Raw genomic sequence first — 57,296 nt, forward strand, 5'->3', positions numbered from 1 at the left:
CTCTCCGATACCACTAACGCCTCACGCCAGCCATCGACCGTACCGGCCATCGTCAAGGCGGCAAGGGGACCACGTTCGGGGATGCCATCGTATCCGGTGTAGTAGCCCGGATCGGCCAGACCGGCAGCCGCGCCACAGGCGTCGATGGCTACCGGTGGTTTGCCGGGCTCGTGGATCAGCCAGAAGCCATCGCCACCAATGGCGTTCATGTGCGGATAAGCGACGGCGATCGTGGCAGCGGCTGCCACCATGGCCTCCACGGCATTACCGCCTTCCTTGAGCACATCACGGCCTGCCTCGGCAGCCAAGTGATGGGGGGCGACACACATGCCGCCATAACTACGTCGTGTGTGGATCATCACGCTCCCTTAGCGTTTCGTTCATGAGCAGCTCACCAGCCTATCGCCGAAGGTAACCAAGTGGCGATAGACGGAAAGGCGAATACCAAAGCGATCGATATCATGAGCAGCCCCACGAACGGCAAGGAGCCCAGATAGATGTGGGCAGTGGTCACTCCAGGCGGAGACACTCCCTTGAGAAAGAACAGTGCCCAACCGAACGGTGGGGTCAGGAACGACATCTGCAGGTTCATCGCCACCAGGATTGCCAGCCAGGCCATATCTGTGCCATAGCCAGTAAAGACCGGCAGGAACATCGGTAAGGCGATGTAGGAAATCTCGATCCACTCGAGAAAGAAGCCCAACACAAACAGCAGCAACATCAGGAACAGTAGAGCCCCCAGTTCGCCACCGGGCAATAATGCAAACATATCGTGCACCAAGGCCTCGCCACCCAGTCCACGAAACGCCAGGGCGAATGGCTGGGCACACAGAAGAATGAAATAAACCATAGCGGTGATGGTCAGGGTGCCATGTAATGTCGCCTTGAGCATCGACCAATCAAGACGTCGGCTGAGCAACGCGATCAGCAGACTACCAACAGCTCCCATAGAGGCCGCCTCGGTTGGTGCGGCCACTCCTCCGATGATTGAGCCCAAAACAGCGAACACCAACAGCAGCGGCGGCAGCACGGAGCGCTGAATGTCCCTGAGCAGTTCACGACGCGTGAACCGATCCCGTTCCTCTCGTGGGATTGCCGGCACCCAGTCGGGACGCCTCCACCCCAACAGCAAGATGAACAGCATATACACGCAGGCGATGGCCAGCCCTGGCATCACGGCACCTGCGAACAAGGTTCCTACCGATTCGCCAGTGATGTCCGAAAGCAGGATCAGTACCAGGCTCGGCGGAATGATCTGCCCCAGCGTGCCCGATGAGCAGATCGTGCCGCTGGCAACTGTAGGGTGATAGCCACGACGCAGCAAGGTGGGCAAGGTCAGCATTCCGAGGGTGACCACGGTGGCCCCAACGATACCCGTCGATGCCCCCATGAGCACACCGACCAACAGAATAGCGATCCCCATGCCACCATTCAGGTTGCCCATGGCACGGCCGATGGTCTCGAGCATGTCTTCAGCCACTCGCGACTTCTCGAGCATCACACCCATGAACACGAACAGCGGGATCGCCATCATGGTGTAGTTAGTCACCACGCCATAGAGGCGTCCGGGTAACACGTTGAACAGCATCGGGCCGAAACCAAGAAGTCCTGCCGTGAAGCCCGACACCGCGAGAGAAATCGCCACTGGAATACCACCCAGCATCATTGCGAAGAACAACACGATCATGCCGATCGCCAACCACTCGTTCACGCTCATGCCAGTTCCTCTTTACCACCTTTCAGTAGCCAGGCCTTCAGTCCTCGTAAGGTATCGGCCACTCCTTGCAGGGCCAGTAGCGCAAAGCCCAGTGGCAGGAATGCCTTGAGTAGATATCGATGTGAAAGACCGCCCGGATCGGGCGACCCTTCGCCGAAGGCATACGACTGAATCACATAGGCCCAGGCCAGCCAGGCAATGTACAAGCCGATGGCCACTGTCAGCATGCCGCTGAGCACATCAATAAATGCCTTGGTCTGCAGCGAGAAACGTTCGTACAGCACGTCGACTCGTACGTCGGCGCGATGCTTCAAGGCGTAGGAGATACCGATGAGAGCAATCGGCGAGATCAGGTGCCACTCCAGTTCCTGGAGTGACACGGGACTCACGGAAAAGAAGTAACGAAGCAAGACATTGGCAGCGACAAGCAACACCACAGCGAACAGACTTGCCTTGGCCAGCCAACCGAGCCATTCGATACACCGCTCCATCCGTTCGATCAGGATCAGCATGGCTAGGCTCGCAGGTTGAGGAAGGTCTTTTCGCTGACACCCGCCCAAGACGCGTGCTTGTCGCGGAAGGCCATGAAAGCATCATGCACCTTGCGCGTCTCGGCATCTTCACTGGCCATAGCCTCGAGCACTTCCGCGGTTACCATCTCGAGCCGTTCAACCACCTCAGTTGGCAACGGCTGAGCGATGACGCCTTCATTCTCGACCAGATCCGCAAGTGCCTCGGCATTGACCGATTCGCACCACGCCTGGCTTTCCAGATTGCAGGCCATAGCGGCCGTACGAACGATGGACTGCAAATCGGCCGGCAGACTCTCCCACACCGCCTTGTTGATCAGCAATTCGGTGACATTCGTCGGCTCGTGCCAGCCAGTGGTGTAATAGTGCTTGGCCGCCTTGTGCAGCCCCATACGGCGATCCTGGTAGGGGCCAACGAATTCTGCTGCGTCGATTACGCCACGTTCCAGTGCCGGGAAGATCTCGCCGCCGGGCAACAGGCGAACGGCTACTCCTAATTCGTTGTAGACTTTGCCGGCCAGCCCAGGGATACGCATCTTCAGCCCGTTCAAATCACCTATGCCCTCGATGGGCTGACGGAACCAGCCGGTCATCTGCACGCCAGTGTTGCCCATGGGCATCGCCACCAGCCCACGCGAGGCATAGAGTTCGTCCCACAGTTGCTGGCCGCCGCCGTGATAGATCCAGGCATTCATACCTTGAGTATTCATGCCAAACGGAACAGTGGTGAAATACTGAGCGGCGGGAATTTGGCCAGCCCAGAAATAGGCATTTCCTGCATTCATCTCGATCATGCCGCTGGACACAGCGTTGAACCCCTCGAGAGCAGGGATCAATTCGCCTGCAGCGAAATGGTGGATCTTCAGGCGACCATCCGAGAGGGCCTCGACCTTGCGGCAAAAATCGGTCGGACTACCAGGACCTTCCACATAGAAAGGCGCCCCGGGTCCATAGGCGTTGGTCATGCGCCATTCGAAGGTCTGGGTGGATTGGGCACGCGCGACATGAGGTGCTCCCATGATCAGGCCGGCGGTGGAGGAAACGGCGGCAGTGCTAAGGAACTTGCGACGGGACAGCGACATGATTCAGTACCCCTTGCATGGTCATGGAGAAACGAACTGTTACCTGACAATGCAATGGACATGCCACAAAAATCGATTTTTTATATATTAGTATGATTTAGCAGTTTATATCGTCAGTTTCCACTCACATCGATCCTTCATTACGCACCACAGTGACGCCACCAAGTCTTGCCATGCCATACGAGAGTGCAGAGCTTTCAGGAACGGCAACTGCCAAGTGCCACTTGGTGGGAAAGCATGATGTGATTCTCCAGCAGCAAGCTGGCTGCCTTGATGTCGCGCTTCAATGCAAGCTCGACAAGTTCGTCATGCTGGGCGTCGAGAACTTCACGGATAGAGGAATTCTCTGGCGCCAGGCGCCGGTAGCGGTCGAACTGATCATGTAACTGTTCGATGAATCGGAGCAACCATGCAGATCCACAGGACGCCACCAAGGTTTGATGAAAGCGGCCATGGGTATGCTCCCAATGTTCGACATCTTCACCGTTGGCTCGCCTGAGGCGATGCGCAGCTGCCAAGAGTTCGGATTCCCATTCGGCATCGCCATAGCGAATCGCCTGCTCGAGTGCCATGCATTCCAACTTGCGACGCATCTGGGCAATATCATCCAGTTCGCTTCGATCAAGGCGGGGAATACGAAAGCCGCGCTGGTTCTCTTGGGTCAGAAGTCCATAGGCCGCCAGCTTGTTGAGTGCTTCACGCAGCGGGCTGAGTCCTACGCAATAACGTTCTTTCAGCGCATTGATGGCGATCTTCTCACCCGCCTGGAAGCACCCATTGACGATATCGCGACGCAAGATCTCATAGATTCGGCTGGCATGAGTTGCATTACCGACCCGCAGTGCTGTCTTGTTCATGAACAACTCCTTATGAGCTCAGCTTTCATCCCTGCGATGAGCCGAGCTTGACCTGATACTTCAAGCAACCTTATTTTATGATAATCGATTTTCTTTCCAGATTGCGATATTGGTAGCAATGATCGCAGATTGCTTCAGACAGGGAGTCCACCATGCCAAGCCCCCTCACCCGCCCCATGCGCCTGCCACTGTTCTGGGCCTTCCTGCGCATCGGGCTATTGGGTTTCGGAGGTGGCCCATCGATGATTCCGCTCATTCAGCAAGAAGTCGTCAAGCGCCATGCCTGGATGGATGAGGAAACGTTCGGTGATGTCCTGGCCATCGCCAATACCCTACCCGGTCCCATTGCCACCAAGATGCCGGGATACATTGGTTACCGGGTTGCCGGGATAAGTGGATGCCTCATCGCCGTGGCCGCTGTGATCATACCGATGATCCTGGCCATGATTGCGCTTCTCGGCGTGTTCAGCCGTTACCGTGAAATGGCCTGGATCCAAGGCATGAGCCATGGCGTGATACCGGTTGTGATCGTCATGATGGTGCAGTTGACGCTGGATTTCTGGAACAAGTCGCGGGTAGCACTGGGCTGGTGGATCAGCCTCACCATGGCGGCAGTCTCGGGAGGCTTGATCTATTGGCTCGGTGTACACCCAGGTTGGGTCGTCGGCAGCCTGTTGCTTGGCGCAATGCTTCTACCACTGGGAGCTCGCCGCAAGGAGGCACCCCGGTGATCTACTGGCAGCTGTTCCTGGCCTTCCTCATCCCCAACATCATCGGCTATGGCGGGGGGCCGGCCATCATCCCCTTAATCGAAGCGGAAGTGGTCGGGCGCCATGGCTGGATGACGGCACAGAGCTTTGCGGAAACCCTGGCACTCGGCAATGCCTTGCCAAGCCCCATCGCCACCAAGATGGCAGGTTATATCGGTTTCGAGGTGGCGGGTTGGGGTGGTGCCGTCGTCGCGGTACTCGCCACAGTCGTTCCTTCCCTGCTACTTATGCTTGGCGCCCTGGGTGTCTTGTATCGTCATCGTGAATCGCCCCGTGTCAAACGCATGAGTCAGTGGGTACGCCCGGTGATCGCGATGATGATGGCTTGGCTTGCCTTGAGCTTTCTGGAGACTGGTGTCGAGAGTGCCGGACTATGGCACACCTTGGGAATCGCGTCCGTAGCCGCCGTGGCCTTGTTGCGATTTCGCGTGCATCCCGCACTGGTGGTTGCTGGAGGACTGCTATATGGCGCCCTCTTCCTCGGCGGAAGTTGAAACCATTAGTCGCGCAAGGTTTGACTTTTTGTTACCAATGCAAGAAAAAGCCGCTTGGCGGGTTACGCCAAGCGGCTAATTCATCTAAACTTTTTGGTGGAGCCTAGCGGGATCGAACCGCTGACCTCAACACTGCCAGTGTTGCGCTCTCCCAGCTGAGCTAAGGCCCCACGAGCGTGCTGCACCATTTTATATACAGTACGCAACACGCTACTAAATGACTCCTAGGTTTGGGCTGCCCAGAAGCCGATGCGCACTGTACGCAACGACTTCCTGCTAGTCAAGTATTTGCATTACAACGCCAACATAGGAAAATGCAGCTGACAACCAACGCTGGATTAGAGAGACTAATCAAAGCTAAGCTTATCGCATTAGATTAACCATACCTAATGTGAGTATAACTCTAATCGGGAGCACCCTTGATCAAGGTCCTTGTCGCAGATGACCATCACTTGGTACGCACCAGTATCGCCCGTATGCTGGATGCCGAAGAAGGCTTCGCAGTAGTCGGCGAGGCTGCCGATGGAGAAGAAGCCATTGCCTTGGCTCGCAGGCATCGCCCGGATATCGTGCTGATGGACATTCGCATGCCTGGTGTCAGCGGACTCGAGGCGACCCGTAAGATCACCAAGGGTATGTCCGATATCAAGGTCGTGGTGTTAACGGCATTCCTCGAGGAAAACTTTGCCGAACGCTTACTCAATGCCGGTGCCAGCGGCTTCATCAGCAAGGGCACCGAACTTGGTGATATGGTGGCCGCTCTGCGAGCCGTTTTCTCCGGACAGCGTTATATCAGTCCGGAAATCGCCCAACGGGTGGTTCTGGCCAAGGTGGATGCCCAGGACAACCCCTTCGACACTCTTTCGCATCGGGAGCTGCAAGTGGCGATGATGATCGTCAACTGCCAAACGGTTAGCGACATCTCTGACCGCCTGTTTCTGAGCCCAAAGACCGTCAATACTTATCGCTACCGTATTTTTGAAAAGCTCGGCGTACATTCTGACGTCGAATTGACCCATTTGGGACTGCGCCATGGATTGGTAGACGGCTATCGACGCGAGGAAGAAGCCTGATCAACCATGAGTTTTGACGCCAAGCAATTTCTCAAGACCGTAAGTGCAGCACCCGGCGTCTATCGCATGCTCGACGACCGAGGCGACACGCTTTATATCGGCAAGGCCAAGCGCCTCAAATCCCGCTTGGCTAGCTATTTCCGTGGCGCTCTCAATACCAAGACCCAGGCCTTGGTGGCACGTATCGCCGATATCGAAGTCACGCTAACCCGCAGCGAGACAGAAGCCCTGTTGATGGAACAGGCGCTGATCAAGGAGCTCCGGCCGCCTTACAACATTCTGCTGCGTGATGACAAATCCTACCCGTTCGTATTCGTCAGCGATCGTCATCCTTATCCAGCACTAGAGCATAAGCGAGCGCGCAATCGGCGCAGCGACGGTCGCTACCTGGGCCCCTACCCCAGCAGCGGTGCCGTGCGCGAAACCCTGTCACTGATGCAAAAGATCTTTCGCATCCGCAACTGCGAGGACAGTGTCTTCGCCAATCGCACCCGGCCATGCCTGCAGTACCAAATCGAGCGTTGCAGCGCACCCTGCGTCGACTATATCAGCCAGGAAGACTACCGCCGCGACGTAGAACACGCCGTGATGTGCCTGGAAGGTAAGAGTGAACAAGTGACCGAGCAACTCACCGAACACATGGAAGCCGCCAGTCAAGCACTCGAGTTCGAAGAAGCTGCCAGGTTGCGTGATCAGATCCAGCAGTTGCGCCGCCTGCAGGAACGCCAGATCGTCGATACCGACGCAGGGGATGCCGATCTTTTTGCTTTGGCCGAGCGTCCGGGAGGGCTATGCATTTCTGTGGTTACCGTGCGCCAGGGGCGCATGCTCGGCGCGCGCCATCACAGTCCCGACAACGGCCTAGACTTGAGTGCTGAAGAACTGCTGGGCGAGTTCGTCAGCCAGTTCTATCTCGGCCAAGGACGCGAACCACCCCAGGAAGTGCTGACGTCTCACCCATTACCCGATGCCCCGCTGCTGCAGACGGCGCTATCCGAGCAGGCCGGCAAGCGTATCCGCGTAGCACACCAGGTACGCGGTCATCGTGCTCAATGGTTGCAACTGGCACGCACCAATGCCGAACAGTATCTGGCTTCCCAACTCGCCAATCAAAGTCAGCTGACACGGCGTTTCGAGGCGCTACGGGAAGCCCTGGCACTTGATACCACACCCGAGCGACTGGAGTGCTTCGATATCAGCCATAGTCATGGTGAAGCCACCGTGGCCTCCTGCGTAGTCTTCGACCAGCAGGGGCCAGTCAAGTCGGACTATCGTCGCTACAATATCGAAGGCGTTGCCGCTGGCGACGACTACGGTGCCATGCGCCAGGCATTGACGCGTCGATTCAAGCGACTGGCGAGCGGTGAAGGCAAGCGCCCCGACATCCTGTTGGTGGATGGTGGCAAGGGCCAGCTCAACATGGCCCGAGAGGTGTTCTCCGAACTCGGGGTCAGTGACGTGCAGTTGGTTGGGGTCGCCAAGGGCACCACTCGCAAGCCTGGACTGGAGACCCTGTTCGTCGAAACAGCCGATCATAGCCTGAACCTGGATAGCGGCTCACCGGCACTGCACCTGGTTCAACATATCCGAGATGAAGCCCACCGCTTCGCCATTACCGGTCATCGGACACGACGCGACAAGCAACGCCGCACTTCGACTCTGCAGGGAATCCCCGGCGTTGGCCCCAAACGTCGTCGCGAGTTGCTGCGTTTCTTTGGCGGCCTGCAAGGTGTACGCCAGGCCTCCCGCGAGGAGCTTGCCCGAGTCCCCGGCATCAGCGACAACCTGGCCACAACGATCCATCAAGCCCTGCATGGATGATCGCGACGAAGGCAGATAGAATGTGCTCTCTCGACCACCGGCAAGGACACGCGGCACACCCATGAACATCCCCAACCTCCTGACCCTGGCGCGCATCGCCTTCATACCGCTGCTGGTGATTGTCTTTTATTTACCATTTTCCTGGAGCATGCTGCTGGCAGCACTGCTGTTCGCCCTGGCAGCAATCACCGATTGGCTCGACGGTTATCTGGCTCGGCGCTGGGATCAGAGTACACCGTTCGGCGCCTTCCTCGACCCAGTGGCCGACAAGTTGATGGTCGCCGTGGCCCTTGCCCTGTTGATCGAACTTTATGAGGCGGTCTGGCTAACCCTACCAGCGTTGGTGATCATTGGTCGCGAGATCGTGATCTCCGCCCTACGCGAATGGATGGCCGAGATGGGCAAGCGCAGTAGTATCGCCGTGTCGTGGATCGGCAAGATCAAGACGACGTTACAGATGGTGTCGATCTTTCTGTTGCTTGGATTCCCACCAAACACACCCATCGCCAATCTCGGCGTAGTCACGCTTTTCGTAGCTGCCGTGCTGACCCTATGGTCGATGTTGCAATACCTTCGCACCGCCTGGCCACATCTTAGTCGCTCGATGTGAGCCACTCTGGAAAGGCCAATAAGCAATTGACAGATACGCACTTATCCGTATAATGCGCTCTCGAGTCGAGCGGGAATAGCTCAGTGGTAGAGCATCGCCTTGCCAAGGCGAGGGTCGCGAGTTCGAATCTCGTTTCCCGCTCCATTTATTGGAAAACGACTCAATGAGGCTGGATGGCAGAGTGGTTATGCAGCGGACTGCAACTCCGTGTACGCCGGTTCGATTCCGACTCCAGCCTCCATTTGCAATCCCTCTTTTTGCCTGCTCGAACTCCGCCCGGATGGCGAAATTGGTAGACGCAAGAGACTTAAAATCTCTCGGTGGCAACACCGTGCCGGTTCGAGCCCGGCTCCGGGCACCAATCTCTTCGGCGGTTCTCCTGGCTTTCACCCAGGGTTTCTTTTCATGAAAATGCCGCGCCTGCGCGACCCCTACTTCAACTATCGATACCAACATGCGCTGCATGTATTTCGTGTCTCGCTGGCGCTAACAACCACTTTCAGCATCATCCATCTGTTTTCGATTCCCCATAGCGGCTGGGCACTGGTCAGCACTATCATGGTGATGGGCAACCTTCCGCATATTGGAGGCGTCCTCGATAAGGCTGGCCAACGTTTGTTGGGTACCTTACTTGGCGCGAGCTGGGGGATTCTGCTGATTCTGTTACCCGTGCCACTGCCCAGCTTCATACCACTAGGCGCCCTTGCCGGTATCGCTGTCGCCACCTATGCGACATTTGCCAACCGATATGGCTACAGTGGCTTGATGTTCGGTATCAGCCTATTGTTGGTACTGGGCGAAGGACACCAGGACCTAACCATCGCGCTGTGGCGCTCCTTCGATGTGATTCTCGGCACCGTGGTGGGCATCCTGGTGACGATCGCCGTACTGCCACAGAAAGCCACTGACATGCTTCGCTTCCAGCTTGCCGAGAACCTCGACAAAATGGCTCGGCTCTATCACGCACATACCACTGCCAGTGCGGGAATCGACGTTGACTCACGAGAACTGTTGAAGGCCACCAGCTCACTGTTGACCAAGCAACGTGGACTGGTCGATGCCATTCATAGTGAACGACGCCTGCGACGTAATGAGCTCGACGACATCATTGCCCTCGAACGACGCATGCTCTCCACCATCGAGCTGCTGCTGGAAACCCACTGGACGACCCGCGCCGGACATGATCGTATCGAGGCTTTAGAGGGGCTTCGCGAGCAGCAGCATCGACTAGCGCGTGCACTTGGCACCTTAGCCTTTCAGATACGTACCGGTCAGAACATCGATGTCGAGGTCACGCCATTCGACTTGCAACGTTATGCCGGCAAGGTCGAGGGCGCACGCGGCGAGGATGGGCGCACTCTGTTCAGCCCTGGCGGTTACCTGTGGCTCAATCGCGAACTGGCGAGACTGACCGAGGAGCTGCTCGAGCGCCTTGGCGGGCTACGCCGCTTGCCCAGCAAACGCCTGCGGCGTCGCGCCTCACATCACACCTTGATCAGCAAGGCTCAAGATCGTTTCGATGAAGACCGGGATGCGCAGAGGAGAGGATAGCCGTGACATCCAGCGAACATGATGTGCTGGTCATTGGGGGCGGTGTTGCTGGCCTAAGCCTGGCTTTGGAGCTGGCCGATGAGCGGCGTGTCACTCTGTTGCGTCCGGTCAGCGACGACCACGGCGCGAGTCGCTGGGCCCAAGGCGGCATCGCGGCAGTGCTCTCGCCCCAAGACGATATCCAAGCCCATGTGCAAGATACCCTCAATGCTGGTGATGGCTTGTGCGACGAAGCGACCGTACGCTTTACGGTCACCCAAGGGCCTGCCGCCATCGAGTGGCTGGTAACGTTAGGCGTCCCCTTCACCCCGGATACCAGCCCCCAGGCCCCCTACCCCTTCCATCTGACTCGCGAAGGTGGCCATGGGGCTCGGCGTGTGATTCATGCCGCTGATGCAACGGGGCGCGCGCTGATCGATACACTACTCGAGCATGTCGCACGACACCCGGGAATCACCGTGCGCCAAGACGTCAATGTCATCGAGTTGATCGGTGACGCCACTGGTCACTGTCGTGGCGCCTACGGCCTTACCACTCATGGCAAACTCGAAACGCTACAGGCTAACGACACCGTTCTCGCTACCGGCGGTGCCAGTGGGCTGTTTCAACATACGACCAGCCCGGTTCCCGCGTGCGGTGAAGGCATGATCATGGCAGCTGAACTCGGCGCCACCCTGATGAACCTGGAATTCCAGCAATTTCATCCGACATGCCTCTACGACCCTACAGGCAGCCCCTTCCTGATCAGTGAAGCATTGCGTGGCGAAGGGGGAATTCTCAGGAACCTCGACGGCCATCGTTTCATGCCGGCAATCGACCCTCGAGCGGAGCTGGCACCACGCGATATCGTCGCCCGAGCCATCGATGCCGAGATGCAACGCCGCCACAGCCAACATGTGTTGCTCGACATGACACATCTCCCCGCCGAGACGCTGCGCAAGCTGTTCCCCACCATTCATGCGCACTGCCTGGCACGAGGGCTGGACATCACCCGCGAACCCATCCCCGTGGTACCCGCCGCCCACTACAGCTGTGGCGGGGTGGCAACCGACCACCATGGCGCCACACGGGTTCCTCACCTGTACGCCATCGGCGAAGTCGCCTGCACTGGCCTGCATGGCGCCAACCGCATGGCTAGCAACTCGCTGTTGGAGTGCCTGGTCTTCGCTCGCGCCGCCGCGCAAGCTCTACGCAAACCCAAGCCAGGCTCCCTAGCTCCCGTGAAAACGCCGTCCTTCAGCCGATGCCATGCACAAGTTGAACCGGCAGCCCTTGGCGAACTGCTAGCGGATACGCGCCGCACGATGAGCCGAAACGCTGGCATCGTACGCCATGATACTGGTCTCAGCGAAGCTGCTGCCACACTGCACGACCTGGTCGCACGATGCCGATATCTATGGCAACGACATATACCCAGTAATGAACTGGCCAAGGTATGTCGGGCGGTACGACTGGCCGAACTCACCGTCGATGCCGCTCGTCGACGCCGCGAGTCGCGAGGCCTGCATTACAATCGGGATTGCCCGGAACACGCCAACGGGTCGGCAAAGCCGTCGTTTTCCTATTTAGACGCTTTCGCCGACCACGCCTAACCGTACACTGGGTGAGCAACCAGGTTACGCCGCAAATCACGGAGAACCTGAGGCGGGGCACTATCTGGCCATAGCCAGTAATGTCTCCCATCCATCGCCAGAGCAATCAGCCAGGGCCCTAGATAGGTCACCTTGACGCTTACATCCTGCCAAGGGCTATCCATCGCATCCCGGTATTGCCAGCATCCCCCATGGCCATCTCCCGGTATCCAGCGACACTGCCATGGGCGCTCCCGGCACCAGGACCAGCACAAAACGATAATCAACACCATCACCGCCATGGCAATGAACCACAGCGGTGCATAAAGTGATATCGGCAGACAAATCGCTATCGCCATTCCCGACTGAGCGAGCCGAGCTAGCCTAGAGGGTCCGATACTGATCGTTATCGGTGCTTTCGGCATACTCGACGATCATCTTGACGATCCGGCGACGGATCGGTTCTTCTGGCCATTCGCGGCGCATCAGCCATATGAACAAGTCCTGATCCTCTTCGTCGAGCAATTCACGATAGGCAGCTTGATCGACAGAATCGAGTCCGTCATAGCAGTGCTCGAGAAACGGAACCAGCAACAGGTCGAGCTCCCACATGCCGCGTCGGGAGTGCCAATGGAGCCGCTTGCGGGTAATCTCATCGGCTGAGATATTTTCGCTCAACGTTGACCTCGGGAGAAAAATCTCGGTGAATGTGAGCGCAGTATACCCGAGCTTCGCTCCTCCGGCATCCAGGTATCGAAAGCCGGGTACAGACGGTAACGGAGAGTGGACGTTCTAGTGCGTTGTTTTATCACGGTTTACGCAGTATGCTGAGAGGAAACAACAACACCGGGACTGCCGTTACCTGTCTGGCACCACCGCATGGAGAAAGTCGATGACCAAATCCGAGTTGATCGAGCAGATTGCAATGCGACAGCCGGAGCTGTCGATCAAGGAAGTCGAAGCCGCCGTCCGTATCATCCTCGATGACATCACCGACGCGTTGGCAGATGGCGGACGAGTGGAAATTCGTGGTTTCGGGAGTTTCTCCCTGCACTATCGAGAACCTCGTGTCGGCCGCAACCCAAAGACAGGAGACCCTGTCGAACTCAACGGCAAGTTCGTACCACACTTCAAACCGGGCAAGGAACTGCGCGAGCAAGTCAACGCCAGCCGCGCCTTGGGCTATTGAGATAAAGCTTCACCGTATCGACAAAGGAAACCATCATGCGTTGGCTCAAAGGTCTTATCCTGGCCATTATCTTGCTGGCAGTGCTGCTGATCGGCATCCTGTTCGCCGTTAACAATCAGCAGACTTTGCCACTCAACCTGATCTGGGTCGAGCTGCCACCGGCATCTCTCTCGGTCTGGCTGCTGGCGGCACTGGCCTGCGGGGTCGTGTTGGGCATGTTGGCCATGAGCGGTGTCTACTTGCGGCTGCGCACCTTGCTGACCAGGGCCCAGCGCCATAACCAGCAACAGCGCAAGGAACTCGATCGACTGCGGATCCAGGAGCTCAAGGAAGTACCCTGAATGCCCGATCTCCTGCTGCTGGCCCTGTTGTTGGCAGCGGTCGCCATCGGTTGGTGGCTCGGCCGCCGCGAAAGAGGGAAGGATGTTTTCACTTCGCAGCAACCTTCCCTGTCGCGGGACTACTTCGTGGGTCTCAACTATCTACTCAACGAACAGCCTGACCGCGCCATCGAAACCTTCGTTGCCGCTCTTGAGGTCAATAGCGATACCATCGAGACGCATATCACTCTGGGCAATCTGTTTCGGTTGCGGGGGGAAGCCGACCGAGCGGTGAAGATCCATCAGAATCTACTGGCCCGCCCCTCTCTGAGCGCGGTACAAAGCAACCAAGTACAGCTTGAATTATCACGCGATTTTCTACACTTGGGCCTGCTCGACCGCGCTGAACGACTGTTGCAAACACTGGTGCGCGATACTCATGATGAAGACCTCCGTGAATCAGCCAAACGCTTGCTGGTCGATCTGTTCGAACAAGAGCAGGAGTGGCAAGCGGCACTGGAGGTTGCTCAACCTACGCTGATCAGCCGTTACCAGGATACTCGTCGCGCGGCGGCCCACTGGCTGTGCGAGCTCGCTGAACAGGATTTACGATCGGCGAGTCCTGCCCTGGCTCGCAAACGTCTACGCCAAGCCTTGTCGATCGATGAACACTGTGTGCGCGTGAACTGGCTGCTGGCCAAAATCGAACACGACACTGGCCATTACAAGGCCGAAATCCGCATTCTCAAGCGAATTCCTCATCAAGATCGAGATTTCGCTCCGATCATTCTCGAGCCGCTTCGCAATGCCTACCAACTGCTTGATGACGAGAATGGACTTGAGACAGCCCTTCGCGAGCTGATTGATCTTACTCCCTTCACCAGTGCCGTCATCATGCTCGCTGAAACGCTGCAGCGTCGTGAAGGCAATGATGCAGCCGCGGCTTTCATCAGTGAACAGCTTGCTACCGCACCCAGCTTGCGAGGCGTCGACTACCTGATGGACCTATACCGTCAGAAGGCCGATACCGAAGAACGCAACCGTATCGATCTGCTCAAACGACATACCCATACCCTGCTGGAGGCCCGACCGCGCCATCGTTGCCGACGCTGTGGCTTCGCCGGTGCCCAGCTGCACTGGCGTTGCCCCAGCTGTCGTAGCTGGGGCACGACCAAGCCAATCACCGGCATCGAAGGAGAATAAGGGGCAGCGATTCCTAAGAGTGGAGGCTAGAGGATGGCCAATTCTTTCTCGATGGCATCCAGCGCCACCATCGGGTCCTCGGCCTGTGTCACCGGCCGGCCGATCACCAGGTAGGAGCTACCCGCAGCCATGGCCTGCCCAGGTGTGCGAATACGCTGCTGGTCGTCTGCCGCCGCGAAAGCTGGGCGAATCCCCGGCGTGACTTTCAGAAAATCGCTACCACAGATCTCGGTCAAACGTGCCGACTCCTGGGCCGAGCACACCACTCCATCCATGCCGCTCTTGTGAGCCAGTCGAGCCAAGCGCTCGACCTGTGCTGCCGTCGATGCCGTCATCCCGATCTCGGCCAGGTCCTCATCCGCCATGCTCGTCAACACCGTCACCGCTATCAGCAGGGTATTGAAGCCGTGACGATCGAGGCGTTCGCGCGCGGCCTCCATCATGCGACTGCCGCCACTGGCATGGACGTTGACCATCCACACCCCCTGCTCCGCAGCCGCCTGTACGGCGCCGGCCACAGTATGTGGAATATCGTGAAACTTGAGATCGAGAAAAACTTCAAAACCACGCCCGTGTAAAGCCTCGAGCACATCCGGGCCCCCTCGGGTAAACAGCTCCTTGCCAACCTTTACACGGCAACGGGACGGATCAAGGCGATCAGCCATGCATAGGGCGGCATCCATGGATGGGTAGTCGAGGGCAACGATCAATGGTGATGCGGTCGACATAGTCGAATACGTTCCTGTGGGGGGAAATGTCGGCACAGTATATCACGGGCTAGCACCGGCTCTCCGCCCCTGGATTAGCTAATGTCGTCGCCTTTTGTCGGCAATGTCTTACACGAGAAATCGGCAATGTCTTAATAAAATAACACTTATTTAGTGTTACCTTCTGTTTGCCCGTTACGGGCACTGATATCTATAACCAATACCAAAGGATAACCAGACGGAGGGAACCCATGAAGACACTTCTCAAAGCTTTGTCATTGAGCCTTTTGCTCGGTACCGCCAGCATGGCATTGGCACAGGAAGTTGCCCCGATCAATATCAATACGGCTGATGCCGAACTGCTGGCTGAACTGCCCGGCATCGGCAATGCCAAAGCCCAGGCAATCATCGATGAACGCGACGCCAACGGCCCCTTCGACAGTGTCGATGCTCTTGCTCGCGTCAATGGCATTGGTGAGGCCACCGTGGCCAATCTGCGCGATCAAGTAGAATACTGATCGGACAGCACGACTTGTCCACCAACGGCGCCGGGCTCCTATTCAGGAGCCCGGCTTCCGTTTGTACGACTCCATTCCTCTACGACTCCTTTCCTTGGGATGATCAGATTCGTAAGCCACCGTCACATTCGATCACTCGACCGGTGAAGTAGTCGTTCTCGAGAATGAAGGCCACACTCTCGGCAATATCGTTCGGCTTTCCCAATGCTCCTAGAGGAATGCCACGTGCAATCTTCTCCAATACCTCGGGGCGCATGGCGGATGTCATCTCGGTTTCGATAAAGCCCGGCGCCACAGCTCCCACGCGTACACCATGGCGTGCCAATTCCTTCGCCCACGTCACGGTCAGGGCTACCACACCGGCCTTGGCCGCCGCATAGTTGCTCTGCCCCATGTTTCCGGCACGCGAAATACTGGAAATGTTGACGATCACGCCGCCTTGACCGGATTCCACCATCTGGCAGGCCGCCTCTCGACCACACAGGAATACGCCCGTCAGGTTGACATCGACGACCTGCTGCCACTGAGTCAACGACATGGTCTTCTCGACCTTGCCCTCCTTGGCCTTGATCAGCAAGCCATCACGGGTAATACCCGCATTGTTGACCAACCCAGCCACCGTGCCCATCTCCTCGGCGATGGCGCCGAAGGCTTGAGCGACCGACACTTCGTCGGCGACATTGGTCACATAAGACCTGGCCTCGATGCCTTCGTCTCGCAGGGCGCCGACAGCGATATCCAACGCTTCCTGCTCCAGATCCAGCAATGCCAAGCGGGCACCTTTCCTCCCCAATAGACTCGCCATGGATAACCCCAGTCCACGAGCCCCTCCAGTAATGGCGATAACCGCCTCATCCATCTGCATGTTAGTTCCTCGGGTATCGTTCCACATCGAGTAGCATTGTGCACCGCAACATGACAAATATAGCACGGCACATGCACTCGCCCAATACGACCTATCGCTCTAATAGCGGTTGAAATCGTGTCGTTCACCACCATTTACACAAAAGTTCTGGTCTGCGGAGTCATCATGCCGTTTCTGCTGCTTTTCACTCTCTTCGCCCTGCTTGATTTCGTCGTCCTGTTCGCCGTTGGCAGCCATATCGGGCTCTTGACCACCCTGCTGCTGGTACTGGCGACTGGTTTCATCGGCCTGCACCTGATTCGTCGCGAGGGAGTGGCAACATTTCAGCGCGCACAACAACGCCTCGCCCAAGGTGAGCTGCCATCCGACGAGTTGTTAACCGGCGCGGCCCTGATCTTCGGCGGTGCCCTTCTGATGGCCCCTGGCTTTCTCTCCGACGCGCTGGGCTTCATGTGCCTGATCCCCAATGCGCGGGGCCTGCTGGGCAAGCTGTTGACCCGAACCAACGTCCTTATCCGTCGCTTTCACTACCGGCATGGCCAGGCCTCAGGCAACGACTGGCATGCCGCTGATGAGGATCCATCACATTCTCATCACGCCCCCGACCATGAAGATGATTCCTCTCACCAACCGCTTGAAGGGGATTTCATTTCCAAGGACGAGCCACATCGTTGACGAAGCAGGTGAAATTTTTTTTATCGGCAGGCCTTGAAAGGACTTGAGCAGCCCCCACTGATGGGCTAGCGACACTCTTCGGACAATGGGCTTTCGCCCATTGTCCATTGACAAGGAAGGCAACTGCCTTCACTCCGGAAGTCCGACTTCCGGAACTGGTACGGACCCGTCATGCCAGTGCATGACACAGCAAACCATCAGGAGAACGTGAGCAATGAACATCCGTCCCTTGCACGATCGCGTCGTCGTCCGTCGCGTTGAGGAAGAGCAGAAAACATCAGGCGGCATCGTGCTCCCGGGCAATGCCCAGGAAAAGCCGACTCGTGGCGAAGTGCTCGCCGTCGGTAACGGCCGGATTCTCGAAAACGGCGAAGTGCGTCCACTGGATGTCAAGGTCGGCGATACCGTGATCTTCAAGGAAGGCTTCGGCGTCGAGAAGCAGAAGATCGATGGCGAAGAAGTCCTGATCATGAGCGAGACCGATATTCTTGCCGTGGTTGAAGGCTAAGCCCAACTCCTTGTACTGACTGCTCAAAGTTTCACGAACTAACCGTAGGAAGATCCAAAAATGGCAGCAAAACAGGTCAAGTTCTCCGACGACGCTCGCAAGCGCATGGCCCGTGGCGTCGACCTCCTCGCCAACGCCGTGAAGGCCACTCTGGGCCCGAAAGGCCGCAACGTGGTGCTGGAAAAATCCTTTGGTGCTCCGACCGTGACCAAGGATGGCGTATCTGTGGCCAAGGAAATCGAACTCAAGGACAGGTTCGAGAACATGGGCGCCCAAATGGTCAAGGAAGTTGCTTCCAAGACCTCTGATGTTGCAGGCGACGGTACTACCACCGCTACCGTGCTGGCCCAGGCCATCATCACCGAAGGCATGAAAGGCGTTACCGCCGGCATGAACCCGATGGATCTCAAGCGTGGTATCGATAAGGCTGTCGTCGCCGCCGTCGAACAGATCCGTGAACTGTCCGTACCCTGCACCGAGCAGAAGTCCATTGCTCAGGTCGGTACCATTTCTGCCAACGGTGACGAGCGTATCGGTGAGATCATCGCCGACGCCATGCAGAAAGTCGGTAAGGAAGGCGTCATCACCGTCGACGAAGGCCGTGGCCTCGAGGACGAGCTGGAAGTCGTCGAAGGGATGCAGTTCGACCGTGGTTACCTGTCGCCCTACTTCGTGACCAACCAGGACACCATGGCGGTGGAACTGGAAGATCCGTACCTGCTGTTGGTCGACAAGAAGATCTCCAACATCCGCGAACTGCTGCCGGTGCTGGAAGCCGTTGCCAAGGCTGGCAAGCCGCTGGCGATCATTGCCGAGGACATCGAAGGCGAAGCCCTGGCTACCCTGGTGGTCAACACCATGCGCGGTATCGTCAAGGTAGCCGCTGCCAAGGCACCCGGCTTCGGTGACCGTCGCAAGGCCATGCTGCAGGATATCGCTATCCTGACCAACGGCACTGTGATCTCCGAGGAAGTCGGTCTGACCCTCGAGCAGGCCAACCTCGATCACCTGGGCAGCGCCAAGCGCATCACCATGTCCAAGGAAAACACCACCATCATCGATGGTGCCGGTGGCGAATCCGACATCGAAGCACGCGTCAATCAGATCCGTGCCCAGATCGAAGAAACCTCTTCCGACTACGACCGCGAGAAGCTTCAGGAGCGTGTCGCCAAACTGGCCGGCGGTGTCGCCGTGATCCGTGTGGGTGCCGCGACCGAAGTGGAGATGAAGGAGAAGAAGGCCCGCGTCGAAGATGCCCTGCATTCCACTCGCGCCGCTGTCGAAGAAGGTGTCGTGCCTGGTGGCGGTACCGCTCTGGTGCGCGTGCTGGCCAAGATCGCCGATCTCAAGGGCGACAACGTGGACCAGACCCACGGCATCGCCATCGCCGTGCGCGCCATGGAAGCACCGCTGCGTCAGATCGTGACCAACGCCGGTCAGGAAGCCTCCGTCATCCTCAACCGCGTCAAGGACGGCGAAGGTAACTTCGGTTACAACGCCCAGACCGGTGAGTACGGCGACCTGTTCGAAATGGGTGTCATCGACCCGGCCAAGGTGACTCGCAGTGCGCTGCAGTCCGCCGGTTCCGTGGCCGGTCTGATGATCACCACCGAGTGCATGATCGCCGAGGATCCGGAAGAGAAAGAAGCCGGTGGCGCCCCTGACATGGGCGGCATGGGTGGTATGGGCGGCATGATGTAAATCGCCACCCAGCTAGCTGATTGCCGGGAGCGGTCCCAAGGGATCGCTCCCGGTAAGCTGAACGAACCCCTGAATGACGGGAAGTCGATAACTCCCGACAGGCAGGGGTTTTTCTTTGCCAATCCAGCAGGTCAGGGTTTGTCTGAAAAGTCGCCGAGCGATTTCCCACCCCGCTGCTCCTCCAACTCTTGACCCTCCGCAGCGAGATCGCCAAGGATCGGACAATCCGGCCGATGATCGCCGTGGCAATGATTCACCAGGTGTAGCAGCGTCTCGCGCATGTCCTGCAACTTCTTGATCTTGCTATCCAGCTCATCAATATGCGCCTGTGCGACAGCCTTCACATCCGAACTGGCGCGATGTCGATCCTGCCAAAGCGCCAGCAGGCTATACATCTGCTCCACCGAGAACCCGAGGCTTCTCGCCCTTGAGATGAAGCGCAGTATATGGACATCCTTTTCACTGAAGTCCCTATAGCCTGAATCCGTCCGGCTGATCCGAGGTATGAGACCGACGTCTTCGTAATAACGAATCATCTTGCCGGAAACGCCGGATGCCTTCGCTGCCTGTCCGATATTCATCAGTTAGCTCCTGTCTATCGATCCGCTCATATCCTCATCCATGGTCTTCCGCCCACCAGCCTCTGGCGGTTTGAGCATTGCAGTGACTTTCAATAGAAAGAATACGCTTGACCTTCCAACAATGGGAAGCTTTACGCTGAAAATTCTTAACCCAATGGAGGAAACGCCATGCCGACATTCAATGTTCCCAAGATGACCTGCGGTCACTGCGTCTCGACCGTCACGACTGCCGTCAAGAGCGTGGACACGAACGCCACTGTGGAAATCGATCTCGACAATCAACAGGTAACGGTCGAAAGCACCGCCGATTCGGCAGCCATTGCTGCTGTCCTCGAGGAAGCGGGTTATCCCAACGAGCTGGCGTAGTCATGAGAGAGCCGAAGGTACGACTCATACCTTCGGCCCCCTCTATCGTCACCGCCTCAGCGAGCCGGAAGGGAAATGCTCCGGCGCATGCCCATGGGATGTGATAGAGATCCTGCCATTTTCGCGCGCACTTTCGACATTTTCTCTTTGTCGGCCCCAAGAAAGCAGCAACTAATGCCATAGGGGACGCCATATACTGATTTCGGTATAGCGAATATCGGGCGGGCTGCTACAGGCGATCGGGCAGTGGCCGGGGAGCTTCGGCTGACGTTCGATAATCCTGAAATCACATAAGGTTACCTGCCGTGTCACCCTCGATAAAGACCATCCAAAGCAATGAGAGTCTTCCTTCCTCTGCTGACGTCGTCATTATCGGCGGCGGTATTGTCGGCGCGACTGCCGCCTATTTTTTGGCCAAGAGGGGCCATTCGGTCGCCCTGATCGAGAAGGGCTATGTCGGCGGCGAACAGTCGAGCCGCAACTGGGGCTGGTGCCGACAGCAGAACCGTGATGCCCGTGAACTGCCACTATCCGGTACAGCCATGCGGCTATGGGGCGAACTCACGGCGGAAATTGGCACCGATCTCGGGTTTCGCCGCTGTGGCCTCAAGTACGCCACCGACGATGCCAAGCAGCTCGCCGAATGGGAAGGGTGGCTAGAGACGGCCCGCCAGTTCGACATCAATACGAGAATACTGAGCCCGGCGGAAGCGACCTCCGCAATCCCGGCCGTGGGGCGCAATTGGCTGGGTGGCGTCCACTCCGTTGATGACGGCAAGGCGGAGCCCTCCATCGCGGCGCCGGGGATTGCCGAGGGTGCGCGCGCGCTCGGCGTCAGCATTCACCAGAACTGCGCCGCCTACGGTCTCGATACTGCCAATGGCGCGGTCACGGGTGTGATCACCGACAAAGGGGTCATCCGGACCCAGGCGGTCCTGTGTGCCGCCGGCGCCTGGGCATCGGCGTTCCTTCGGCGGCACGGACTTCGTTTCCCGCAGGCGAGCGTGCGCCAGACCGCGCTGCGTACGCGCCCGGCGGCGAATATCGGGGAGGTGATCTACACGCCGGACTGCGCGCTTACCCGCCGCCTCGATGGCAGTTATACGCTGGCCATCAGTGGCAAGGCACGGCTTGAACTCACGCCACAGGGCCTGCGCTATGGGAAGGCCTTCCTGCCCATGTTCATCAAGCGGTTGGGCGCCATGGAGTTCGGCATAGGCCGGTCTTTCATACACGGTCCGGAAGGGTTGGCTGGCTGGGGTTCGGATAAGCCCTCCGCGTTTGAGCGCATCCGTGTGCTCGATCCCGCGCCCAGATCCGAGGCCATTGTCGAGGTCCTGAAGCGGGTCAGAAAGCGCTTCCCGGCACTGGCGAACGTCGAAGTGGCCGAGTCCTGGGGGGGCTATGTGGATTGCACGCCCGACGCCGTGCCGGTGATCTCCGCCGTGGATGGGATGTCAGGCTTCTTCCTTGCGGCAGGTTGTTCCGGACATGGGTTCGGCCTGGGGCCGGGGATCGGCCATTTGGCGGCTGACCTGGTCGCCAACGATACCCCCTGTGTCGATCCCAAGCCCTACCGTCTCTCGCGCTTGATCGATGGCTCGAAGGTGGAGGTAGGCGCGCTTTAATAGTAACCGGCGCTGCGTTTATCGTCGGCGATGCTTCGTCCGTGCTGCGTCTTAAACAGACTGTCAGGCAGCGAAATATAGAATCAGGAGAGCCAATTGTATGGTTAATCCGGCTTCCGTGGAGAAAGCCACGCTTCAAACGATCGATACCCCATGTCTGATCGTTGATGGGGACCGCATGGACCGTAATATCCAGCGTCTGAATTCACACCTGGCCACCCTCGGGCCCAAGTTGCGGCCGCATCTGAAAACAGCGAAATCGGTGGAGGCAGCCCGCCGGGTCATGATGAGCGATTCGGGTCCGGCAACGGTGTCGACGTTGAAGGAGGCGGAGCAATTCGCCGCGGCCGGTGTGCGCGATCTCATCTATGCCGTCGGTATCGCGCCCGGCAAGTTGGGCCGGGTGTTGGCCCTGCGCGCCGAGGGGGTGGAGCTTGCCGTCATTCTCGACAGTGTCGAACAGGCGCGCCTGATCGCCGACGCTTCTCGCGAGTCCAACACCCGCATTCCCGCGCTGATTGAAATCGACTGCGACGGCCATCGTTCGGGAGTGCTACCGGACGACGCCGAAAGACTGGTTGAGATGGGCCGCGCCCTCCACGAGGGTGGAGCCGAGTTGCGCGGAGTGCTCACCCATGCCGGCGGCAGCTATTCCGCTCGGGGCCGGGCGGCGCTCGAGCAGTGCGCCGAAGAGGAACGCGCGGGTGCGGTCAAGGCGGCGGAAACCTTGCGTGCCGCTGGGTTGCCATGCCCGGTGGTCAGTGTCGGGTCCACGCCCACGGCCCATTTCAGCCGGGACCTCACCGGTGTCACCGAAGTCCGGGCCGGCGTTTTCGTCTTCTTTGACCTGGTCATGGCCGGCATCGGTGCTTGCACGGTCGATGATATCGCCCTGTCGGTTCTGACGACGGTGATCGGCCACCAGCCGGACAAGGGCTGGATTCTCGTCGATGCGGGCTGGATGGCCATGTCCCGGGATCGCGGTACCGCCAAGCAGGACATCGACCAGGGCTACGGTCTGGTCTGCGATGTGCACGGCAAGCCCTATGACGACCTGATCGTGGCGGATGCCAATCAGGAACACGGCGTCATCGCCCTGCGCCCCGGCTCAACGGGCACCCTTCCCGATCTGCCGATCGGCACCCGGCTCCGCATCCTGCCCAATCACGCCTGTGCCACCGGCGCCCAGCATGGCAGCTATCAGGTGGTTCGCGACGGTTCCGATGTCATTGAGGCCGAATGGCCGCGATTTGGAGGCTGGTGATGAGCGATAGCAGCCCTTCCGATATTGCGACGGTCCTGACCGATCAGGCCCCTACACCGGCCGGCCACTATGTCCAGGCCACGGCCTGTGGCGGGATGGTCTTTGTCTCGGGCCAATTGCCGGTTCGTCCCGATGGTGCCCACGCTCCCGAGGCGTCTTTCCAGGATCAGGCATGGCAGGCGCTGGACAATCTGCTGGCGGTGGTAAGGGCTTCCGGCAGTTCGCCGGAACGCCTTTTGAAGGTAACCGCATATATTGTCGGCGTGGAGAATTGGCCACAATTCAATTCGGTCTATGCCGAAGCGCTGGGCGACATCAAGCCAGCCCGCGCCGTGGTTCCCGTTCCCGAACTGCATTACGGCTATCTTGTGGAAATCGACGCCGTCGCGGCAGTCGATCCGAAATAACCCGGCGGAAGCGGGTTATCCCAACGAGTTGGCGTAACATTTGAGAGGGCCGAAGGTACGACTCGTACCTTCGGCCCTCTGCATTGTCACAAAACCTTTCAGCGCGCCGGAACAAGGCAATGTTCCGGCGCGATGCGTCTCAATCGTTGACGGCCTGGACGACGTAGAACTTGGCTACGCGCTCCGTGCTTTCCCATCCAACGGATGTGCCCTTGGGCACGAAGAGCGCATCGCCGGCGCCCGCTGTGAGAACGTCACCGTCGGGGAGGGCAAATTTCACATTGCCAGCCAGTAGATGCATGAACTCGTTCAAGCCGTGGGGTCGAACGATCCGGTGATAAGCCGTGGAATCCCACGTCCCCGCGCGATACTGTGTCTGCTCGTCGGTAAAGACGTTATCGCTGCGGCATTGCGGGGCCGGGCCAAGCAGGACTTCCGCCGGCAGCGTCGCGGATGGCATGAAGTCAGCGTCCGGGTTGAGCAGGGTGAGGCCAGGCATGGGTGAAGCGGCCCCGGCGGCCGTGCAAAACACGAAGCGGGTGCCAGGCTGGGCCTGGATCTGAACCTCCGTTCCGCGCCCTACGACGACACCCCACCCTGGACCGACCACCAACGGCTCTGCTCCGGCTTCGGTCAGCGTCAATTCGCCATCGACGACCACGATCGTTTCAAGGTGCGGGAATCTCGAAACTTCGAGCTCTCCAACGAAGCTGACGCGGCCTGCAGCCATCGCGTCCGGTCCTTCCCAGGCAATTTCACGATGCTCCGCGAAGGGGTCCGCCTCACCGAATGGCGTCTTGCGGAATGCGGTGTCGATGGGTGCGCCGTCGGCGCGATAGAGCATTACGGCTAAGGTCATGATGTCTCCCGTATTCAATCAATAAAGAAGAAGATTGTATTGCTGACCGGCATTGCGCCGGTGCTGAACTAAGGCTTGTCCGAAAAGGCGCCGAGCGATGGCCAGACAAGGCAAAAATCAACGAAAAAGCAGAGTTTACGTGGGTGTAAATGAGCATTTTGATCGGACTCGCGCACGAACTGATTTTTAACGCCGTATGGGCGAGCGCAGGCAGTTTTCGGACAAAGCCTAGAAACCGAGGACGGATTTCGTTTCCAGATACTCTTCCATGCCCTCGATGCCGTATTCGCGGCCATTGCCCGACCGCTTGTAACCGCCGAAGGGAGCATTGGGGTCCCAGGCCGGGTAGTTGATGTGGACCTGACCGGAGCGGATTCGCGCCGCCACGGACCGGGCCGCTTCGAGATCCCCGCCCTGGACATGGGCGCCGAGGCCGTAGACGGTGTCGTTGGCGATGGCCACGGCCTCATCGACACTGTCATAGGGAATGATGCAGAGGACCGGCCCGAAAATTTCCTCCTGGGCGATCCGCATGCGGGACTGCACGTCGGAGAAGACGGTCGGTCGGACATAGAAGCCCCGGTCCAGCCCCTCCGGCCAGCCGGGGCCGCCGCATACCAGCCGCGCGCCCTCAGCGATCCCCACGGCGATCATCTCCCGCACCCGCTCGAACTGGGCGCGGTTCGCCAAGGGGCCATGGGTCGTCTCCTCCGAGCGCGGGTCGCCGACGATCATCCCGGATACCGCCTCGCATACGAGGCGCTCGACCTCCTGGAGGTGCTGGCGGGGCACGATCATGCGCGTTGGCGCGCTACAGGACTGCCCGAGGTTGCGGAAAGCCGCCGCCACGCCGGGGGCGACGGCACGAGCCAGGTCCGCATCCGGCAGGATGACGTTGGGCGACTTGCCCCCAAGCTCCAGGGCCACGCGCTTCACCGTCGGGGCCGCCGCTTGAGTCACCAGCACCCCGGCCCTGGTCGAGCCGGTCAGCGAGATCATGTCCACGTCGGGATGGGCCGACAGGGCCGCGCCGACGCCGGGGCCGTCACCGTTCAGGAGATTGAAAACGCCCGCCGGAATGCCGGCGTCCTGCACCACCTCCGCGAACAGAAAGGCGCTCAGGGGAGACAGCTCACTGGGCTTCAGCACCACCGTACACCCCGCTGCCAGGGCGGGGCCCACCTTGGCGGTGATCTGGTAGAGCGGCCAGTTCCAGGGAGTGATCAGGCCGCACACACCGATCGGCTCGCGCAGGATGGCGGTGGTGCCGCGATGGGTGACGACCCGGCCCGGGGGGGTGGCCCCCCCCAAAAGCCGTACCTGAGTGCTGCGCGCGTAGCCGATGGGCGCCCCCATTTCCTGCGAAATCGCCTGGGCGAACAGTTCCGCGCGCTCGAGGATCAGGGCATGGATGCGATCCAGAAACTCGGCTCGACTCTCAGGCGAGGTCGCGGCCCAACCCGCGAAGGCGCGCCTTGCCGCGGCCACCGCCGTGTCGACGTCCGCGCGGTCGCCCAGGGCGATCTCAGCGACGGATTCCTCCGTCGAGGGATCGACGACACCGGTTCGGGTCAAGGATTCGGGTAGGGTCCACTCGCCGTCGATGAACATGCGATCGAGACGGTCTGCGTTGCTGAGATGTGCGATGGGTGCGGTCATTGGAATCGATCCTTTAGACGATAGTAGGCTCCCACGATGGGCAAGAACCACGGGGTGCCGAAGTGACCGGGTATGGCTGGCCAGTCGAAATCTTTCCACGGGTTAAGCTCGGCGCGCCCGTCCATCACCTCGGCCATCACCGTTCCCATGTACGTCGACATCTGGGTGCCGTGGCCGCTGTAACCCATCGAATAATAAATCCCGTTGCGCTCACCGGCCCGAGGCAGGCGATCGCGGGTCATGTCCACCATGCCGCCCCAGCAATAGTCGATCCGCACGTCGGCCAGTTCCGGGAACATCTCGACCATGGATTGGCGCAGGATTGCGCCGCTCTCGGCATCCGACTTCGGATTGGAAACGGCGAAGCGGGCGCGACCGCCATAAAGCAAGCGGTTGTCCGGAGTCACCCGGCAATAGTTCACCAGGTTCTTCGTATCCACCGTCATGCGCCGGGTTGGCAGGAGCCGGTCCAGCACCTCGACCGGAAGCGGCTCGGTCACGATAATGAAGGCCCCTACCGGAACGATACGGCGTCGGATCCAGCCCAGCGGGCCCACATGCGAAGTGCCGCTGGCGAGCAGTACCTGAGACGCCTGGATGCGCCCATTCGGCGTCGTGACCTCATGGCCGCCGCCCGGAAGCGGGCGCAGCCCCATGACGGGTGTGTGCTGATGGATCTGCGCGCCGCGACGGGAAGCGGCCTCCGCAAGGCCCGTCACGTAGCGTCCGACATGCATGCCGGCGCCCTTCTCGAAGATCATGCCGCCGAAGTAACGCTGTGAGCCCACCTCGCTCGGCAGGTCCGCGCAAGACACCATGCGCGTGTCGGGATCCACTTGAGCGGCGAGCAGCTCTTGGGTGCGGGCAAGCTTGTCGTAGTGCTCGGGTTTTGCGGCCAGCTTGAGTTTGCCTACCCGGGCAAAGCTGCAGTCGATGCCCTCTTCCCGCACCAGCCGCTCCACGGTGTCCACCCCCGCATCGAAGGCGCGATAGAGGTAGTTGGCCTTTTCTACGCCCAGCTTTGCCGACATGACGGCGTAGTCCTGGGCGAAACCGTTGTTGCACATGCCGCCGTTGCGGCCTGACGCGGCGCTGCCTATGGTTTGCGCCTCGCACAGCACGACCCGTGCGCCTTTCTTCGCCAGGGCCAGCGCGGCCGAGGAGCCGGTAAGCCCGCCCCCCACGATGACCACATCCGCCTTGCCCGCCACCGGCTCCTTCGAGACGCCGGTGAATGCGGGGGCTGTGTCCAGCCAGTACGACTTGAGTTTCATAAGGTCCTCGCTGTATCGCCGGTCTCAGCAGCCACCGCATCGCTGCCGTTATTTGATATCAGTGTAAGTTTCCCGACGATCCCAAGTGTGCTGTTCCTCCTCGGCTCAGACATATTTCCCGCCGAATTGCGCAAAGCTGACGAAACAAGATGCCGGGGCTTGCGAACGAGGCTGTGACATCACCGAGCGGCTGTCGGCCGCCTGTCTAACCACTGTGCACAGGGTGTAGCAGTGTTCATTTTGAGGTCGGCTCGGAAGCAGTAGGCGCCAGTGCGCGTTCCGCCACCGTACAGAACCAGCGCACGCCATACGGCAGCGCTTCATCGTTGAAGTCGTAGCAGGGATGATGCAGCGAACATTCCCCACCCTGCCCGAGCCAGAGGTAAGCCCCCGGCCGCTCACGCAGCAGGAAGGCGAAGTCCTCCGACGTGAACGCCGGCCGCGCTGCGAGACTCGCCTGCAGCCCCACGGATGCGGCCGCTTCGATCGCCAGCAGCGCTTCGGCCTCGCTGTTCACTGTTGCCGGATAGTAGCGGAGATAGTTCACATCGGCTTCGACACCGTGTGCGAGGACGATACCTGCCACGGCGTCGCGCAGCGCGCCCTCGATGCGGTCCTGCACCGCTGGGTCGAAGCTGCGGACCGTGCCGGTCAAAGCCACCTCGGCCGGCAGCACGTTGTGGCTCGCCCCGCCGCTCACGTGCGTGACCGACAACACCGCCGACTCTGCCGGGTCGATGCGTCGTGCGACAATAGTGTTCAACTGCCCGACGAGTTGGCTTGCGGCCAGCAGCACGTCGGGAGTGAGGTGCGGTTGCGCCGCATGGCCGCCGCGGCCACGCAACACGATATCGAAGCGATCGGCCGCTGCCATTATCGGACCAACGCGCGTCTGCGCGTGGCCGACCGGCAGGTCCGGCCAGTTGTGCAGGGCATACACGGCATCGCAAGGAAAGCGCTCGAACAAGCCATGCTCGACCATCACGCGTGCACCGCCATGCCCCTCCTCGGCGGGCTGGAAGATAAAGTGCACCGCGCCGTCGAAGCGGCGAGTGCGCGCGAGGTGTCGTGCCGCGCCGAGCAGCATCGCGGTGTGCCCATCGTGGCCGCAGCCGTGATGCACGCCGGCGTTGCGGCTCGCATGCGCAAGACGCGACTGTTCGATGATCGGCAATGCATCCATGTCAGCGCGCAGGCCGATGCTGCGCGTACCCTCGCCGTGCCGCAGCGTGCCGACCACACCGGTGCCCGCGATGCCTTCGTGCACCTCGAGCCCGAGCTGGTGCAACTCCGCCGCGACGATGCCGGCAGTACGTTCTTCCTTGAAAGCCAGCTCCGGATGCGCATGCAGGTCGCGCCTCAGCGCGACCAGCTCGGGCAACAGGTCATCGATCATGTCGGCCGCCATCATTGTCCAGCCTCGATCGCATCGGCGAACGCTGGAGTAGGCAAGTTCTCCAACGAATCTCTGGGTTCTGCCCCTTTGGCGAGAGGCGACTGAGACATAACGCTGTTCATTTGGCGTACTCCTAACCTAATGATTGACTGCAAAGTGCGAAGAGCCGGGCGTCCCCAGAGGGCTGCGGTGGCGTTCCCCGCACCATGGCCGTCACCGTATCAACGCGCTTCAAGCCTCTTGTTTCCAGCCATGAACCGAGGTCGGAGACGCCCGGGATGTCCACCCTTATGAAGGTGTCCGGCAATTTGGAGATGGCGTCCTCGATGAGGGTCTGCGCCTGCGTAACGTCCGCCGCAACCACGGGGCCGATCACATAGCCACGCCCGAAACGCCGGCAGGCGGCGTAACCCGTCACGACACCGTTGCGGGCAATGACGCTCAACCGCCCTGCCTGCGCCAGACACTGCAAGAGACGGCCCCTCGGCATGCCGACCGTCTCGCTATCCAGCTCATCGATCATTGGCAGCTCGCTGACCTCGGCGGCCCGGATACAGTCCAACTCCGGAGAGGGCAATTTCCGCGTAGGCACACCTTGATGCTGATGCACCTCACCAATGGGCAGGAACCCGCGGTGACCGTAGAGCGCCAACCCCTCCTGTGTGGAATTGAGCAGCAGGGTCTGCGATCCCGCGTCGTCCAGAAGCGCGTCGAAGAGGCGTGCGCCATAGCCGCGCCCCTGAGCCGCGTTGGCGACAATGATCATGCCTAGCGTGGCGAAGGCAGGGCCATACTGCCACCGCATGGCGGTACCAATCAGCATGCCATTCTGTTCGAGTGCCAAGCCCTCTCCCAGCCCCTGGGCGAAGGCCCAATCCTCCAGGCGGTAGGGCCATCCCAACTCGGTCGATAGTCCCAATGCCTGTTGCAGGTGCTCGGTAGTGAACCTGGACAGCTCCGGGGCCTGCACTTCCACTGCCTCGTTACTTCGCTCTGACATGTCACCGCACCTCTGCCGTTCATTTGCTATTAGTGTAAGTAGCCCGACGATGCCAGTTGTACCGTTCTCGTTCGGACCCGGCATATTTTCCGCTGAATTCCACAATGACGACGAAACAAGATGCCGGAGCATGAGGACGGGACCGAGGCTGTCGTAATCATCCTCACCCTGTTGCATCAGCGCACGGATCACATACCCCATGCTTCTCAATCACGCGACCCGAGCGGCAGTTATCCGGATAGCTCGGCACGCCCTCAAATGTCAGGGTGGTGGAACCGAATGGCGCGTACAGAACTCATTGAGTTGCGGCTTGCATGCAGCGTGTTCTGTACTGACGCGGCGTCATTCCACACAGGCGTTTGAAGTGCCTCGCCAAATGACTTTGGTCGAAAAAGCCGACCTCGCTAGCAACCTCCGTCGGCCGCTGTCCCTGCTCCATCATGAACTGCGCCTGCCGGACCCGTACCTGGCAGACATAGCGATAGGGGGAAACCCCGACATGCCGACGGAATTGCTTGGCCAGACTGAAACGCGTCATGCCTACACATTCCGCCAGATCGTCGAGGTTGATCGGCTCGTAGAAGTTCTCATCGATATATTGCTTGGCCATCGCGACCGCCAGCGCCGCGTCTTCTTCGGCTCCCGCTCCGTCGGTCACAGAGCCGCCGTCATGCCGCGCAGGCGAGCTTCCCCAATTCACGTTCATGTTCATGTTCCGCACTTTCAGGCCAAAGTCATCGGATCTCCTGCATGACCGGGAACGGGCACAGCTGCGGCGAAGACGTCAGCTCCCGCGCCGGGCTGTGCCTCATGCCGCGATCAGAGCCCGACCAGTGCCGGCAAGCCACTGAGATCGCTAATCTCGTGATAGTTGTAGTAGGGAGTCGACGGCTCATGGCCTCGAGCGACAAAAACCTTGTTCTTGATTCCCATGTCGTGGGCCGTCATCAGGTCGTAACGCAGGCTAGACGACACATGCAGGATGTCCTCCGGCCCACATCCGAGCATATCCAGCATGTACTCGAAGCCTTTCATATGCGGCTTGTAGGATTGCACCTGCTGTGCGGTATAAACGCGATGGAAAGGCGCACCCAGCTTCTCGATATTGTGCGGGATCTGCTCGTCCATCGCATTGGTCAGCGCCACCAGCGGATACTCCTTGGCCAGCTTGGCCAGCGCGCCCGGCACGTCCGGCCACGGCCCCCAGGTCGGTACTGCCTCGTAGAACCTCATACCCTCGTTGTCACGGTATTCAATCCCCCAGCGACGGCAGGTGCGCCGTATGGCGTTGCACACCACCTGATCGTAGGGCTTCCAATCACCGAGGACTTCGTCGAGCCGGTAGGCCGCGAAATCGCGGGTAAACTGATCCATATCGGCCGCCGCGATGCGGTCGGCGAAGATTTCGCGCGCTGTAGGGGCCATCGCAAAATTGATCAGCGTGCCGTAGCAGTCAAAGCTGATGTATTTGGGCCTCAATATGGTCATCTTGGTATACTCCGCTTATCAATGGGTTGGTCTTCATCCGAGCTTCGCTCGCCCGTCTTGTCTGAATGTTGAAGAGGCCTTCCCGCCGGTTCCCGCTCGATACAGGCCCATCCTTGAAACTATTACACCACCCTTGAAGAGCGACTTTGCCTCGATTTCTCCTCGCCCAGGCACAGAAACATTGGTATTAGTCGCACTACACGGCAGAAACTGCCGTATAGAAAGCAACGGCTATCGATTGCCCAGCTATCTCGCCCCCCGGCAAGAACGTCCTAGTATTGGTGCGTCTCCAATGCCAGACTAAAATCCCCACGGTGGAACCTTTTACGCATCGCCATCAGTGCCAGCCGTACCCCCATAGCCGATCACCGGTGCTGCTACGCCTGCCAGGCAGACCCAGAAAAGAACTCGTCGAGGAAGTCATGTCAGTGTCCAACGAGATGTCAAAGCGCCTGCAGACCTACGAGCTGACGATAAGAGACATTCAGGAAGCCGATATCGACAAGCTGCATCAGTTGTCGGTCGGTGTTGGCTGGCCGCACCGACCCGACGATTGGCGCCTGCTGCTGCAACTCGGGAAGGGCTATGTCGGTTGCGACGAGATCGGACGGATCGTCGGCTCGGCGATGTGGTTTCCGATGGGGGACGATTTCGTCACCATTGGAATGGTCATCACATCGCCGCGGCTCCAGGCGTTGGGAGCCGGACGCTGGCTGATGAAACATGTCATGCGAGAGTGCAGTGGCCGCCACATCCAATTGAATGCGCCCCAGGCAGCCCATCGCCTCTACGAGTCCCTTGCGTTCGAGCCCGTTGCCGAGGTTCTCCAGCTTCAGGGCGAGGCAGTCGATCCCGGCGAGGTCCCAATACCGGCCGGCGCACAGATTCGTACGCTTGCCGCAACGGATCTGGTGGACATGGCCCAGCTCGACAAAGCAGCCTTCGGAGCGGACAGAACCACCATCCTTGCTGCGCTTCTCGACCGTTCCAACGGCACGGTACTGATACGCGACGGGCGCATGGCCGGCTTTGCACTGTGCCGCAAGTTCGGCCGTGGCCATGTCGTAGGCCCGGTTGTCGCAAGGGATGCCGCCGACGCCATCGCCCTGACCGCTCCCCATGTAGCGGCTCATGCAGGAAGCTTTCTCCGGGTCGACACGGCCCAGACCATGGGCGGATTCACGGACTTCCTCAACCATTGCGGCCTATCGGAGTTTGACAGGGTGACAACGATGTCTCGCGAGCCAAGGCCACGGGACGATACCGGGATCTACACGTTTGCACTCGCGGGCCATACTCTCGGCTAAGCTCTGTCCGAAAACTTAGCAATCTCCCGGTTTTGAGCGATAGGAATGCACGTCATCGCCCGCCGAACTTTGTGCCGGAATGTCGGCTGAGACCGGCACTATCTGCGCTTCAATTCTCTTCTGCGAAGGTTGCTGCCGAATTGCGGCAAATCCATGTCATTGGACAAGAACGTCCTAGTATTCGTTGTTCTCAAACGCCAGAGTAACAAGGGATACGGAGGAACTTGCCATGGCAACCCAAAACTCTAAAACTGAAATTACCTACCGCCACATGTTGGAAAGCGATTACCCTGCCGCTTATCAGTTGTCACAGGCGGTGCGCTGGCCGCACCGACTGGAAGACTGGCAGTTCCTGCATCGAGTCGGCAGCGGCTTTGTCGCCGAACGTAACGGCCAACCCATCGGCACAGCGCTATGCTGGTGCCATGGCGATGATTACGGCTCGCTAGGTATGGTGATCGTCTCACCCGAGGCACAAGGCAACGGCATCGGTGGCGAACTGATGAACCGACTACTGGAGGAACTTGGCGAGCGCAACATCCTGCTCTGCGCTACTCCTGCCGGGCAGCCGCTCTATGAACGGCTCGGATTCAAGGCGATCGGCAGGATCCATCAACATCAGGGAACCATCGCTCCGCCCGAAGTCATCGCGCCTCCCGAGGGTGAAGATATCCGTCCGATCGAGAACAATGACGGCCCCAGACTGGCTGAACTGGCTGCCCACGCCTGCGGTATGCCGCGCGCAGCGCTGCTCGATTCGCTACTGAACGTCTCCGAAGGTATCGTCCTCGACAATGACGGCGAGCTAACCGGTTTCGCGTTGATGCGCCGTTTTGGACGCGGGTATGTGATTGGCCCGGTGGTCGCGCTCGATGTTGATCGCGCCAAGGCCATGACCAGTTACTTGATAGGCCTCTGTGTCGACTCTTTTGTGCGTATCGACGTGCCTGACTCAAGCGAATTGAGCCCTTGGCTCAACGAGATCGGACTCGTGCAGGTGGATACTCCCGTCGTCATGGTACGCGGTGCACCCCCGCATGCGGATCCCAGCATGCGCCAGTTTGCCGTCAGTGGCCAGGCGATTGGCTAAGCCTAGTTAGATAGAGGATTATCTCCCAAAGCTGGGAATGGCCGCAGCCCCCTACCCCTGAAAGGAACAATGAGAAATGAGTTTTCTCTACAAGTCCGAGCCAGTTCGCGGCGCCCGCTGGGCGGAACTGTTCGCGGCACAGACACCGGAGATCGATTTTCATATATGGCCATCCACCGGCGACCCGGCCCAGGTTCGCTATCTAGCCGCCTGGCAGCCGCCGGAAAACCTTGCGGATACCTTTCCCAACCTGGAACTGGTGTTCTCGATTGGGGCCGGTGTCGATCAATTCGACCTTTCCTGCATACCGGCCCATATACCGGTCGTACGCATGGTCGAAGCCGGCCTGGTCGCCGGCATGGTCGAATATGCGACACTGGCCGTACTAGCCGCTCATCGCGACTGGATTACCTATGCCGCCCAACAACGCGAGGGCGTCTGGAAGCCGATGCCGGTCCGCACTGCGAGTTCGCGGCGTGTCGGGGTGCTTGGCATGGGCGTCCTGGGCAAAGCGGTACTCGAGAAACTGCACGGCTTCGGATTCCAATGCGCAGGCTGGAGCCGCTCCGAGAAAGACATGCCTGGCATCGAATGCTTCGCCGGCGAAGACGGACTGCAGGACTTCCTTGCGCGTACCGATATCCTGGTATGCCTACTACCGCTGACTGCCGAGACCCGCGGCATTCTCTCGCGTCAGCTGTTCCAGCACCTTCCGCAAGGCGCCGTTCTGATCAATCTCGGACGAGGCGATCACCTGGTCGAAGCCGACCTGCTGGACGCCCTTGACCGCAACCAGCTCTCGGCAGCAATTCTCGATGTCTGTCGCGTCGAACCGTTGCCACAGAATCATCCTATCTGGCAGCATCCACGCGTCATGTTGACGCCTCATATCGCCAGCATGACCCAGCCGGATACGTCCGCCGAGGCCGTGCTCGACAACCTGCGCCGGCACCGGGAAGGGTTGCCGCTGGTCGGCCTGGTGGACCGCGAGCGTGGTTACTGAGTCTGCCGCATCGCCTGGCTGTCATGTCATCATCGATGCCGTAGCGCTTGCGGTATTGCACTTGCTACAGCGCACGCGCGCTGCGATAACGGTCGTGAGCGACGCACCCCACCCGGTTAATGGTGCGTCGCACTACCACCTGTTACTATCTGTCTGATCGACCGAACCGAGCGGAGTTCTCGATGAGCAGCGCCCCTAAACTGGATCGCCTCGATATACGTATTCTGAGCCATTTACAGCGCCACGGTCGAATTTCGAATGTCGACCTGGCCGATGCTGTCGGCCTCTCCCCCAGCCCCTGTCTGACCCGCGTCAAACGCCTCGAGAAGGCGGGATATATCACCGACTATAGCGCCAATATTCAGCTCGAAAAGCTGGGCAGCATACAGAGGGTCTTCGCCCAGATTACACTGTCCGATCATAGGCTCGAGGATTTCTCCCGGTTCGAATCCTACATTCGCAAGGTGGACGAAGTCATGGAGTGTCATCTGGTAAGCGGCGGCTTCGATTATCAGTTGACATTCCTGACCCGCAATGTCGTCCATTATCAGAGCGTCATGGAAGATCTGCTCGAGCAGAGCATCGGCATCGATAAATATTTCAGCTTTATCGTGATCAAATCGCCCATCGTCAAGCAGTACTACCCGATCGAAAACCTGCTCAGCACCAATGAGTGAATGCACGATACGCCGGGTTCCCTCCACCGCCCCGGCCACGGCATAAGCTTCCGAATCCCGCCTGGAAAACGCACGATCCTGCGATTTGAACACTTCATTTCGACAGCCCCGGTCGAGTGGAAATGCCTACCATAGTGTCAATGCCACGGCCTTCGCGGTCGGGCTGAAACCGGGGGCAGCGACATCCCGCCGCCCAGCATCGACACCTATCCGACATTTCAAGGCAGCAGACATGGCTCTCAATCTCGATCGTCCCGACCTCCTGCGCTCCAATAACTTTATCGGCGGGCAATGGTGTAGCAGTGTCGTCGGCGCAAGCTACCCCGTCTGCGACCCGGCGACCGGTGAAGCCATAGCGATCGTTGCCGACAGCACAGCTGCGGATGCACAGGCAGCCACCGTCGCGGCACACCAGGCGTTCGACTCCTGGCGTCAGCAGCCGGCAGCGGTGCGTGCGCAGCTCCTCAAACGCTGGCATGCGCTGATTCTGGAACATACCGAGGATCTCGCGCGACTGATTTCCCGCGAACAGGGTAAGCCGATGTCGGAAGCGCGCGGCGAAGTGGCCTACGGCGCCTCTTATGTGGACTGGTTCGCGGCCGAAGCGGTGCGCAGCTACGGGGACATCATCCCCACGCCGGTGCGCAGCAAGAAAATGCTGGTCACCAAGGAGCCGGTCGGGGTGGTGGCCGCGATTACGCCCTGGAACTTCCCGCTGGCGATGATCGTCCGCAAGATCGCACCGGCACTCGCCGCCGGCTGTACCGTTGTCGCCAAACCGGCCGAGGATACGCCCCTGACCGCTCTCGCGCTGGTCGCACTGGCCGAGGAAGCTGGACTGCCGGCAGGTGTGCTGAATATCGTCACGTCCTCGCGCGAACAGGTATCCGAGGTCGTGGGCGCCTGGCTGGACGATGGCCGGGTACGCAAGATCACCTTCACAGGCTCGACGGCGGTCGGCAAGCTGCTCGCCCGGGATTCGGCGCCCACGCTCAAGCGCCTCTCGCTCGAACTCGGCGGCAATGCTCCCTTCATCGTATTCGAGGATGCCGACCTCGATGCAGCGGTCGAGGGCCTGATGGCTGCCAAGTTCCGCAACGGCGGCCAGACCTGCGTCAGCCCGAACCGGGTCTATGTCCAAGAGTCGGTCTATGACGCCTTCGCCGACAAGCTGGTGGCTCGCGTCCAATCGCTTCGCGTCGGTCCCGGTGATCACGATGACAGCCAGATCGGCCCGATGATCAACGCCCGCGCCGTCGACAAGATCGAACGTCACGTGCAGGACGCCCTGGCCCGCGGCGCCAGTCTGCTGACGGGCGGCCAGCGCCTGAGCGGCGGCGATACCAATGTGCCGAACTACTACGCCCCCACCGTCCTCGGCGATGCCAGCCACGAGATGGAACTGTCGCAGGACGAGACCTTCGGCCCGGTGGTCCCGCTGTTCCGCTTCCGGGATGAGGAGGAAGTCGTGGACGCGGCCAACGACACGCCATACGGTCTGGCTGCCTATTTCTACTCCCGCGATGTCACCCGCATCTGGCGCCTTGCCGAGCGGCTGCAAACCGGGCTCGTCGGTATCAACGAAGGTGCGCTCGCCGCCGAGTCGGCCCCCTTCGGCGGGGTGAAGGAATCAGGCTACGGACGCGAAGGCTCGCGCTACGGCCTCGACGATTACATGGCGACCAAATATCTGTGCCAGGGCAATCTCGCCTGATGCATGGCATGCTCGTTATGCCGTCATTGCACCACTTATGCCCCGGTGTAGCGCTCGACCGTTTAGGCGAACTGCTGAGCTGAACGGACAAATAGAGCATTGACGCAGGTAACCGCTTTGGCAGCGTGGCTGTATTCTTCGCTCTGAAGCGGTATAACAATTGATAGCCAGGCCAGGAGAACCCTATGCCGGCTCCGTTGATAACGATTCCGTCCACGCCTGACCTGCCAAAAAGCGCCGATACGGTTGTCATCGGCGGTGGCATCATCGGCGTGTGCGCGGCCTATTTCATGGCCCGTCAGGGCCTGAATGTGGCCCTTCTCGAGAAGGGTCGCATAGGCGCAGAACAATCCAGCCGCAACTGGGGCTGGTGCCGCCAGCAGAACCGCGACGCGCGCGAACTGCCATTGTCGACCAAGAGCCTCGAACTCTGGGAAGAAATAACCGCCGAACTCGGCGAGGACCTCGGTTTTCGCCGTTGCGGGCTGCTTTACCTGTCGGACAATCAGGCCGAATTGGACGGCTGGAGCAAATGGCGTGATTTCGCGATCACCCAAGGGGTCACGACGCACATGTTGAGTGCTGCCGAGGCCTCGGAGCGCGGTCAAGCCACCGGCAAACCCTGGAAGGGTGGTGTTTTTTCGCCATCGGACGGGATTGCCGATCCGTCCCGGGCTGCGCCCCTGATTGCCAAGGGCATCCTCAAGCATGGTGGTACGGTGCATCAGTTTTGTGCGGCACGTGGAATCGAGACCGAAGCCGGGCGGGTATCGGGAGTGATTACCGAGAAAGGGGTGATCAAAACCACTCAGGTCGTGATGGCCGGCGGTGCCTGGGCCTCGTCCTTCTGCCGCCAGCTCGATATCCGCTTTCCGCAGGCATCGGTCCGCTCTTCCATTCTCTCGGTCATGCCAGGCGCCAAAGGTCTGCCCGACGCTCTGCACACGGCAGAGGTATCGGTCACCCGACGTGGAGATGGTGGCTATACCCTGGCAGTTTCAGGACGGGCCAATGTGGACCCGACTCCTCAGCAACTTCGGTTCGCAACGAAGTTCCTGCCAATGTTCGCCAAACGCTGGCGCATTCTCTCCCCCGGTGATCTGCAGGGCTGGCAGTCCGGTCACGAGACCCGCAGCAAATGGGCGCTCGACCGCCCCACCCCGATGGAGCGTATCCGCATCCTCGACCCATGCCCGTCGGAGGGGATTCTGAATGAAACCTTGTCCCGCGCACGGCGCCTATTACCCGCTCTCGGTGCGGTGCCGATACAGGCGAGTTGGGCAGGTTATATCGACAGTACGCCCGATGGCGTACCGGTAATCGACGAGGCGTCGAACCTGCCCGGTTTCCTGCTGGCCGCCGGCTTTTCCGGTCACGGGTTTGGTATCGGTCCTGGCGCCGGACGTTTGATCGCCGAAATGGTGATGGGCAAAACACCTTTTGTCGATCATCACCAATACAAGCTTGCTCGCCTGAACCGAGGAGCCTGGGGCAAGGTATCCGAGTTCTGAAACACCTTCCTGTGTTTAGCGGGAGCGCTGCTCCCGCATTTTTTGTCGCACGCACCACCCTGGAAGGAGCAACGCGATATCGACCGGTGGATATCCCATTTATAGACGTTCCACTCTGCCACCTGCCATTGGCCAAGTGCCATGCAGGTCATCGATCACGATAGGATGGGAATGCCGCTGACCTTGGGCATCCACCAGGTGCGGGTCATCCAAAGGCAGATCCGCGTGCACATGCTCTACCGTGACGGCCAGTCTCGCTGGCCAGGCCCGCACAGCCAGCAAAGTTCCCAGCAACGCCAGTATGCCAAGCACCAGGAAGGCAGACTCCATACCGAACCAGGCCCCCACCACGCCGGCAGTGGGATAAGTCACTAGCCAAGCCGCATGGGCAATGGAGAAGTGTGCCGCGAATACGGCCGGGCGGTCGCTTTCGCTCGCCGTTTGAATCAATACTCTGCCTGCAGTGGTCACACCCGCTCCCAGAGCAGCCCCCAGCAGTGGCCACAGCAGCAACAAGCTCCATAAGGTCTGAGGGGCCAATGCCCCGATGCCCAGCGCAACCACCGTGATGATGCACCCCACCAGCATGATAGCCCTGTCCTTCATATGATTGAGCAGGTGCGGCACCAGCAACGCCACCGTCATGGAGCCGGCACCGAAGCACGCCATGACGAGTGCCACGTCACGCTGCCCCAACCCCAAGACGCTCTGTACGTAGACCACGGTGTTCACCGCCACCATGGCGCCACCCGCTGCGATGGCGAAGTGGATGGCCGTGAGCCCTTTCAAGCTGGGAGTGTTGAGGAAAATTTTGACTCCGCGCAGTGCACGGGTGGCGAAGGAACGCTGCTGGGCACGTTCGAAGTGCGGAAGCGCAGTCATCGCGATGATCGCGGCCGAAGCGAACAGCCCCACAGCCGTGCCGACGAACAACAGGTTGAAGGACACCAGGGTCAACAGATAGGCCGCCAGTAGTGGACTCATCAGGTTTTCCAGATCGTGCGTCAGCCGTGTCAGGGCAAGCCCCTTGACATAGAGCCGCTCCTCGCGCAGCACGGCGGGGATGGTGGCCTGCAACGTCGGCGTGAAGGCCGCCGATGCCGACTGCAGGGCGAAGATCAACACGTAGATCTGCCACACCTCGGTGACGAAGGGCAGCACAAGCACCATGACCCCACGCAGCAGTTCCAGCAGGATCAGCACCTGGCGCCGTGGCAAGCGTTCGGCGAAAGCCTGAGCCAGCGGCGCGACGACGACATAGGCCCCCATCTTGATGGCCAACGCCGTACCCATGACCACCCCTGCCCTCTCCCCCGCCAACTCGAAAGCCAGCAGTGCCAGCGCGATGGTGGTCAGGCCGGTGCCCAGTAGCGCGATGCACTGGGCAGAGAACAAGCGGCGATATCGCCAGTCACGCAGCGGTTCAAACATGGTTGGCGCCGCTAACCGGCCACGCGTTCGCGATGGCACACCGGAACGTCAAGCGTGGTGTTCGAGGGCATGGGTTTTATTCGCTTTTCTTGTTGATCCAAGTAGGGTGGTTGGTTCTACCGCATCTCTGCCATATCCGTACGGATGGCGAGGCTACCGCTTTCTTCCACAGCGGAGTGGAATGGGCAGCGAACCTGGTGCCCATCGCTGATCGCAATTAAATCCGGGAGAGCTCGCGCGCACTCCGCCCTGGCGATGGGACAGCGAGGATGGAAGCTGCAGCCGGAGGGAGGATCGAGCGGACTCGGCGGTTCACCGCGCGCCATGGTGCACCCATCAAGCCCTGTCTCTTCGAGCATGGAGGCATTGATCAGCGAGCGCGTATAAGGATGGCGCGGATTGTTGAAGAGCTCCTCGCTCTCGGCGACTTCCACGATGCGGCCCAGATACATCACGGCCACTCGCTCACACAGGTAATGAACGACGCGCAGGTCATGAGAAATGACCAACAGGGTAAGGTTGTAGCGTTTCTGCAGGGAGGCCAGGAGGTTCAATATCTGGGCACGCATGGAGGAGTCTAGTGCCGACGTCGGCTCGTCACACACCAGCACTTGCGGGTCGAGGAGAAGGGCACGAGCAATCACCACCCGCTGCAACTGACCACCGGAACACTGGCTGGGGTAACGGTTGATGAAGCTCGAATCCAGGCCCACATCTTCCAAGGCACGGAGAATCCGCTGCAATCTCTCGGGCCTGGTGCCGATGCGATTCTGGGACAGCGGCGCATATAGGCTGCGGCCTATCGTCATGCGAGGGTCCAGCGCACTGAACGGGTCCTGGAACACCAGCTGAACGGTGCGCCGTAGACGCTTGCGCGACTCTCCCCTGGCCGCAGAGACGTCGATACCATCGATATCGATATGCCCCGATGTCAGTGACGACATGCCGAGAATCAGCCGAGCCAGCGTGCTCTTGCCGCAGCCCGACTCGCCCACCAGCCCCAGGGATTCGCCCGGAGCCACCGAGAGGCTGATGCCATCCACGGATCGCACCTGCCGACGCCGGCGCAGAAGACCGCCACGCAGCGGGTAGTATTTCACTGCGTCCGTTATCTGGAGAATGGCAGACGGGGAATGAGATTCGGATCGTGCCTCGACGGCCATCATGACGTCTCCTCCGTAGCAGACTGACAGATCTTGATGGCCTGGGCCTGCATATCATCTGACGCACCGACCCAGCAGCGTGCGCAGCAGGCAGGACCATCATGCTCGACCATGGGCGGGGCGACCCGCGAACAGATTTCGGGGTGTCCCCACTTTTCGGCAACCTGGCAGCGTGAACGAAACCGGCACCCTGGCATCTTGGATAGCAGTTCCGGTGGGTTACCGGGAATGGCATACAACTGCCCCGACTCGTCCGACTCCAGGAGCGCACAGTGGATCAGCGACTGGGTGTAAGGGTGCTTCGGGCTGTGCAGGATCTCGTCGGTTGTCCCCTGCTCCACGATCTCTCCCGAGTACATCACGGCCACGCGGTCCGCGATCGCCGAGACGACGGAAAGATCATGGGTGATCAACAGGATGGATAGATTGTTCTCCCGGCGCTTGCGATCCAGGAGTTGAAGAATCTGCGCCTGCACGGTGACGTCCAGAGCGGTGGTGGGCTCATCGGCGATGAGGAGGTCGGGTTCACCACTCAACGCCGCCGCTATCATCACACGCTGCGCCATGCCACCGGACATCTGATGCGGATAGTTCTTCATCCGCTCTTCGGGCTCGGGAATCCCTACATCGCGAAATAACTGTACGACCCGCTCGTGTTCCTCTGCAGCGGAAAGGTGTTGGTGAACATGTAACGCCTCGCCGGCTTGGGCACCCACGGTGCAGGTCGGATCCAGCATCACGTGTGGCTGCTGAAACAGCATCGCAATCCTGGATCCGCGGATTTCATTGAAACTGTCCTCGGACAGGGAAAGCACCTCTTCCCCACCCACCCGTACCGATCCCTCGAGAATCGAGATGCCGGAGGGCATCAGGCGCATCAAGCTACGCGCGGTCATGCTCTTGCCGGATCCGGATTCACCCACCAAGGCTACGACTTCGCCGCGCCGAATCGTCAGGTTCAGGTCATTGATGATAGCGCCGACACCGGGAACCCCTACCGTGAGGTGCTCGACTTCGAGAACCGGTTCACAGGCTTCCGGTCGTACCTGGTGCTGCATTATTGTTTGATTGGCAAGCATCTGGAACCCCCTCGTTGTGATTATTCGGGTGATTGTCGCTCATTCAGTTTCAGTTCTGCCGGCTCAGCTTTGCTCCGCACGAGTGATAGTCGTTTGTACCGTTCCTTGTCTCGCTTTTTCCCACGCATTGCGGATGGTCTCGACCGGCTCCTGGAGGTGATCGGCGATCGCCGCTTCGAGTTGCTCCGCATCACCACTCGCTATCAGGTTCGCCAAGTACTCATGCTCTTCAATCAGCCGCCCACGTCCGCGGTATACCCCAAGCAACTGGTTGAGGCAGAGCCCCATTTCCGCCATGAGCGTAGCGAACAAGCGTGACAGCCGCTGACTGCCGGCAGCATTCACCAACTCGGAGTGAAAGCGGATATCCTGGGCAGCGACTTCAGCCCAGTCTTCCTGTTCGGCAGCTATGCGCATGGATTCCACGATCGACAGGAGCCGTTCGGAAAGTCCTTGCCTAGCATCGGAGTGGACGATTCGCCGCAATGCCGCACGCTCCACGGCGTCACGAGTAAAGTAGATATCTTCGAGATCGTCTTCCGTGAGTTCCGGTACGAATACTCCACGATGAGGCACACTGATCAGCAACCCTTCCTGCAGAAGACGTTGAATCGCTTCCCTGACCGGCCCACGACTGACACCACAGCTTTCGGCGACCAGTTTCTCGTTCAATTGCATGCCTGGGGGATAGACGCCGGAGAGAATCGCATCACGAATTTGTTCGGTCACCATGCTGGACATGGTCAATCGAAGCACGGGTTTTGGTCCTGAATGTAACTTCATCATGGCGCAACCCTTCATTATCATTAGTGAAATATCAGTCACTTATTATCATGCCGCCACTTCATTTTTTCATCCATGTGTGCCTCGAGGCCTTGTCCGATCAAGGTGACACTCAGTGCGGTAATGAAGATCGCCAGACCGGGAATCAGCACTAGCGAAGGGGCACGATCCAGGTAGGGAAGCGCTTCTGCCAGCATGGCGGCCCAGTCCGTATCAGGCGGTTGCACACCGAGTCCCAGGAAGGACAGGCTGCCCACCGTGATCAACTTGTGGCCAAAACGCAGGAAGGCTATCGTGGCGAGCGGCCTCAGGACATTCGGAAGCACGTGATACAGGATAATGTAGCTCCGTGAACAACCGAGTATCTCCGCTGCCCGGATGTAATCCTTAGCATTGATTTCCAGTGCCAGCCCGCGTGTCATGCGCGCAAAGGGCGTCCAGCCAGTCAGGGTGAGCGCCAAGATCAGCGTGCCATAACCGGGCCCCAGAATGGCAACCAGGAACAGCGCCACCAGCACATCCGGAAACGAGATCACCAGATCCACTATGCGCATCAGGAATTCGTCAACGGCTCCGCCGATCCTGGCACTGATCGCCCCCAATAGCGTGCCGACCACGGCCGCGATCACCAGGGTAATGGCAGTAATGGAGACCGAGAATTGGCCGCCGTAGAGCAGACGGCTGAAGACATCCCGGCCCAGGTGATCGAGCCCCAACCAGTGTTCTGCACTGGGGCCCGAAAAACGACCCGAGAGCGTCATGCTCGAGGGATCGTGTAGTGCTATCCAAGGCGTGAGAAGCAACAGTACGATCACTGTGGCGAACACGATGCTGGCCAGCAACAGCGTACGGTTGTGTCGGGAGATATGGACAACGAAGGACCACGCCATATGCACGTTGCCCATTCTCGATCTCATGCTCTGCACACTGTCCGGAGACACTGGGGTATTAAGCTGCGGCATTGTCGATCCTCACCACTGGGTTGAGAACGGTGTAGGCCAGGTCCGTGAGCGTGTTGATCAACACGGCAAAGGTGACGATGGCGACCAACCCCGCCTGGAGGACCGGAAGGTCGCCATTGACGATTGCCGAGTAAACCAGCCGCCCCATGCCGGGCACCGCGAAGATGACCTCGATGACGACCGCACCGCCGAGCAGACCGGCCATCCACACGGAGAACAGCGTGATCACGGGTAACAGCGCATTGCGCAAGCCGTGAGCGATCAGCGTACGCCGAACGCTCAAGCCGCGGCTGTGTGCCGCCACGATATGGGGCGAGTTGAGTACGTCGATCATCGACGCTCGCATGACTTGGGTGAAATAACCCATGGGACGCAGAGACAAGGCCAGGGCAGGCAGGATCACTGACTCCGGCCCCCGCCAGCCTGCCGACGGCAACCACCCCAGATAGAGAGCGAATACCAAAATGCTCATGGGGGCGAGCCAATACTCAGGCACTGCCACGAAAGCCTGGTTAAGCGACTTGACGATGGAATCGAAGGCACTGCCCTGACGCAGGGCTGCAATGCTGCCGCAGGGGACGGCTACCGCGAAAGCGAAACCCAGAGCGGCCAACGTCAACACGATGGACACCTTGAGAGCTGACCAGACTTGCTCCATCACCGGTTCACGGCTCATGTAAGAATTGCCGAAATCGCCAGTCACGGCATTACCCAGCCAATCCAAGTACTGAACCAGTAAGGGCCTGTGCATCCCCAGCTCGATACGCAACGTCTCGATGGCGGCCGCATCCAGGTCCAGACGACCGAAACGTGCCCGGGCAAGCGCCCGCACCGGATCCGTATCTCCCAGGTAAGGAATCAGGAAGACCAGAAACGATACGACCAATAAAGCCAGAGCAAGCACCGCAAGTCGGCGTAATATGAAAATCCACATGCTATCAACCCTCCCAGTGATCTAGTGAACCCCGCTTAAAGGCGGCACAGTGGTTCGTCGGGAAACGCTGACATGTTGTGCCCACCAGCGTTTCCCGTCAGGAGTCACTATTGGGAGTTAATCTTCAGGTCCTTGTGCAAGGCGGTGCGCTCATAAGCATGCACCTGGTAGTTCTCCACGTTCTTGGATACCGCCTCGCTGATGGTTTCGTGGATCAAGAACACATTCACCGCCTCTTCCTGCAAGCGTGCGGCAATTTCTCGATAAATGGCATTGCGAGCCTCGGGCTCCACCATGGCGCCGGCTTTTTCCAACTGTGCGTCCACCTGCGGATCACAGAAGCCGGCCAGGTTGTAGCCACCGTCACAACCGTAGTCCGCTTCCAGCGTGCCAATCGGATCGGCGACATCGGTGAGGTAACCTCGCGACAGCAAGACCATGTCGAAATCGCCTGAGAGCAGCTGTGGCTCGATCGCGCCATATTCCGAGACCCGAATATTCACTTTCATACCCAACTGCTGAAGCTGGAACTGTATGACTGCTGCAAGATCAGCCAGTACCGGTCGCTCCACATAAGCCAGCAACTCGAACTGAAGCTCGCTCGCCGGCACTCCCGACTCCGCCAGTAGCTGGCGGGCCCGTTCCAAGTCCTGGGGAATTACGGATGCATTCTCCGGCGCCCAGGGCGTGTTCGGTGAGAACTGCCCCACCGCCGGGTTCACTGAGCCTTCATAGACTGCCTCAGCGATACCCGTCACGTCGATGGCGCTCTGAATCGCTTGGCGAACCTTCATGTTGTCCAATGGTGCGACACGATTATTGAGGTAGAGCGTGGTGGTGCGCGGCGCCTCGATGGTCTTCACCTCCAGCGAACCCGAACGCTCCAATTGAGCTAGCGCCGACGCCGGTATCTGGCGAGCGATATGAATCTCGCCGGTTTCCACCATCACAGAGCGCACCTTCCCGTCAGGAATATAGCGCACCTCTGCTTCGGCCAACTGTACCTCACCACCCCAATAGTCTTCGTTACGCTTGAGTTCCAGGCCTTGACGGGGAATCTCGCGAACGATCTCGAATGGGCCAGTGCAGTGTCCTACCGGGTTGATGCCGCCGTTGGCAAATGCTGCCGGCGACAGAATTCCAGTATTGGTGCTGGCCACGCGGTTAGGCACGAAAACGTCCGGAGACTTGGTGATGACGCGAACGGCGCGCTCACCCGCCGGCTCCACAGACTCGATCACACCGGGATTGAATCCGCGCGGCGGAGAAGCCACATTCAGTACCCGGTTCAGCGCATCGCTGACCACTTGCGGCGTCAACGCAGTTCCATCATGAAATGACACCCCTTCGCGCAACTGGAACTCCCATTCTGTCGGCGACACCTGCTCCCACGACTCGGCCAGTGCCGGCTTTATCGAGGCGTCGTAGTCCATATACGTGAGTGACTCCAGGCATCCGGCCCGCGACAACACATAGGAATCGATGGTCTCCAGCGCCCACCCCGAGGCCGGGGTGAACAGCTCACCGAAGACGACCTTTCCTCCAGAGGCGGCCAAGGCCGAAGCGGCCATAGGGCCGATCATGGCAGCGACCGCCACCCCTCGAAGCAGGGAAGGAGCCGCCTTCAGGTAATTTTGAACATTCAACATTGTCTACCCCTCTAGCTTGTTATTGTGCAAAACGACATGTAGCGAAGAACCTCTCGCGGGGCATCCTGCCGCTCTTGTTCTTATTCTTTTGGGTGTGCCGTGATGGCAGTGTTTAGAAACCTAGACCTTCCCATGCTGGGAAGGTCAAGAAACCAGATCTGACACACCTTGATGTTGTCCAGCGGCGCGCGCTGGTGGTTCATAAAGCAAAGGGTCTCTCGCAGAACATCCTGCCGGCTGTGTTGTTATTTTTGCCAGATTAGTGGAAAGATAGATTGATTAAAGCATTTTGTTAACATTATTTTGTCTACAATCAGCAAATGTCTTCAATGCACAACCGTAGGCGCAAGTGAGGGAGGGGCACGAAATGGGGAACAACTATCTACATGGGCTGGATCGGGCACACCTGGTACATCCGGTAGTCTCCTGGAGTTCGCACGAGCAACGAGGAGCCACGATTCTCGAATCCGGCAGTGGCGCCTACCTGCGCGATAGCGAGGGGCGTCAGTATCTCGACGGTTTTTCGGGACTGTGGTGTGTCAACATCGGTTACGGTCACGATAGTGTCGCCGAGGCAGCCACCCGGCAGATGCGACAACTGCCCTATGCCACCGGCTATTTCCACTATGCCAGCGAGCCATCCATCCGCTTCGCCGAGGCCATCGCACAGCGCACCCCGGGGGATCTCGACCATGTCTACTTCACCCTCGGTGGCTCGGACGCCGTCGACAGTGCCGTACGCTTCATCCGCTATTACCACAACGTCACCGGCGCCCCCCAGCGCAAGCACTTCATCGCCCTGGAACGGGGATACCACGGCTCGTCCAGCACCGGCTCGGGACTGACCGCCCTGCCGCTGTTCCATGATCATTTCGACGGTCCTTCAGCATTCCAGCACCACATTCCCTCTTACTACCCCTACCGCAACCCCGTTGGCCCAAGCGAGGAAGCCATCATCGCCGAATCCGTGAGAGCCCTGCGGGCAACTGTCGAGCGTCTGGGTGCGGAGAACGTGGCCGCCTTCTTCTGTGAACCCATCCAAGGCTCGGGAGGCATCATCGTCCCGCCGCGTGGCTGGCTGAAGGCGATGCACCAGGTATGCCGCGAGTACGGCATCCTGCTGGTGGTGGATGAAGTGATAACCGGCTTCGGCCGTACCGGCCCGCTCTTCGCCCTGGAAGACGAAGGCGTGGTCCCGGACCTGATGACCATGGCCAAGGGCCTGACGTCCGGCTATGCCCCACTGGGTGCCGTGGTGCTCAGCGAAAGGATTTACCGGGGCATCGCCGACAATGCTCCAGCGGGTAAGCCAGTGGGACACGGTTTCACCTATTCCGGTCATCCGGTGAGCTGTGCGGTAGGCCTGGAAGTGCTGAGACTCTACGAAGAAGGCGGCCTGCTGGCCAACGGTCAGCGGGTGGGCGCCTACTTCCAGCAGCGCCTGGGCGAGCTGGAAGAGCACCCATTGGTGGGCGAATCCCGGGGCCGGGGGCTGCTGGGTGCCGTGGAACTGGTCACCGACAAGGCGCGCAAGACCAAATTCGACTCGTCTCTACGACTGCCTGATCGGCTCCTCACCCTGGGCCGGGAGCGCGGACTGATCTTCCGGGCCTTCGCCGACGACATCCTGGGCTTCGCGCCACCGCTGTGCTGCTCCTGCGAGGATATCGACCTGCTCATCGAGCGCCTGTCCTCGACCCTCGATGCCGCCTTGGACGAACCGGATATCCACGCCGCTCTCCGCCATCGCCTTTGATAAGAAACAGGCACCTGGCCCCTTGACCTTCCCATCATGGGAAGGTCTAAGCTCCTGAACATTGCAATCGCGGCACACCAGAGGAGCCTGGACCATGCCAACCGACGAGATAAGCAAGTTGGAATCGACCAAGGGGCATGCCCCTGCCAGCGGTAACTCATATTCGCTGGGAATCGAGGGCATGAGCTGCGCCTCGTGCGTGGGCCGGGTCGAGAAAGCGATTCGCGGTGTGGCAGGGGTCACCGATGCCTCCGTCAACCTGGCCACCCAACGGGCACAGATAGTGTTTGCCACGGGCCAGGAGGATGTCACCAGTGTGGTGCAGGCGGTGGAGACCGCCGGCTACCCTGCCGTCACCGATACCATCGAGCTGACGGTCAAGGGCATGAGTTGCGCCTCCTGCGTGGGCCGCGTGGAACGCAAGCTTGCCAGTGTGCCCGGAGTGCTCGACGCCAACGTCAACCTCGCCACCGCGACGGCAACCGTGAAAGTGGCGGCCGAGGCCGTGACCGCGCCACGTCTGATCGAGGCGGTGAAAGCCGCAGGTTATGAAGCCGAGGCCGCCAGCGACGCACCGGATCGCAGTGACCGCGAGCGCGAAGCCCGCGAACAGGAAATCGCCGGGCTGAAGCGCGCCGTCACCATCGCCGGCATCTTCACCCTGCCCCTCTTCGTGCTGGACATGGGCTCGCATTTCATTCCTGGCCTCCATCACTGGCTGCAAATGAGCGTCGGGCAACAGAACCTGTTCTACCTGTTCTTCGCCCTGGCCTCGATAGTGCAATTCGGCCCCGGACTGCGTTTCTACCAGAAAGGCTGGCCCGCGCTGATGCGTGGCGGACCGGACATGAACTCATTGGTCATGTTGGGTACCACTGCCGCCTGGGGCTATTCGGTGGTCGCCACCTTCGCGCCCCAAGTACTACCGGCTGGCACGGTGAACGTCTACTTCGAAGCCTCGGCCGTGATCATCACGCTGATCCTCGTCGGCCGCTATTTCGAAGCGATTGCCAAAGGCCGCACCAGCGAGGCCATCAAGGCGCTGATGCAGCTTCAGGCCAAGACCGCCCGCGTGGTCCGCGATGGTCAGGAAATGGAAATTGGCATCGATGAAGTGCGCCAAGGGGACATCGTGCTGGTCCGTCCCGGTGACAAGATTCCCGTGGACGGCACGGTCGTCGAAGGCAGTTCTTTCGTCGACGAATCCATGATCACCGGCGAACCCGTGCCGGTACGTAAGGAAACCGGTGCGGAAGTGGTGGGCGGCACCATCAACAAGGTGGGTAGCTTCACCTTCCGGGCCACCAAGATCGGTGCCGATACCCTGCTTGCCCAGATCGTACGCATGGTCGAACAGGCACAAGGTTCGAAGCTGCCCATCCAGGCCATGGTGGACAAGGTCACCAACTACTTCGTGCCTGCGGTGATCGCCGCAGCCCTGGTCACGGTGGGCGTCTGGCTGATCTTCGGCCCTGCGCCAGCCCTGACCTTCGCCTTGGTCAACGGCGTGGCGGTTCTGATCATTGCCTGCCCGTGCGCCATGGGCCTGGCCACGCCCACCTCGATCATGGTGGGTACCGGCAAGGCCGCAAAGATGGGTGTGCTGTTCCGCAAGGGCGAAGCCTTGCAATCACTGCGGGATACCAAGGTGATCGCGCTGGACAAGACCGGCACCCTGACCAAGGGTCGGCCCGAACTCACCGATCTGGTCGTGGCCAAGGGCTTCAACGAAGCGGAAACCCTGCACCTGGTGGCGTCCGTGGAGCGCCAGTCGGAGCACCCCATCGCCGAGGCCATCATCAACGCAGCCAAGGCGCGCGGTATGGAGCCAACCGCAGTCCAGAGCTTCGAGGCCATCCCCGGCTTCGGTGTCACGGCACAGGTGGATGAGCATCGCGTGGAAGTCGGTGCCGACCGCTACATGCGCAAGTTGGGCCTGGACGTAGAGGTATTCGCCAAGACCGCACATCGCCTCTCCGACGAAGGCAAGTCACCGCTCTATGCCGCCATCGATGGCCAGCTGGCCGCCATCATTGCCGTTGCCGATCCGATCAAGGAGTCCACGCCTGCGGCCATTCGTGCCCTGCACGAGGAAGGTCTGCAGGTCGCGATGATCACCGGCGACAACCAGCGTACTGCCAAGGCCATCGCCCGCCGTCTGGGAATCGACAAGGTCGTGGCCGAAGTACTGCCCGACGGTAAGGTGGATGCGGTGAAAAGCCTCCAGAGTGAAGGCGACCGAGTGGCCTTCGTGGGCGACGGCATCAACGACGCCCCTGCCCTGGCGCAGGCCGACGTGGGCATCGCCATCGGTACCGGCACCGACATTGCCATCGAATCCGCCGAAGTGGTGTTGATGTCCGGCGACCTACGCAATGTGCCCAACGCCATCATGCTGTCGCGGGCCACCATTCGAAACATCAAGCAGAACCTGTTCTGGGCCTTTGCCTACAACACCGTGCTAATCCCAGTGGCCGCCGGCGCACTGTTCCCCGCCTTCGGGATCCTGCTCTCGCCGATCTTCGCCGCCGTGGCCATGGCCGCCTCGAGCATCTGCGTGCTCACCAATGCCCTGCGCCTCAAGGGCTTCCAACCGCCAATCGCGATCGAAGCGGATGAGATCGCAGCAGCGGGCCGCCAAGTCTCCCAAACCGCCTGAATGACAACGCGCCCCCAGCGGGAGGCGCACAAACGACGTTCGGAGAACAACAATGAGTCACGACGTTCAGATCACCACAGCAGGCAAGACCGTCACCGTGAAGGACGGTGATACCATCCTCGATGCCGCCATGATGGCAGGTATCAGCTACCCCCATAGCTGCCGCGCCGGTCGTTGCGGCGCGTGCAAGTCGCGGCTGGTGGAAGGTGAAGTCGAGTTGCTCCCCCACACACGCTTCTCCCTGACCGACGAGGAGCGTGACGCCGGGCTGGTGCTTGCCTGCCGCGCCATGCCGCACAGCGACTGCACCATTTCCTGGTTGCGCGATGACGAAGCGCTCGCCACTGCTCACCCAGTGCGTAAAGTAAGCTGCACTGTTGTGGAGCTCGATGAGCTCACCCACGACATCAAACAGGTCCGACTACGCGTGGAAAACGGTGAGCCTTTCTCCTTCACGGCCGGCCAATATGCCCAGGTGACCTTTCCGGGATGCCCGAGCCGCGAGTACTCCATGGCCAACCATCCGGACGACCCCATCATCGAGTTCCACGTGCGTCATGTACCGGGCGGTACCACCAGTGCGCATGTAGCCCACGAGTTGGCGGTGGGAGACACGGTGGAAGTGGAAGGACCGTTTGGCACCTCGTATCTGCGCGAACGTCATGCCGGCCCCATCGTGGCGGTGGCTGGCGGTTCCGGCCTGGCACCAGTGAAATCCATCCTCGAAGCAGCGCTTGCTGCCGGCATGCGCCAGCCCATCCACCTGTACTTCGGCGCCCGCGACGAGCGCGATGTTTACCTGGAGCCCCGTCTCCAACGCCTCGTCGAGCGCCACGACAACCTGCAGACCCATATCGTGCTTTCCGAGCCCAATGGCCCCACCGAGCGCAAAACCGGCCTGGTCACCGAGGTCATGGCCGCCAACTGGGACAAGGTGACCGGCTGCCGAGCCTACCTGGCCGGCCCGCCACCCATGGTGGAAGCGGCCACCGAACTGCTGTTGGCGCGTGGTGTGCCGGTGGACAACATCCACGCGGACGCCTTCTACACCTCGGCCGACCGCGACGCCATGGAAACGGAAGCCCCAGCGCCCCAAAGCAATGTCGAGAAAAGCTGCTCGTGCTGCCACACGGCTTCCTCGTAACGCCACTACCACGGCGACCTCAGAACCAGGTAAGCCATGGGGCGTTGCCCCCATGGCTTGCCCCCACCCCCTTTGGCATCACCCGCGTGTCTTATTGACACCCCACGTGGCCAGCCAGCTATCCCCCCACGCCCTGGCCCGCTCCTGGCGAGTCTCGGAAGCACTGAAGCTCGTCATCGTCGACTTGAACGAATATTTGATGGTGAAAACTTCCAGCCAATATGACTCGCCGTGGGTTGTGCCAGAAATGGCCATCAATACGGAGTTTTATGCTTTCACCACCACCGATTAGGCATCATCTGCCCAGCCTTGGATGATCTAATCACCCCATTGCGAAGTGTCATAACCACCCAGCAGCCCCATCACCTTATATAAGGATAATAAAATGAGCGTATTTAGACCCAAATACATCACCTTCGACTGCTACGGCACCCTGACCAATTTCCAATTGGGCAAGATGACGCGCGAGATCTTCGCCGACAGGATTCCCGAACCCGAACGCATGGATCGCTTCGTAAGCGACTTCAGCGCCTATCGCTATGACGAAGTGCTTGGTGACTGGAAGCCCTATGCCGAGGTCCTCAAGTCGGCCCTCGAGCGTACCTGCAAGCGCTGGGGTATCGAATACGACGACGCCGAAGGCCAGAGCTATTACGACGCCGTGCCGAGCTGGGGACCGCACCCCGACGTCATCGAGGGCTTGTCGAAAATTGCCGGCAAGATTCCTTTGGTCATCTATTCCAACGCCATGAACGAGCAGATCGACTCCAACGTGGCCAAGCTCGAGGTGCCGTTCCACAAGGTCTTCACCGCCGAAACCTTCAAGGCCTACAAGCCGCGCCTGGCAGCCTTCGAGGCCATGATAGACACCCTCGGCTGCGCCCCCGAGGAACTGTTGCACGTCTCCTCGAGCTTCCGCTACGACCTGATTCCGGCACATTTAATGGGCATCAAGAACAAGGCGTTCGTGGCCCGCAATCATGAACCCTACTGTCAGGGCTACGGTGCCACCGAGATTCGCGACATTCGCGAGTTGCCGGCCTTGGTCGGACTCTGAGCCTGGAAATATTGCCCGGGCCAGTACGACTCAACGGCAATGCCTCGAACAACGACAACGAGAGGGAAGAATAGCTCCGCGGTTTCAGGAGTATTGGCATTGAGGACATGCCCCGGAGCAGGGATTGCCCGGCAAGAATAATTACCTAGCACGCGGTTAGATTTACCAGCCCACAAGAAATGCAAACATCTGCTAGCGAGAGGAAAACGTCATGACCAATAAGAAGAATCCCCCCACCATTCTGAGTGAATCCGAGCAAAGTGCCCGGATCCATGAGGCCATGCGACGTGGAATGTCACGACGTGATGCCTTGAAGACATTCGGCGTCGCCGGGATGTTCGCTGCCAGCACCGGCGGTCTGCTCGGCAGCAGCCTTGGCTATGCCAGTGAAGGCACCAGTGGGACACCCCAGCGCGGCGGGCGTATCCGCGTCGCAGCGCATGCCGCCTCGACCTCCGATACACTCGATCCGGCCAAGGGATCGACCGCAATCGACTACGCCCGTCATGAGATGTTCTACAACGGCTTGACCGAGTTCGACGAGCGACTCATACCGCAGCCGGCGCTAGCCGAGCATTTCGAGACCAGTGACGGCGGCACGACCTGGCTATTCACCTTACGCCGTGGGGTAACCTTCCACGATGGCAAACCGCTGAGCGCCGCCGACGTGGTGTTCTCCATCGGCCGCCATCAGGATCCAACCACCGGCTCCAAGGTGATGTCGCTCACCACGCAGATCGCCGACATCAAGGCACTTGGCAGCCAACAGGTGCAGATCACCCTCAACTCTCCCAACATCGAGCTGCCGGTGATCCTCGCTGTGTCGCACATGAAGATCGTACCGGAGGGGACCGTCGACTTCTCCAAGGGAATCGGCACCGGTCCCTTCCGTTGCCAGGAGTTCAGCCCCGGGGTACGCTCGATAGGCGTACGTAATGACAACTACTGGCGGGAAGGACGTCCCTACCTCGACGAGATCGAGATGGTCGGCATCAGCGACGAGCCGTCACGTATCAATGCGCTGCTCTCTGGCGATGTACAGCTTGTCAATGAAGTCTATGGCCGCTCCGCAGAGCGCATCGAACTCTCCACTGGTCATGCGGTCAAGTCGGTCAATTCAGGCAACTATACCGACCTGGTGATGCGTGTCGATCAGGAGCCGACCAGCCGACCAGCGTTCGTTGAGGCGATGAAGTATCTCTTCGACCGCGAGCAGATCAAGCGTGCCATATTTCGCGACTACGCCGAAATCGCCAATGATCACCCGATTGCATCAAGCAACCCCTACTACTTCGGCGATCTTCCGCAACGCCCCTACGACCCGGATCGTGCCCGCCATCTGCTCAAGCAGGCAGGTGTAGAGGGTGCACGACTGCCGGTCGTCGCTTCCCCAGCGGCCAGTGGCTCAGAGGATATGGCCGTATTGCTCCAGCAGTCGGCGCAACAGGCGGGCCTGAATCTGACGATCAACCGAGTGCCTTCCGATGGCTACTGGTCCAACCATTGGATGAAGCATCCACTTGGTTTCGGCAATATCAATCCGCGTCCGACCGCCAATATCCTGCTCTCGCAGTTCTTCCAGTCCAGCGCGCCGTGGAATGAATCGGGCTGGAAGAACGAACAGTTCGACCAACTGCTGACACTCTCCCGTGCGGAGCCCGATCAAGCGGTACGTAAGCAGATGTATGCCGACATGCAGACCCTGATCCACGAGCACTGCGGTATCGGCATTCCCGTGTTCATCAACACTATCGATGGCCGCGACAAGCGACTCAAAGGCTACGACCGGACCATCCCGCTCGGTGGCTTCATGGGCTATACGTTCGCCGAGCACGTCTGGTGGGACGAAGCCTGATCCTGTCCGCGTGACGCCGGAGGGGTCTCCCATCAGGGTTTGTACGAAAAGTCGCCGAGCGATGGCCAGACAAGGCAAAAATCAGCGAGAACGCGGAGTTTACGTAGGTGTAAATGAGCATTTCGAGCTGTTTTTTAACGCCGTATGGCCGAGCGCAGGCAGTTTTCGGATAAAGCCTAGCGCGTTGGTGGCCCGTCGCCATGACGGGCTGCCGTCCTCGTACACAGAGTCGGAATCAGGTCATGAACAACTCCATCTTCAAGATAGTGCTCGGTCGGCTGTCGTCGGGGGTATCGACACTGCTGATCGTCTCACTGGTGATTTTCGCTATCACTTCGCTGCTGCCCGGCGATGCCGCGCAGCAGATCCTTGGCCAGTTCGCCACTCCCGAACAGGTCGCCGCACTACGCATCCAGCTCGGCCTCGATCAACCCGCACCACTGCGTTACCTGAGTTGGCTGGGTGGTCTGCTGAGCGGTGATCTCGGCCAGTCGGTGAGCAATGCCATGCCGGTCAGCGAATTGATGGCGGGGCGCCTGCCCAATTCGCTGCTGTTGGCCGGCATCACCACTGTAATCGCGGTGCCAATCGCCCTACTGCTCGGCATCGCGTCGGCAATGTGCCGCGATCGCTTTCTCGATCGGATACTCAACGTCTGCACCCTCTCCATGGTGGCGGTGCCCGAGTTCCTGGTCGCCACTCTGGCAGTGCTGATCTTTGCCGTGCACCTCGGCTGGCTGCCGGCACTCTCCTATGTCTCGACCGTGGAAGGCATCGGCGACTTCATCCGTATCTACGCGATGCCGGTGCTGACGCTGTGTGCCGTGCTGGTGGCACAGATGGCACGCATGACCCGCGCAGCCATCATCAACCAACTCGATAGCCCCTACATCGAGATGGCCCGGCTCAAGGGCATCGGCCCATTGCGGCGGGTACTGAACCACGCATTACCCAATGCGCTGGGGCCGATCGCCAACGCAGTGGCCCTGAGCCTCTCCTATCTGCTCGGGGGCGTGATCATCGTCGAAACGATCTTCAACTATCCGGGAATCGCCGGCCTGATGGTCGATGCCGTTGCCAACCGCGACCTGGCTCTCGTACAGGCCTGCGCCATGCTGTTCTGTACCGCCTACCTGGTGCTGGTACTCATTGCCGATCTCTGTGCCATTCTCTCCAACCCGAGGCTGAGACACCAATGAACAACTCCATACTGGACTCACGACGCCCGTCGTCAGAGCCGGAATCGCGAGTTTCGGCCGCGCGGCGGCATGTCAAGCCACTCAACCTGACCCGCTGGATCGGCGCAACGCTGGTCATCTTCTGGCTGTTGGTGGCAATTTTCGGCCCGATGCTGGCACCCCATCCGGTCGGTGCACTGGTGGCCGACGACATGTATTCCGGGGCCAGTGCCGCGTTCCCGCTGGGTACCGATTATCTCGGCCGCGACATGCTCAGCCGGATCCTCCATGGTGCCCGCTATACCGTGGGGTTGGCACTGATCGCGGCGGTACTCTCCAGCTTGATCGGCGCGAGCCTCGGCATGCTGGCGGCACTCGCGCCACGTTGGCTCGATGAATCGGTGAGTCGACTCAATGATGCGCTAATCTCGATCCCCAGCAAGATGCTGGCGCTGGTGATGGTTTCCGCCTTTGGCGCTTCGATCCCGTTGCTGATCGTGACAGCGGTGATCAGCTATGCACCCGGCGCCTTCCGCATCTCCCGCAGCCTCGCCGCCAACATCGCGACGCTGGAATACGTGCAGGTTGCCCGTACCCGCGGCGAGGGCAAGCTCTACATTGCCGCCGTCGAGGTATTGCCGAACATGTTCCATCCGGTGC

Annotated in this window: 56 protein-coding genes and 4 tRNA genes (2 of these 60 running past the window's edge); 35 read left to right on the top strand and 25 right to left on the bottom strand. The window is 59.8% G+C overall.

Features of this window, described 5'->3' with window-relative positions:
• The 5 genes from L861_RS05105 to L861_RS05125 form a co-directional block, all read right to left on the bottom strand.
• Nucleotides 1-359, bottom strand: partial view of a gamma-glutamyltransferase family protein gene (locus L861_RS05105; RefSeq protein ID WP_016415502.1) — the beginning only. Its footprint begins 1,228 nt before the window's first position; only the first 359 of its 1,587 coding nucleotides appear in the window; the start codon lies at nt 357-359; the stop codon falls past the left edge of the window.
• Between the two features lie 32 nt (nt 360-391).
• Entirely contained in the window at nt 392-1,717 is a 1,326-nt protein-coding gene (locus tag L861_RS05110) for a TRAP transporter large permease (RefSeq protein ID WP_016415503.1), read from the bottom strand.
• A complete protein-coding gene (locus tag L861_RS05115; RefSeq protein ID WP_016415504.1) occupies nt 1,714-2,229 on the bottom strand; it encodes a TRAP transporter small permease subunit in 516 nt (171 codons plus the stop codon). The genes L861_RS05110 and L861_RS05115 overlap by 4 nt, the downstream gene beginning before the upstream one ends.
• A gap of 2 nt (nt 2,230-2,231) precedes the next feature.
• On the bottom strand, nt 2,232-3,329 hold the full coding sequence (locus tag L861_RS05120; RefSeq protein WP_016415505.1) for a TRAP transporter substrate-binding protein: 1,098 nt from the start codon (nt 3,327-3,329) through the stop codon (nt 2,232-2,234).
• A gap of 197 nt (nt 3,330-3,526) precedes the next feature.
• The gene (locus tag L861_RS05125) at nt 3,527-4,186 is read right to left on the bottom strand and encodes a GntR family transcriptional regulator (protein ID WP_016415506.1); all 660 of its coding nucleotides are present in this window, start codon (nt 4,184-4,186) and stop codon (nt 3,527-3,529) included.
• A 152-nt stretch (nt 4,187-4,338) separates the two neighbouring features.
• On the opposite strand from L861_RS05125, the gene L861_RS05130 reads away from it, so the two are divergent.
• Together L861_RS05130 and L861_RS05135 are read left to right on the top strand one after the other, a co-directional pair.
• Nucleotides 4,339-4,917, top strand: a complete 579-nt coding sequence (locus L861_RS05130) for a chromate transporter (RefSeq protein ID WP_016415507.1) — start codon at nt 4,339-4,341, stop codon at nt 4,915-4,917.
• A complete protein-coding gene (locus L861_RS05135) occupies nt 4,914-5,450 on the top strand; it encodes a chromate transporter (RefSeq protein WP_016415508.1) in 537 nt (178 codons plus the stop codon). The genes L861_RS05130 and L861_RS05135 overlap by 4 nt, the downstream gene beginning before the upstream one ends.
• 94 nt (nt 5,451-5,544) lie before the next feature.
• Here L861_RS05135 and L861_RS05140 read toward each other — a convergent pair.
• Nucleotides 5,545-5,620, bottom strand: a tRNA-Ala gene (locus L861_RS05140).
• A 249-nt stretch (nt 5,621-5,869) separates the two neighbouring features.
• Between L861_RS05140 and uvrY the strand changes: the two genes are divergently transcribed.
• From uvrY to nadB, 8 genes are all read left to right on the top strand, one after another.
• Nucleotides 5,870-6,523, top strand: coding sequence for a UvrY/SirA/GacA family response regulator transcription factor (gene uvrY / locus L861_RS05145; RefSeq protein ID WP_016415509.1), 654 nt, complete (start codon nt 5,870-5,872; stop codon nt 6,521-6,523).
• Between the two features lie 6 nt (nt 6,524-6,529).
• Nucleotides 6,530-8,344: an excinuclease ABC subunit UvrC gene (uvrC, locus tag L861_RS05150; protein ID WP_016415510.1), complete on the top strand. Its 1,815-nt coding sequence runs from the start codon at nt 6,530-6,532 to the stop codon at nt 8,342-8,344.
• Between the two features lie 61 nt (nt 8,345-8,405).
• Nucleotides 8,406-8,954, top strand: coding sequence for a CDP-diacylglycerol--glycerol-3-phosphate 3-phosphatidyltransferase (pgsA, locus tag L861_RS05155; protein WP_016415511.1), 549 nt, complete (start codon nt 8,406-8,408; stop codon nt 8,952-8,954).
• 69 nt (nt 8,955-9,023) lie between these two features.
• Nucleotides 9,024-9,098 (top strand) — tRNA-Gly (locus L861_RS05160).
• A 23-nt stretch (nt 9,099-9,121) separates the two neighbouring features.
• Nucleotides 9,122-9,195: transfer RNA gene (locus L861_RS05165), tRNA-Cys, on the top strand.
• Nucleotides 9,196-9,228: 33 nt separating this feature from the next.
• Nucleotides 9,229-9,315 (top strand) — tRNA-Leu (locus L861_RS05170).
• 44 nt (nt 9,316-9,359) lie between these two features.
• A complete protein-coding gene (locus L861_RS05175) occupies nt 9,360-10,505 on the top strand; it encodes an FUSC family protein (RefSeq protein WP_016415512.1) in 1,146 nt (381 codons plus the stop codon).
• 2 nt (nt 10,506-10,507) lie between these two features.
• The gene (nadB, locus tag L861_RS05180; protein WP_016415513.1) at nt 10,508-12,097 is read left to right on the top strand and encodes an L-aspartate oxidase; all 1,590 of its coding nucleotides are present in this window, start codon (nt 10,508-10,510) and stop codon (nt 12,095-12,097) included.
• Here nadB and L861_RS24450 read toward each other — a convergent pair.
• Both L861_RS24450 and L861_RS05185 read right to left on the bottom strand, forming a co-directional pair.
• The gene (locus L861_RS24450; protein ID WP_144062959.1) at nt 12,094-12,435 is read right to left on the bottom strand and encodes a hypothetical protein; all 342 of its coding nucleotides are present in this window, start codon (nt 12,433-12,435) and stop codon (nt 12,094-12,096) included. The genes nadB and L861_RS24450 overlap by 4 nt on opposite strands.
• Before the next feature lie 25 nt (nt 12,436-12,460).
• Nucleotides 12,461-12,754 carry an FAD assembly factor SdhE gene (locus L861_RS05185; protein ID WP_016415514.1) on the bottom strand — a complete coding sequence of 98 codons (294 nt, stop codon included), beginning with the start codon at nt 12,752-12,754 and terminating at the stop codon, nt 12,461-12,463.
• A gap of 214 nt (nt 12,755-12,968) precedes the next feature.
• Between L861_RS05185 and L861_RS05190 the strand changes: the two genes are divergently transcribed.
• Genes L861_RS05190 through lapB form a run of 3 tightly spaced genes read left to right on the top strand, consistent with a single transcriptional unit; the run spans nt 12,969 to nt 14,788 of the window.
• A complete protein-coding gene (locus L861_RS05190) occupies nt 12,969-13,265 on the top strand; it encodes an integration host factor subunit beta (RefSeq protein WP_016415515.1) in 297 nt (98 codons plus the stop codon).
• Between the two features lie 35 nt (nt 13,266-13,300).
• On the top strand, nt 13,301-13,606 hold the full coding sequence (locus L861_RS05195) for a lipopolysaccharide assembly protein LapA domain-containing protein (protein WP_016415516.1): 306 nt from the start codon (nt 13,301-13,303) through the stop codon (nt 13,604-13,606).
• Nucleotides 13,607-14,788: a lipopolysaccharide assembly protein LapB gene (gene lapB / locus L861_RS05200; RefSeq protein WP_016415517.1), complete on the top strand. Its 1,182-nt coding sequence runs from the start codon at nt 13,607-13,609 to the stop codon at nt 14,786-14,788. It abuts the gene before it with no gap.
• A 26-nt stretch (nt 14,789-14,814) separates the two neighbouring features.
• Here lapB and pyrF read toward each other — a convergent pair whose 3' ends face one another.
• Nucleotides 14,815-15,516, bottom strand: a complete 702-nt coding sequence (gene pyrF, locus L861_RS05205; protein WP_016415518.1) for an orotidine-5'-phosphate decarboxylase — start codon at nt 15,514-15,516, stop codon at nt 14,815-14,817.
• A 230-nt stretch (nt 15,517-15,746) separates the two neighbouring features.
• Here pyrF and L861_RS05210 point away from each other — a divergent pair, with 230 nt between their 5' ends.
• Complete coding sequence (locus tag L861_RS05210) at nt 15,747-16,013, top strand: ComEA family DNA-binding protein (protein WP_016415519.1); 267 nt, start codon at nt 15,747-15,749, stop codon at nt 16,011-16,013.
• Between the two features lie 103 nt (nt 16,014-16,116).
• Here the strand turns inward: L861_RS05210 and L861_RS05215 are convergent, their stop codons facing one another.
• Nucleotides 16,117-16,878: an SDR family oxidoreductase gene (locus L861_RS05215; RefSeq protein WP_016415520.1), complete on the bottom strand. Its 762-nt coding sequence runs from the start codon at nt 16,876-16,878 to the stop codon at nt 16,117-16,119.
• A 165-nt stretch (nt 16,879-17,043) separates the two neighbouring features.
• Here L861_RS05215 and L861_RS05220 point away from each other — a divergent pair, with 165 nt between their 5' ends.
• The 3 genes from L861_RS05220 to groL all read left to right on the top strand — a co-directional run bounded on the left by L861_RS05220 (nt 17,044) and on the right by groL (nt 19,762).
• The gene (locus L861_RS05220; protein WP_016415521.1) at nt 17,044-17,553 is read left to right on the top strand and encodes an FxsA family protein; all 510 of its coding nucleotides are present in this window, start codon (nt 17,044-17,046) and stop codon (nt 17,551-17,553) included.
• 214 nt (nt 17,554-17,767) lie between these two features.
• A complete protein-coding gene (locus L861_RS05225) occupies nt 17,768-18,061 on the top strand; it encodes a co-chaperone GroES (protein ID WP_016415522.1) in 294 nt (97 codons plus the stop codon).
• A gap of 60 nt (nt 18,062-18,121) precedes the next feature.
• Nucleotides 18,122-19,762 (top strand): chaperonin GroEL, encoded by a 1,641-nt coding sequence (groL, locus tag L861_RS05230; RefSeq protein ID WP_016415523.1) that lies wholly within the window; start codon nt 18,122-18,124, stop codon nt 19,760-19,762.
• A 131-nt stretch (nt 19,763-19,893) separates the two neighbouring features.
• Here groL and cueR read toward each other — a convergent pair whose 3' ends face one another.
• The gene (gene cueR, locus L861_RS05235; RefSeq protein ID WP_016415524.1) at nt 19,894-20,343 is read right to left on the bottom strand and encodes a Cu(I)-responsive transcriptional regulator; all 450 of its coding nucleotides are present in this window, start codon (nt 20,341-20,343) and stop codon (nt 19,894-19,896) included.
• A gap of 168 nt (nt 20,344-20,511) precedes the next feature.
• Here cueR and L861_RS05240 point away from each other — a divergent pair, with 168 nt between their 5' ends.
• The 4 genes from L861_RS05240 to L861_RS05255 all read left to right on the top strand — a co-directional run bounded on the left by L861_RS05240 (nt 20,512) and on the right by L861_RS05255 (nt 24,008).
• Nucleotides 20,512-20,709 carry a heavy-metal-associated domain-containing protein gene (locus tag L861_RS05240; RefSeq protein WP_016415525.1) on the top strand — a complete coding sequence of 66 codons (198 nt, stop codon included), beginning with the start codon at nt 20,512-20,514 and terminating at the stop codon, nt 20,707-20,709.
• A 305-nt stretch (nt 20,710-21,014) separates the two neighbouring features.
• Nucleotides 21,015-22,337: an NAD(P)/FAD-dependent oxidoreductase gene (locus L861_RS05245; RefSeq protein ID WP_016415526.1), complete on the top strand. Its 1,323-nt coding sequence runs from the start codon at nt 21,015-21,017 to the stop codon at nt 22,335-22,337.
• A gap of 100 nt (nt 22,338-22,437) precedes the next feature.
• Nucleotides 22,438-23,601 carry a DSD1 family PLP-dependent enzyme gene (locus L861_RS05250; protein WP_016415527.1) on the top strand — a complete coding sequence of 388 codons (1,164 nt, stop codon included), beginning with the start codon at nt 22,438-22,440 and terminating at the stop codon, nt 23,599-23,601.
• Complete coding sequence (locus L861_RS05255) at nt 23,601-24,008, top strand: RidA family protein (RefSeq protein WP_016415528.1); 408 nt, start codon at nt 23,601-23,603, stop codon at nt 24,006-24,008. The genes L861_RS05250 and L861_RS05255 overlap by 1 nt, the downstream gene beginning before the upstream one ends.
• Before the next feature lie 139 nt (nt 24,009-24,147).
• Here L861_RS05255 and L861_RS05260 read toward each other — a convergent pair whose 3' ends face one another.
• From L861_RS05260 to L861_RS05290, 7 genes are all read right to left on the bottom strand, one after another.
• Nucleotides 24,148-24,867 (bottom strand): cupin domain-containing protein, encoded by a 720-nt coding sequence (locus L861_RS05260; RefSeq protein WP_016415529.1) that lies wholly within the window; start codon nt 24,865-24,867, stop codon nt 24,148-24,150.
• Nucleotides 24,868-25,095: 228 nt separating this feature from the next.
• Complete coding sequence (locus L861_RS05265; RefSeq protein WP_016415530.1) at nt 25,096-26,526, bottom strand: aldehyde dehydrogenase family protein; 1,431 nt, start codon at nt 26,524-26,526, stop codon at nt 25,096-25,098.
• Entirely contained in the window at nt 26,523-27,800 is a 1,278-nt protein-coding gene (locus L861_RS05270; RefSeq protein WP_016415531.1) for an NAD(P)/FAD-dependent oxidoreductase, read from the bottom strand. Before L861_RS05270 ends, L861_RS05265 begins: the two co-directional genes overlap by 4 nt.
• Nucleotides 27,801-28,035: 235 nt before the next feature.
• The gene (locus L861_RS05275) at nt 28,036-29,211 is read right to left on the bottom strand and encodes a M20 aminoacylase family protein (protein WP_016415532.1); all 1,176 of its coding nucleotides are present in this window, start codon (nt 29,209-29,211) and stop codon (nt 28,036-28,038) included.
• A gap of 118 nt (nt 29,212-29,329) precedes the next feature.
• Entirely contained in the window at nt 29,330-30,196 is an 867-nt protein-coding gene (locus L861_RS05280) for a GNAT family N-acetyltransferase (RefSeq protein ID WP_035567846.1), read from the bottom strand.
• A 295-nt stretch (nt 30,197-30,491) separates the two neighbouring features.
• Nucleotides 30,492-30,902: a helix-turn-helix transcriptional regulator gene (locus L861_RS05285; protein ID WP_051149298.1), complete on the bottom strand. Its 411-nt coding sequence runs from the start codon at nt 30,900-30,902 to the stop codon at nt 30,492-30,494.
• Nucleotides 30,903-31,015: 113 nt separating this feature from the next.
• Nucleotides 31,016-31,684 (bottom strand): haloacid dehalogenase type II, encoded by a 669-nt coding sequence (locus L861_RS05290; protein ID WP_016415536.1) that lies wholly within the window; start codon nt 31,682-31,684, stop codon nt 31,016-31,018.
• A gap of 422 nt (nt 31,685-32,106) precedes the next feature.
• Here L861_RS05290 and L861_RS05295 point away from each other — a divergent pair, with 422 nt between their 5' ends.
• The 6 genes from L861_RS05295 to L861_RS05320 all read left to right on the top strand — a co-directional run bounded on the left by L861_RS05295 (nt 32,107) and on the right by L861_RS05320 (nt 38,986).
• Nucleotides 32,107-32,991: a GNAT family N-acetyltransferase gene (locus L861_RS05295; protein WP_016415537.1), complete on the top strand. Its 885-nt coding sequence runs from the start codon at nt 32,107-32,109 to the stop codon at nt 32,989-32,991.
• A gap of 229 nt (nt 32,992-33,220) precedes the next feature.
• Entirely contained in the window at nt 33,221-34,081 is an 861-nt protein-coding gene (locus L861_RS05300; protein ID WP_016415538.1) for a GNAT family N-acetyltransferase, read from the top strand.
• Nucleotides 34,082-34,157: 76 nt separating this feature from the next.
• On the top strand, nt 34,158-35,084 hold the full coding sequence (locus tag L861_RS05305) for a 2-hydroxyacid dehydrogenase (RefSeq protein WP_016415539.1): 927 nt from the start codon (nt 34,158-34,160) through the stop codon (nt 35,082-35,084).
• Nucleotides 35,085-35,266: 182 nt separating this feature from the next.
• Nucleotides 35,267-35,761: an Lrp/AsnC family transcriptional regulator gene (locus tag L861_RS05310; RefSeq protein WP_016415540.1), complete on the top strand. Its 495-nt coding sequence runs from the start codon at nt 35,267-35,269 to the stop codon at nt 35,759-35,761.
• Between the two features lie 232 nt (nt 35,762-35,993).
• Entirely contained in the window at nt 35,994-37,475 is a 1,482-nt protein-coding gene (locus L861_RS05315) for an NAD-dependent succinate-semialdehyde dehydrogenase (RefSeq protein WP_016415541.1), read from the top strand.
• 185 nt (nt 37,476-37,660) lie between these two features.
• Complete coding sequence (locus tag L861_RS05320; protein ID WP_016415542.1) at nt 37,661-38,986, top strand: NAD(P)/FAD-dependent oxidoreductase; 1,326 nt, start codon at nt 37,661-37,663, stop codon at nt 38,984-38,986.
• A 99-nt stretch (nt 38,987-39,085) separates the two neighbouring features.
• On the opposite strand, the gene L861_RS05325 is transcribed toward L861_RS05320, so the two are convergent.
• The 7 genes from L861_RS05325 to L861_RS05355 form a co-directional block, all read right to left on the bottom strand.
• A complete protein-coding gene (locus L861_RS05325) occupies nt 39,086-40,417 on the bottom strand; it encodes an MFS transporter (protein WP_016415543.1) in 1,332 nt (443 codons plus the stop codon).
• 116 nt (nt 40,418-40,533) lie between these two features.
• Complete coding sequence (locus tag L861_RS05330) at nt 40,534-41,583, bottom strand: ABC transporter ATP-binding protein (RefSeq protein WP_016415544.1); 1,050 nt, start codon at nt 41,581-41,583, stop codon at nt 40,534-40,536.
• Complete coding sequence (locus L861_RS05335; RefSeq protein WP_201766406.1) at nt 41,580-42,659, bottom strand: ABC transporter ATP-binding protein; 1,080 nt, start codon at nt 42,657-42,659, stop codon at nt 41,580-41,582. The genes L861_RS05330 and L861_RS05335 overlap by 4 nt, the downstream gene beginning before the upstream one ends.
• A 63-nt stretch (nt 42,660-42,722) precedes the next feature.
• Nucleotides 42,723-43,415 (bottom strand): GntR family transcriptional regulator, encoded by a 693-nt coding sequence (locus tag L861_RS05340; protein ID WP_051283758.1) that lies wholly within the window; start codon nt 43,413-43,415, stop codon nt 42,723-42,725.
• 65 nt (nt 43,416-43,480) lie between these two features.
• Nucleotides 43,481-44,347: an ABC transporter permease gene (locus L861_RS05345; protein WP_016415547.1), complete on the bottom strand. Its 867-nt coding sequence runs from the start codon at nt 44,345-44,347 to the stop codon at nt 43,481-43,483.
• Nucleotides 44,348-44,390: 43 nt separating this feature from the next.
• Nucleotides 44,391-45,338 (bottom strand): ABC transporter permease, encoded by a 948-nt coding sequence (locus L861_RS05350; RefSeq protein WP_016415548.1) that lies wholly within the window; start codon nt 45,336-45,338, stop codon nt 44,391-44,393.
• Nucleotides 45,339-45,445: 107 nt separating this feature from the next.
• Complete coding sequence (locus tag L861_RS05355) at nt 45,446-46,987, bottom strand: ABC transporter substrate-binding protein (protein ID WP_016415549.1); 1,542 nt, start codon at nt 46,985-46,987, stop codon at nt 45,446-45,448.
• Between the two features lie 367 nt (nt 46,988-47,354).
• On the opposite strand from L861_RS05355, the gene L861_RS05360 reads away from it, so the two are divergent.
• The 8 genes from L861_RS05360 to L861_RS05395 form a co-directional block, all read left to right on the top strand.
• Nucleotides 47,355-48,743, top strand: coding sequence for an aminotransferase class III-fold pyridoxal phosphate-dependent enzyme (locus tag L861_RS05360; protein ID WP_016415550.1), 1,389 nt, complete (start codon nt 47,355-47,357; stop codon nt 48,741-48,743).
• A 94-nt stretch (nt 48,744-48,837) separates the two neighbouring features.
• Nucleotides 48,838-51,402, top strand: a complete 2,565-nt coding sequence (locus L861_RS05365; protein ID WP_016415551.1) for a heavy metal translocating P-type ATPase — start codon at nt 48,838-48,840, stop codon at nt 51,400-51,402.
• A gap of 52 nt (nt 51,403-51,454) precedes the next feature.
• Nucleotides 51,455-52,546 (top strand): NADH:ubiquinone reductase (Na(+)-transporting) subunit F, encoded by a 1,092-nt coding sequence (locus L861_RS05370; RefSeq protein WP_016415552.1) that lies wholly within the window; start codon nt 51,455-51,457, stop codon nt 52,544-52,546.
• Between the two features lie 106 nt (nt 52,547-52,652).
• Nucleotides 52,653-52,838: a hypothetical protein gene (locus L861_RS05375; protein ID WP_016415553.1), complete on the top strand. Its 186-nt coding sequence runs from the start codon at nt 52,653-52,655 to the stop codon at nt 52,836-52,838.
• A gap of 93 nt (nt 52,839-52,931) precedes the next feature.
• On the top strand, nt 52,932-53,603 hold the full coding sequence (locus tag L861_RS05380) for a haloacid dehalogenase type II (RefSeq protein ID WP_016415554.1): 672 nt from the start codon (nt 52,932-52,934) through the stop codon (nt 53,601-53,603).
• A 211-nt stretch (nt 53,604-53,814) separates the two neighbouring features.
• Nucleotides 53,815-55,458 (top strand): ABC transporter substrate-binding protein, encoded by a 1,644-nt coding sequence (locus tag L861_RS05385; protein ID WP_016415555.1) that lies wholly within the window; start codon nt 53,815-53,817, stop codon nt 55,456-55,458.
• Between the two features lie 242 nt (nt 55,459-55,700).
• A complete protein-coding gene (locus L861_RS05390; RefSeq protein WP_016415556.1) occupies nt 55,701-56,657 on the top strand; it encodes an ABC transporter permease in 957 nt (318 codons plus the stop codon).
• Nucleotides 56,654-57,296 carry the 5' portion of an ABC transporter permease gene (locus L861_RS05395; RefSeq protein WP_016415557.1) on the top strand. The gene runs 242 nt beyond the window's last position, so 643 of the gene's 885 nt are visible here — the first part of the coding sequence; it begins with the start codon at nt 56,654-56,656; its stop codon lies beyond the right edge, outside the window. Before L861_RS05390 ends, L861_RS05395 begins: the two co-directional genes overlap by 4 nt.

This window comes from Litchfieldella anticariensis FP35 = DSM 16096 (assembly GCF_000409775.1).
In the GTDB taxonomy this organism is placed as follows: domain Bacteria; phylum Pseudomonadota; class Gammaproteobacteria; order Pseudomonadales; family Halomonadaceae; genus Litchfieldella; species Litchfieldella anticariensis.

Bases quoted from the DNA above. Each gene is read 5' to 3' on its own strand.
- L861_RS05335 (WP_201766406.1), bottom strand. From the start codon at position 42,659: ATGCTTGCCAATCAAACAATAATGCAGCACCAGGTACGACCGGAAGCC.
- L861_RS05195 (WP_016415516.1), top strand. From the start codon at position 13,301: ATGCGTTGGCTCAAAGGTCTTATCCTGGCCATTATCTTGCTGGCAGTG.
- L861_RS05345 (WP_016415547.1), bottom strand. From the start codon at position 44,347: ATGGGCAACGTGCATATGGCGTGGTCCTTCGTTGTCCATATCTCCCGA.
- L861_RS05120 (WP_016415505.1), bottom strand. From the start codon at position 3,329: ATGTCGCTGTCCCGTCGCAAGTTCCTTAGCACTGCCGCCGTTTCCTCC.
- L861_RS05130 (WP_016415507.1), top strand. From the start codon at position 4,339: ATGCCAAGCCCCCTCACCCGCCCCATGCGCCTGCCACTGTTCTGGGCC.
- L861_RS05220 (WP_016415521.1), top strand. From the start codon at position 17,044: ATGCCGTTTCTGCTGCTTTTCACTCTCTTCGCCCTGCTTGATTTCGTC.
- L861_RS05295 (WP_016415537.1), top strand. From the start codon at position 32,107: ATGTCAGTGTCCAACGAGATGTCAAAGCGCCTGCAGACCTACGAGCTG.
- L861_RS05215 (WP_016415520.1), bottom strand. From the start codon at position 16,878: ATGCAGATGGATGAGGCGGTTATCGCCATTACTGGAGGGGCTCGTGGA.
- L861_RS05315 (WP_016415541.1), top strand. From the start codon at position 35,994: ATGGCTCTCAATCTCGATCGTCCCGACCTCCTGCGCTCCAATAACTTT.
- L861_RS05365 (WP_016415551.1), top strand. From the start codon at position 48,838: ATGCCAACCGACGAGATAAGCAAGTTGGAATCGACCAAGGGGCATGCC.
- L861_RS05275 (WP_016415532.1), bottom strand. From the start codon at position 29,211: ATGATGGCGGCCGACATGATCGATGACCTGTTGCCCGAGCTGGTCGCG.
- L861_RS05380 (WP_016415554.1), top strand. From the start codon at position 52,932: ATGAGCGTATTTAGACCCAAATACATCACCTTCGACTGCTACGGCACC.
- L861_RS05210 (WP_016415519.1), top strand. From the start codon at position 15,747: ATGAAGACACTTCTCAAAGCTTTGTCATTGAGCCTTTTGCTCGGTACC.
- L861_RS05115 (WP_016415504.1), bottom strand. From the start codon at position 2,229: ATGCTGATCCTGATCGAACGGATGGAGCGGTGTATCGAATGGCTCGGT.
- uvrC (WP_016415510.1), top strand. From the start codon at position 6,530: ATGAGTTTTGACGCCAAGCAATTTCTCAAGACCGTAAGTGCAGCACCC.
- L861_RS05255 (WP_016415528.1), top strand. From the start codon at position 23,601: ATGAGCGATAGCAGCCCTTCCGATATTGCGACGGTCCTGACCGATCAG.
- L861_RS05350 (WP_016415548.1), bottom strand. From the start codon at position 45,338: ATGTGGATTTTCATATTACGCCGACTTGCGGTGCTTGCTCTGGCTTTA.
- L861_RS05280 (WP_035567846.1), bottom strand. From the start codon at position 30,196: ATGTCAGAGCGAAGTAACGAGGCAGTGGAAGTGCAGGCCCCGGAGCTG.
- L861_RS24450 (WP_144062959.1), bottom strand. From the start codon at position 12,435: ATGGCGATAGCGATTTGTCTGCCGATATCACTTTATGCACCGCTGTGG.
- L861_RS05285 (WP_051149298.1), bottom strand. From the start codon at position 30,902: ATGAACGTGAATTGGGGAAGCTCGCCTGCGCGGCATGACGGCGGCTCT.
- L861_RS05305 (WP_016415539.1), top strand. From the start codon at position 34,158: ATGAGTTTTCTCTACAAGTCCGAGCCAGTTCGCGGCGCCCGCTGGGCG.
- L861_RS05330 (WP_016415544.1), bottom strand. From the start codon at position 41,583: ATGATGGCCGTCGAGGCACGATCCGAATCTCATTCCCCGTCTGCCATT.
- lapB (WP_016415517.1), top strand. From the start codon at position 13,607: ATGCCCGATCTCCTGCTGCTGGCCCTGTTGTTGGCAGCGGTCGCCATC.
- L861_RS05385 (WP_016415555.1), top strand. From the start codon at position 53,815: ATGACCAATAAGAAGAATCCCCCCACCATTCTGAGTGAATCCGAGCAA.
- L861_RS05290 (WP_016415536.1), bottom strand. From the start codon at position 31,684: ATGACCATATTGAGGCCCAAATACATCAGCTTTGACTGCTACGGCACG.
- L861_RS05325 (WP_016415543.1), bottom strand. From the start codon at position 40,417: ATGTTTGAACCGCTGCGTGACTGGCGATATCGCCGCTTGTTCTCTGCC.
- L861_RS05125 (WP_016415506.1), bottom strand. From the start codon at position 4,186: ATGAACAAGACAGCACTGCGGGTCGGTAATGCAACTCATGCCAGCCGA.
- L861_RS05110 (WP_016415503.1), bottom strand. From the start codon at position 1,717: ATGAGCGTGAACGAGTGGTTGGCGATCGGCATGATCGTGTTGTTCTTC.
- groL (WP_016415523.1), top strand. From the start codon at position 18,122: ATGGCAGCAAAACAGGTCAAGTTCTCCGACGACGCTCGCAAGCGCATG.
- pgsA (WP_016415511.1), top strand. From the start codon at position 8,406: ATGAACATCCCCAACCTCCTGACCCTGGCGCGCATCGCCTTCATACCG.
- L861_RS05250 (WP_016415527.1), top strand. From the start codon at position 22,438: ATGGTTAATCCGGCTTCCGTGGAGAAAGCCACGCTTCAAACGATCGAT.
- L861_RS05175 (WP_016415512.1), top strand. From the start codon at position 9,360: ATGAAAATGCCGCGCCTGCGCGACCCCTACTTCAACTATCGATACCAA.
- L861_RS05190 (WP_016415515.1), top strand. From the start codon at position 12,969: ATGACCAAATCCGAGTTGATCGAGCAGATTGCAATGCGACAGCCGGAG.
- pyrF (WP_016415518.1), bottom strand. From the start codon at position 15,516: ATGTCGACCGCATCACCATTGATCGTTGCCCTCGACTACCCATCCATG.
- L861_RS05370 (WP_016415552.1), top strand. From the start codon at position 51,455: ATGAGTCACGACGTTCAGATCACCACAGCAGGCAAGACCGTCACCGTG.
- L861_RS05240 (WP_016415525.1), top strand. From the start codon at position 20,512: ATGCCGACATTCAATGTTCCCAAGATGACCTGCGGTCACTGCGTCTCG.
- L861_RS05270 (WP_016415531.1), bottom strand. From the start codon at position 27,800: ATGAAACTCAAGTCGTACTGGCTGGACACAGCCCCCGCATTCACCGGC.
- L861_RS05260 (WP_016415529.1), bottom strand. From the start codon at position 24,867: ATGACCTTAGCCGTAATGCTCTATCGCGCCGACGGCGCACCCATCGAC.
- L861_RS05355 (WP_016415549.1), bottom strand. From the start codon at position 46,987: ATGTTGAATGTTCAAAATTACCTGAAGGCGGCTCCTTCCCTGCTTCGA.
- L861_RS05320 (WP_016415542.1), top strand. From the start codon at position 37,661: ATGCCGGCTCCGTTGATAACGATTCCGTCCACGCCTGACCTGCCAAAA.
- L861_RS05225 (WP_016415522.1), top strand. From the start codon at position 17,768: ATGAACATCCGTCCCTTGCACGATCGCGTCGTCGTCCGTCGCGTTGAG.
- L861_RS05310 (WP_016415540.1), top strand. From the start codon at position 35,267: ATGAGCAGCGCCCCTAAACTGGATCGCCTCGATATACGTATTCTGAGC.
- L861_RS05300 (WP_016415538.1), top strand. From the start codon at position 33,221: ATGGCAACCCAAAACTCTAAAACTGAAATTACCTACCGCCACATGTTG.
- L861_RS05265 (WP_016415530.1), bottom strand. From the start codon at position 26,526: ATGACCGCACCCATCGCACATCTCAGCAACGCAGACCGTCTCGATCGC.
- L861_RS05390 (WP_016415556.1), top strand. From the start codon at position 55,701: ATGAACAACTCCATCTTCAAGATAGTGCTCGGTCGGCTGTCGTCGGGG.
- L861_RS05360 (WP_016415550.1), top strand. From the start codon at position 47,355: ATGGGGAACAACTATCTACATGGGCTGGATCGGGCACACCTGGTACAT.
- cueR (WP_016415524.1), bottom strand. From the start codon at position 20,343: ATGAATATCGGACAGGCAGCGAAGGCATCCGGCGTTTCCGGCAAGATG.